This window comes from Flavobacterium sp. RSSA_27 (assembly GCF_051547125.1).
Classification (GTDB): domain Bacteria; phylum Bacteroidota; class Bacteroidia; order Flavobacteriales; family Flavobacteriaceae; genus Flavobacterium.
The window spans coordinates 461,371-519,041 of the sequence record NZ_JBPTTN010000001.1; the positions used below are offsets into that span (position 1 = coordinate 461,371).

47 protein-coding genes and 2 pseudogenes (2 of these 49 only partly in view) are annotated in these 57,671 nt (G+C 34.7%); 45 read left to right on the top strand and 4 right to left on the bottom strand.

From position 1 onward, the window contains the following. The 40 genes and pseudogenes from ACSVH5_RS02080 to ACSVH5_RS02275 form a co-directional block, all read left to right on the top strand. Positions 1 to 3,584 carry the 3' portion of an AlbA family DNA-binding domain-containing protein gene (locus tag ACSVH5_RS02080; RefSeq protein ID WP_438059805.1) on the top strand. The gene continues 1,120 nt to the left of window position 1, outside the view, so 3,584 of the gene's 4,704 nt are visible here — the last part of the coding sequence; its start codon lies beyond the left edge, outside the window; it ends in the stop codon at positions 3,582 to 3,584. A gap of 415 nt (positions 3,585 to 3,999) precedes the next feature. Beyond that, entirely contained in the window at positions 4,000 to 4,962 is a 963-nt protein-coding gene (locus ACSVH5_RS02085; protein ID WP_438059806.1) for an endonuclease/exonuclease/phosphatase family protein, read from the top strand. Positions 4,963 to 5,355: 393 nt separating this feature from the next. Further along, the gene (locus tag ACSVH5_RS02090; RefSeq protein WP_438059807.1) at positions 5,356 to 5,805 is read left to right on the top strand and encodes a LexA family protein; all 450 of its coding nucleotides are present in this window, start codon (positions 5,356 to 5,358) and stop codon (positions 5,803 to 5,805) included. Positions 5,806 to 5,882: 77 nt separating this feature from the next. Further along, the gene (locus ACSVH5_RS02095) at positions 5,883 to 7,142 is read left to right on the top strand and encodes a Y-family DNA polymerase (protein ID WP_438059808.1); all 1,260 of its coding nucleotides are present in this window, start codon (positions 5,883 to 5,885) and stop codon (positions 7,140 to 7,142) included. Between the two features lie 136 nt (positions 7,143 to 7,278). Beyond that, a complete protein-coding gene (locus ACSVH5_RS02100; RefSeq protein WP_438059809.1) occupies positions 7,279 to 8,442 on the top strand; it encodes a TIR domain-containing protein in 1,164 nt (387 codons plus the stop codon). A gap of 205 nt (positions 8,443 to 8,647) precedes the next feature. Further along, positions 8,648 to 8,800, top strand: a pseudogene (locus ACSVH5_RS02105) (DUF4113 domain-containing protein). Positions 8,801 to 9,000: 200 nt separating this feature from the next. Then, the gene (locus ACSVH5_RS02110) at positions 9,001 to 9,360 is read left to right on the top strand and encodes a hypothetical protein (protein ID WP_438059810.1); all 360 of its coding nucleotides are present in this window, start codon (positions 9,001 to 9,003) and stop codon (positions 9,358 to 9,360) included. Positions 9,361 to 9,584: 224 nt separating this feature from the next. Continuing rightward, on the top strand, positions 9,585 to 10,469 hold the full coding sequence (locus ACSVH5_RS02115; RefSeq protein ID WP_438059811.1) for a hypothetical protein: 885 nt from the start codon (positions 9,585 to 9,587) through the stop codon (positions 10,467 to 10,469). A 304-nt stretch (positions 10,470 to 10,773) separates the two neighbouring features. Continuing rightward, positions 10,774 to 11,451 carry a response regulator gene (locus ACSVH5_RS02120; RefSeq protein WP_438059812.1) on the top strand — a complete coding sequence of 226 codons (678 nt, stop codon included), beginning with the start codon at positions 10,774 to 10,776 and terminating at the stop codon, positions 11,449 to 11,451. Then, the gene (locus tag ACSVH5_RS02125; RefSeq protein WP_438059813.1) at positions 11,420 to 12,709 is read left to right on the top strand and encodes a sensor histidine kinase; all 1,290 of its coding nucleotides are present in this window, start codon (positions 11,420 to 11,422) and stop codon (positions 12,707 to 12,709) included. Before ACSVH5_RS02120 ends, ACSVH5_RS02125 begins: the two co-directional genes overlap by 32 nt. 62 nt (positions 12,710 to 12,771) lie before the next feature. Next, positions 12,772 to 15,183 (top strand): outer membrane beta-barrel protein, encoded by a 2,412-nt coding sequence (locus ACSVH5_RS02130; protein ID WP_438059814.1) that lies wholly within the window; start codon positions 12,772 to 12,774, stop codon positions 15,181 to 15,183. A gap of 99 nt (positions 15,184 to 15,282) precedes the next feature. Continuing rightward, on the top strand, positions 15,283 to 15,705 hold the full coding sequence (locus tag ACSVH5_RS02135; protein ID WP_438059815.1) for a PepSY-like domain-containing protein: 423 nt from the start codon (positions 15,283 to 15,285) through the stop codon (positions 15,703 to 15,705). 76 nt (positions 15,706 to 15,781) lie between these two features. Further along, positions 15,782 to 17,743, top strand: coding sequence for an LTA synthase family protein (locus ACSVH5_RS02140; protein WP_438059816.1), 1,962 nt, complete (start codon positions 15,782 to 15,784; stop codon positions 17,741 to 17,743). Continuing rightward, complete coding sequence (locus ACSVH5_RS02145) at positions 17,743 to 18,624, top strand: diacylglycerol/lipid kinase family protein (protein WP_438059817.1); 882 nt, start codon at positions 17,743 to 17,745, stop codon at positions 18,622 to 18,624. The genes ACSVH5_RS02140 and ACSVH5_RS02145 overlap by 1 nt, the downstream gene beginning before the upstream one ends. A gap of 41 nt (positions 18,625 to 18,665) precedes the next feature. Beyond that, positions 18,666 to 18,932 (top strand): hypothetical protein, encoded by a 267-nt coding sequence (locus tag ACSVH5_RS02150; RefSeq protein ID WP_438059818.1) that lies wholly within the window; start codon positions 18,666 to 18,668, stop codon positions 18,930 to 18,932. 183 nt (positions 18,933 to 19,115) lie between these two features. Continuing rightward, positions 19,116 to 19,871, top strand: a complete 756-nt coding sequence (locus ACSVH5_RS02155) for a phosphatase PAP2 family protein (RefSeq protein ID WP_438059819.1) — start codon at positions 19,116 to 19,118, stop codon at positions 19,869 to 19,871. Positions 19,872 to 19,915: 44 nt separating this feature from the next. Then, a complete protein-coding gene (locus ACSVH5_RS02160; protein WP_438059820.1) occupies positions 19,916 to 20,242 on the top strand; it encodes a DUF6660 family protein in 327 nt (108 codons plus the stop codon). A gap of 108 nt (positions 20,243 to 20,350) precedes the next feature. Next, positions 20,351 to 24,673 (top strand): CusA/CzcA family heavy metal efflux RND transporter, encoded by a 4,323-nt coding sequence (locus tag ACSVH5_RS02165; RefSeq protein WP_438059821.1) that lies wholly within the window; start codon positions 20,351 to 20,353, stop codon positions 24,671 to 24,673. An 8-nt stretch (positions 24,674 to 24,681) separates the two neighbouring features. Then, positions 24,682 to 25,950, top strand: a complete 1,269-nt coding sequence (locus ACSVH5_RS02170) for an efflux RND transporter periplasmic adaptor subunit (protein WP_438059822.1) — start codon at positions 24,682 to 24,684, stop codon at positions 25,948 to 25,950. A gap of 10 nt (positions 25,951 to 25,960) precedes the next feature. After that, the gene (locus tag ACSVH5_RS02175) at positions 25,961 to 26,581 is read left to right on the top strand and encodes a class I SAM-dependent methyltransferase (protein WP_438059823.1); all 621 of its coding nucleotides are present in this window, start codon (positions 25,961 to 25,963) and stop codon (positions 26,579 to 26,581) included. Then, positions 26,578 to 28,569: a heavy metal translocating P-type ATPase gene (locus ACSVH5_RS02180; RefSeq protein WP_438059824.1), complete on the top strand. Its 1,992-nt coding sequence runs from the start codon at positions 26,578 to 26,580 to the stop codon at positions 28,567 to 28,569. The genes ACSVH5_RS02175 and ACSVH5_RS02180 overlap by 4 nt, the downstream gene beginning before the upstream one ends. Positions 28,570 to 28,628: 59 nt before the next feature. Continuing rightward, positions 28,629 to 29,006, top strand: coding sequence for a hypothetical protein (locus ACSVH5_RS02185; protein WP_438059825.1), 378 nt, complete (start codon positions 28,629 to 28,631; stop codon positions 29,004 to 29,006). A 225-nt stretch (positions 29,007 to 29,231) separates the two neighbouring features. Continuing rightward, the gene (locus ACSVH5_RS02190; protein ID WP_438059826.1) at positions 29,232 to 30,068 is read left to right on the top strand and encodes a DUF3347 domain-containing protein; all 837 of its coding nucleotides are present in this window, start codon (positions 29,232 to 29,234) and stop codon (positions 30,066 to 30,068) included. 26 nt (positions 30,069 to 30,094) lie between these two features. Beyond that, complete coding sequence (locus ACSVH5_RS02195; protein ID WP_438059827.1) at positions 30,095 to 30,673, top strand: heavy metal-binding domain-containing protein; 579 nt, start codon at positions 30,095 to 30,097, stop codon at positions 30,671 to 30,673. Between the two features lie 91 nt (positions 30,674 to 30,764). Beyond that, a complete protein-coding gene (locus ACSVH5_RS02200) occupies positions 30,765 to 31,814 on the top strand; it encodes a YncE family protein (RefSeq protein ID WP_438059828.1) in 1,050 nt (349 codons plus the stop codon). Positions 31,815 to 31,847: 33 nt separating this feature from the next. Further along, the gene (locus tag ACSVH5_RS02205) at positions 31,848 to 32,522 is read left to right on the top strand and encodes a DUF3347 domain-containing protein (RefSeq protein ID WP_438059829.1); all 675 of its coding nucleotides are present in this window, start codon (positions 31,848 to 31,850) and stop codon (positions 32,520 to 32,522) included. Then, complete coding sequence (locus tag ACSVH5_RS02210; protein ID WP_438059830.1) at positions 32,523 to 32,993, top strand: heme-binding domain-containing protein; 471 nt, start codon at positions 32,523 to 32,525, stop codon at positions 32,991 to 32,993. Positions 32,994 to 32,999: 6 nt separating this feature from the next. After that, positions 33,000 to 36,227, top strand: a pseudogene (locus ACSVH5_RS02215) (efflux RND transporter permease subunit). Continuing rightward, on the top strand, positions 36,214 to 37,467 hold the full coding sequence (locus ACSVH5_RS02220) for a TolC family protein (RefSeq protein ID WP_438059831.1): 1,254 nt from the start codon (positions 36,214 to 36,216) through the stop codon (positions 37,465 to 37,467). Before ACSVH5_RS02215 ends, ACSVH5_RS02220 begins: the two are co-directional and overlap by 14 nt. A 2-nt stretch (positions 37,468 to 37,469) precedes the next feature. Then, positions 37,470 to 38,717: an efflux RND transporter periplasmic adaptor subunit gene (locus ACSVH5_RS02225; protein WP_438059832.1), complete on the top strand. Its 1,248-nt coding sequence runs from the start codon at positions 37,470 to 37,472 to the stop codon at positions 38,715 to 38,717. Between the two features lies 1 nt (position 38,718). Next, positions 38,719 to 39,936, top strand: a complete 1,218-nt coding sequence (locus ACSVH5_RS02230; RefSeq protein WP_438059833.1) for an efflux RND transporter periplasmic adaptor subunit — start codon at positions 38,719 to 38,721, stop codon at positions 39,934 to 39,936. Between the two features lie 11 nt (positions 39,937 to 39,947). Continuing rightward, entirely contained in the window at positions 39,948 to 42,485 is a 2,538-nt protein-coding gene (locus tag ACSVH5_RS02235; RefSeq protein WP_438059834.1) for a heavy metal translocating P-type ATPase, read from the top strand. A 5-nt stretch (positions 42,486 to 42,490) separates the two neighbouring features. Then, positions 42,491 to 43,372 (top strand): DUF2911 domain-containing protein, encoded by an 882-nt coding sequence (locus ACSVH5_RS02240; protein WP_438059835.1) that lies wholly within the window; start codon positions 42,491 to 42,493, stop codon positions 43,370 to 43,372. A 204-nt stretch (positions 43,373 to 43,576) separates the two neighbouring features. Next, complete coding sequence (locus ACSVH5_RS02245; RefSeq protein WP_438059964.1) at positions 43,577 to 45,796, top strand: multicopper oxidase family protein; 2,220 nt, start codon at positions 43,577 to 43,579, stop codon at positions 45,794 to 45,796. A 162-nt stretch (positions 45,797 to 45,958) separates the two neighbouring features. Continuing rightward, complete coding sequence (locus ACSVH5_RS02250) at positions 45,959 to 46,594, top strand: SOS response-associated peptidase (RefSeq protein WP_438059836.1); 636 nt, start codon at positions 45,959 to 45,961, stop codon at positions 46,592 to 46,594. 1,379 nt (positions 46,595 to 47,973) lie between these two features. After that, positions 47,974 to 48,396, top strand: coding sequence for a DUF6943 family protein (locus ACSVH5_RS02255; RefSeq protein WP_438059837.1), 423 nt, complete (start codon positions 47,974 to 47,976; stop codon positions 48,394 to 48,396). 351 nt (positions 48,397 to 48,747) lie between these two features. Beyond that, positions 48,748 to 49,542 (top strand): hypothetical protein, encoded by a 795-nt coding sequence (locus tag ACSVH5_RS02260; protein WP_438059838.1) that lies wholly within the window; start codon positions 48,748 to 48,750, stop codon positions 49,540 to 49,542. Between the two features lie 2 nt (positions 49,543 to 49,544). Beyond that, positions 49,545 to 50,006: a hypothetical protein gene (locus ACSVH5_RS02265; protein ID WP_438059839.1), complete on the top strand. Its 462-nt coding sequence runs from the start codon at positions 49,545 to 49,547 to the stop codon at positions 50,004 to 50,006. A gap of 29 nt (positions 50,007 to 50,035) precedes the next feature. Then, entirely contained in the window at positions 50,036 to 50,857 is an 822-nt protein-coding gene (locus tag ACSVH5_RS02270) for a hypothetical protein (RefSeq protein ID WP_438059840.1), read from the top strand. After that, the gene (locus ACSVH5_RS02275; protein WP_438059841.1) at positions 50,850 to 51,770 is read left to right on the top strand and encodes an ADP-ribosylglycohydrolase family protein; all 921 of its coding nucleotides are present in this window, start codon (positions 50,850 to 50,852) and stop codon (positions 51,768 to 51,770) included. Before ACSVH5_RS02270 ends, ACSVH5_RS02275 begins: the two co-directional genes overlap by 8 nt. A 194-nt stretch (positions 51,771 to 51,964) precedes the next feature. Here the strand turns inward: ACSVH5_RS02275 and ACSVH5_RS02280 are convergent, their stop codons facing one another. From ACSVH5_RS02280 to ACSVH5_RS02295, 4 genes are all read right to left on the bottom strand, one after another. Further along, positions 51,965 to 52,144, bottom strand: a complete 180-nt coding sequence (locus tag ACSVH5_RS02280) for a hypothetical protein (RefSeq protein WP_438059842.1) — start codon at positions 52,142 to 52,144, stop codon at positions 51,965 to 51,967. Beyond that, positions 52,134 to 52,412: a hypothetical protein gene (locus ACSVH5_RS02285; RefSeq protein ID WP_438059843.1), complete on the bottom strand. Its 279-nt coding sequence runs from the start codon at positions 52,410 to 52,412 to the stop codon at positions 52,134 to 52,136. Before ACSVH5_RS02285 ends, ACSVH5_RS02280 begins: the two co-directional genes overlap by 11 nt. A gap of 144 nt (positions 52,413 to 52,556) precedes the next feature. Next, positions 52,557 to 52,952 (bottom strand): DUF5675 family protein, encoded by a 396-nt coding sequence (locus ACSVH5_RS02290; RefSeq protein WP_438059844.1) that lies wholly within the window; start codon positions 52,950 to 52,952, stop codon positions 52,557 to 52,559. A 1-nt stretch (position 52,953) separates the two neighbouring features. Next, positions 52,954 to 53,709, bottom strand: coding sequence for a hypothetical protein (locus tag ACSVH5_RS02295; RefSeq protein ID WP_438059845.1), 756 nt, complete (start codon positions 53,707 to 53,709; stop codon positions 52,954 to 52,956). Positions 53,710 to 54,813: 1,104 nt separating this feature from the next. On the opposite strand from ACSVH5_RS02295, the gene ACSVH5_RS02300 reads away from it, so the two are divergent. From ACSVH5_RS02300 to ACSVH5_RS02320, 5 genes are all read left to right on the top strand, one after another. Continuing rightward, on the top strand, positions 54,814 to 55,032 hold the full coding sequence (locus ACSVH5_RS02300) for a hypothetical protein (protein ID WP_438059846.1): 219 nt from the start codon (positions 54,814 to 54,816) through the stop codon (positions 55,030 to 55,032). Between the two features lie 221 nt (positions 55,033 to 55,253). Continuing rightward, positions 55,254 to 55,502, top strand: coding sequence for a hypothetical protein (locus ACSVH5_RS02305; RefSeq protein ID WP_438059847.1), 249 nt, complete (start codon positions 55,254 to 55,256; stop codon positions 55,500 to 55,502). Between the two features lie 40 nt (positions 55,503 to 55,542). Next, complete coding sequence (locus tag ACSVH5_RS02310) at positions 55,543 to 55,971, top strand: Fic family protein (RefSeq protein WP_438059848.1); 429 nt, start codon at positions 55,543 to 55,545, stop codon at positions 55,969 to 55,971. Positions 55,972 to 56,002: 31 nt separating this feature from the next. Then, positions 56,003 to 56,161, top strand: a complete 159-nt coding sequence (locus ACSVH5_RS02315) for a hypothetical protein (protein ID WP_438059849.1) — start codon at positions 56,003 to 56,005, stop codon at positions 56,159 to 56,161. An 870-nt stretch (positions 56,162 to 57,031) separates the two neighbouring features. After that, on the top strand, positions 57,032 to 57,671 hold the 5' portion of the coding sequence (locus ACSVH5_RS02320; RefSeq protein WP_438059850.1) for a hypothetical protein. It continues 23 nt past the right edge of the window; 640 of the gene's 663 nt are visible here — the first part of the coding sequence; it begins with the start codon at positions 57,032 to 57,034; the stop codon falls past the right edge of the window.

A 57,671-nucleotide genomic window follows, 5' to 3' on the forward strand; every position in this document is an offset into this window, starting at 1 on the left:
AAGGTGAATTTATTACAGCTCAGTCAGTTTTTGAAAAGATTGAGCAAGCTGATAATGTAAAAAAATATTTTTTTGATTTGGAAGAAATTCTACAATCTAGAAAATTTAAGTACCAAAATTTTTCGCAACTTTTTGAAGATTATGCAAACAAAGAAAATCTTTGGATTTTCTCCTATTTAAGTTTTTTAGATGCGTTAATTCAAAATTACGTTAAACACAATGAATTAGAAAAGGCTATAGAATTTAATAACATTTACATTGCTGTTGAAGAATGGATGCTCGAAGGATCTGATTTTCTTCAAAAATTCAGTCAAGAAAAAAAGTTAACCATAATTAAAAAAGCTGAAGACCAATTAGCAAAAGCCAAGGCTAAAAATGAAGCTTTAAGACTAATATTAGATGACAAAAGTGATGATTATATTGAGGAAGTTCTAAAAACACTTAGACTAAGTAGCTATCTTAGAGGTCATAAAATAAATATATTTAAGTATATCATTTTTTCAAAAACAGAAATTGCTAACACAAGAACTTTAATCGAAATATTACTTTTATTAATAAAAGGTGACATGCTGGATCCTTTTGATATTAATAATTTTATTAATATCCTCCAAAAAAGAATTAATGTTGAAAGATATGATTTAACACCAAGCCTAATAGCTAATGAATCTAAACAGTTTGATGAAAATACAGCAATTGCTGTTCAAAATATAATTAGCGTACTAGGATTACAAATAATTTTATTCACTCAAAGTGGGAATACCCCAAAAGCGATACTTAAATCAGCGATGATGTGTAGATACATAAGTATTTTATGTGTTGATGAAGTTACAAAAAAGAATTATTTAGAAAAAAGCATTGAGTGCATAACCTCCTCTAAAACAATTAACTTAAATCCGGAGGTGTTCCATAATTTTAAAATAGAAAAACTATCGAAGTTAATTTTAGCAAAAGATACATCAGTAAGAAGTGAAAATCTGTTAGGCAACCAATTATTCAATCAAAATGGTTCTATTTATGCTTCGCAAAGTGGTTGGGCAATTTTATCCAAACAACAAGATTCTATTTCCTTAAAGAAAAAGGAGCTGAAATTAAATAAGTTGGCTTCATTTTTTGACGACAAAATATGTGTCGCAACCCCTTATGATTTTGACTACGATCTAGTTAATAATGCTTCAATCGAAGATTGCTTCAACAATTGGACTAAATATTATTCATTATCAAACATTAAAAAATCAAAAAAATCCAAGCAAAGTGAAAACCTAGCGGTTGGTCAAAAAATAAGTGTCATCGCTAAAAATTATTTAAAGAACAATAATAACATTCTTTTTCTACAAATAACAGACCCTGATTTTGAAGGTGATGGTATAATACCAGCAAATGAAATTTTCAAGTGTTATCTGGACGGTATTAATGAAATAATAAATCCTAAAGATGAGTTTAATGCTGAAATCATTAAAATGGATGATAAAGGAAGAATTTCATTTTCAATTCTAAATGATATCTGGGAAAAAACGATTACTGAAGCAAATATTAACGACAACATCGAAGCCAAAGTGCTTCAAATCAACAACAAAGACATCTTTCTGATTACAGAAAATGGTCATTATGGATATTTATATAACATTGACAATTTATTTGATTTTGAGGAAAGAAAAGTTTACAAATTTAAAATTGAGGACATTAACTACGAAAAGATGTCTTTAAATTTAAAATATGTAGCTAATTCAGATAGTTATTTCAACGAAAAAAGTGTTCTTAGACAGTTTCTTGAACGATCAAACATCCTATTATCCAATGAAGAAAATGAATTGAATGAAGAAAGCATCGGTCATAATTATAGTTTATTGATAATCGAATTATTGAAATGTATCGAAAGTTATATTTATTTTGAAAAGGATTTATCTAAAAAATTTGAATATTTCCAACTTTCAAAATTAATTGGTTCCATAACGAGGAATCCAAAATCATTTTATTTCGATGCTATTATTACTTATCATCTAAATGTTCTTAATTTTAAAAACGCTGATTTCAAAAACAGTAGCTTTAATTTTGAACCAATTGACGATAAAACTTTAAGCTTTCTAAAAAGTTTAGAAAAAATTAATGAAATCTATAAATATCTTAATTACTTCAATAAACCTGATAGCATTCCAGACCTAATTCTACACAGAAATGAAGCAGAAAATAAAGACAAGTTAAGATTAATTAATATAATTTTAGCTCACAATTTACTATTAACGGATGATTCAGATGAAATTATTTTTAGAAGAACCAAAGATTTGATTTATGAATATTTGACTAATGAAAAAACAAACTCATTCAGTAATTTAATTTCCCCAATTCAAAATGAGGATACTACCGAAATTGATAATGAAATTGATAATGATGTAGAAGAATTAAAAATTGAACCAACAAATTTAGGCAAAGAAGGCCCTTACCGTGAATTCAAAACATCATTTATTTATTATGCAGGATCCAGCAGTGCAGATGTAGATAAGCAATCCTTCGTTATAATGAAAACTATGGCAGGTTTTTTAAATGCTAAAGGTGGTAGTTTGTTCTTAGGCGTTAATGATTATGGTGAAATTATTGGTTTAGAAAATGAATACAAATATTTTAGCCAATCAGCAAATGATGATAAATATGAAAGAGAGATAAGAAGTTATATCGTCAAGTCTTTCAATAAAGATGTGAATAGTCAAATTGAATTTAAATTTCATAAATCTTTTAATTTAGAATATTGCGAGATAATTATTCCTGAGTATGAAAAACCTGTTCCATTAAATGACAGTTTCTATCAAAGACAAGGCAACGAAACAAGAATCATTACAGGCAATGATCTAGTTTTATTTTTTGAAAGAAAATTACAAGCCAAGAGATTCTCCGATAGTGTAGTTTTTAATGTCACTAAAGAAATTGACAATTCCAATAATTCAAAATCATACTCAAATATACCTGAACCAATTGAAATAGATCTTACTCAAGAAAATCCTGATTTTTATGTAGACCAAAAAACAGCTAATGATCAATTAACCATTGATTATAATATTGTTGCGTCCAAAGTTATTGCCTACTTATACATTTTTATTAATGGCAAATATCTATTAAGCCGTAAAAATTTATCTGATATTAAGGGAGCAGAAGAAATAGTTATTTATGACAATATGAAAAAAGGATATTTGCTGCAATGTTACGATAATGGTTGCGTAAACAAAGTTGAGGTTAGGACATTATTAGATAAAACATTTAATTTCCTTTATAGTGGTGCCTTCAGCTTAGAAGGAAATCTTATTGGTTTATTTTTAATAAAAGAAGATTGTCTTATTGAGGTCAATACCATTAGAAATGAGATTCGTTATGTAAAGCTTTTCAAAACAACTGACATAACGGCTCATACACATTTAAAATTGAAAGGGAATAATATTGTTCAGGCAGATTTTGATAAATTAGATAGTTTTAGAATAATTGACAAAATTCATAGTGATAAATTATCAAGAATTACATATTCTTCAAAACAAAGATTAGGTGCAAAAGTAAATAATCCCATATATAGTGATGAAATAAAATATCTCAACTCATTATAAAATTATGAACAATTAATTAGGAAACATCTGCATTTTGATTTTGTAGGTGCTTTTCCGTTTCATAACACATTCACACTGTACACTAAAATCTGAACCCTGAATGCTTTCTATCTAAGCACCCTCAAAATCAAAAAAAAAAAGCCAGCAAGAGTATGAATTTTTATGAAGGCGTTTAGTTTCTTATCGTAACATAAAAACCCGATAGCGGATTTTCAATCCGTGCCACTCGATGTAACAAAGCACTACCCCATTCAAACAACTTAGCAAATTTGAATGTTATATTCAGAGTAAGGACAGCTCGCGAGCTGTCCCATCCCCTTCTCCATTCCAATCCACAATACTTGCTTAATACACAAATAATCTGCTAATTAAATAAAATCCCTATCTTTAATTTCAGAACCCAATGCACAAAAAAATGGATACAATTGAAGATAAATTACCAGTAGATATAGCAGCCAATCTCAAAGAACTAAAAGAAGATTTAGACCTAAAAATACCACCCAAAAAACTAGAAAAAAACCTACTCATTGCCACTTGGAATATTAGAGGATTTGGAGACATTACCCGCAAGTGGACATCGTCCCCTACAGACAGTCCCAAAAGAGATCTACATTCTTTGGTGTGTATCGCCGAGATCATCAAACGATTTGATGTAATAGCAGTCCAAGAAGTAAAGGCCAATCTAAAAGGACTACGCGATGTGTTGAAAGTCTTAGGTTCCGATTGGTCCCTAATCCTAACCGACGTCAATCAAGGCGATGTGGGCAATGGCGAACGTATGGCCTATCTCTTTGATACCCGTCGCGTAAACCTTTCCGGTCTAGCCTGCGAATTAGTCGTTCCAGACGAATGGACCAAAACCATCAACAAAGGAATGCTCGACAAACAATTTGTGCGTTCCCCTTATGCAGTGAGTTTTAGGGCGCAAAACCAAACCTTTATTTTGGTCACCTTACACATCCTTTTTGGAAATACCTCCAGCGATCGCATCACCGAGCTCAAAGGCATAGCCAAATGGTTGGCAAGTTGGGCAGACGACGTCAACGCCTACCACCAAAACCTAATCGCCTTAGGAGATTTCAACATCGACAAACGCGGCGACTTACTAAATCAAACTTTTATCTCCGAAGGATTATATATTCCACCCGCTTTACAAAACGACAAAGTAACCCGTTCCATCTTCGATGAAACCAAATACTATGACCAAATCGCTTGGTTCCAAAACAGCAACAAGAAAAACAACCTATCGTTAGAATTCATTACAGGCGGCAATTACGACTTCATCAAAACCGCTCTATCCAACCGTGGCCTCAACAAACAAGCCCTATCCTTCATGCTATCCGACCACTACCCCCTCTGGGCAGAATTCAAACTATAATCCCGTACGGACAGCTCGCGAGCTGTCCCCTTATTTCCTTAATCACTATAAAATAAAAATCACCCCGCTATACAAATCCTTGACTTCGTATTTTTTCTTATAGCCCTGAATAAGCATACCTACAAAAAGTCTAAGTGACATTAAAGTGATGTGAGGTAGTTCAGCTACCCGAACGCGGATTTACACACGAACGTAGTGAACTGATGAACTAATCCGTGCTAAAAGTAATACAGTATCATTCTCTTTTCGCTTTTCCCAGAAACCCAATAACCGTCAAACCGATAACCGTTAACCGTTAACCGATAACCGAAGCCCGAAAACTGCCCCCCACCGTTAATAACTATTTCCCCTCATTTCCAAACAACCAACAACTATCTTCTCTAATTTTGTAAAATGAAATTAAGAAGCATACAAAATACCACCACACTAGAATTTTACACCGCAGATTTTACAACCGCGTTAGACATTCCGTTTATGGATACAGGAATCAGCGCGGGTTTTCCCTCCCCAGCTGATGATTTCTTGGAGTTGAGTATCGACCTCAACAAACACCTCATCAAGCACAAAGACAGCACTTTTTTTGCAAAAGTCAAAGGACATTCTATGAAGAATGCAGGGATCTTCGATGGAGATTTGTTGGTAATCGACAAAAGTTTGCCCCCACAAGACGGCAAAATTGCCATTTGCCAAATCGATGGTGAATTCACCGTCAAGCGCATAAAAATAGAACAAGACCTCGTGTGGCTCATCGCCGAAAACGAAGCCTACGCCCCCATCAAAGTCACCCCCGAAAACGAACTCATGATCTGGGGCATCGTCATCCACAGTATCAAATCATTTTAATCTTTTAACTACCTCACCACCCTGAGCGGAGTCGAAGGGCTAACTTCTAACTTCTAACATCTAACATCTAACTTCCCATGTATGCTCTCGTCGATTGCAACAACTTCTACGCTTCATGCCAACGCGTATTCGAACCCCACTTAATTGGAAAACCAGTAGTCATACTCTCCAATAACGATGGGTGTGTTATCGCTCGTTCCAACGAAGCAAAGGCCTTAGGCATCCCCATGGGAGCCCCAGCATTCGAGTACAAAAAGCTCTTTGAACAACATAACGTATTTGTGTATTCATCCAATTATGCCCTATATGGCGACATGAGCAGTCGAGTGATGAACATCTTATCAACCTACACCCCAGAAATAGAAATCTACAGCATTGATGAAGCGTTTCTAAAATTCACAGGATTCGATTATGTGAATTTAGAGGAATACGGCATCCAAATCCAACGCACAGTAACCAAGAACACAGGCATCCCCATCAGTGTGGGCTTCGCACCAACCAAAGCCTTAGCCAAAGTAGCCAACAAAATCGCTAAGAAATTCCCAGAACGCACCAAAAGCGTCTATGTTATAGATACGGAAGAAAAAAGAATCAAGGCCCTCAAATGGACCAAAATAGAAGACGTTTGGGGTATCGGTCGCAAACACAACAAACGCTTACAAGCCAAAAAAGTATTTACCGCCTACCAATTCACCCAACTCCCTGATGAATGGGTGCGTAAAGAAATGGCAGTTGTTGGGTTGAGGTTAAAACACGAACTAGAAGGCAAACCAACCTTAGACCTCGAATTGCCCAAAAGCAAAAAGATGATCGCCACGACCCGTTCCTTCGAAAAGCCAATGACCAAACGAGAAGACATGGCAGAACGCGTAGCCACCTTTACCGCATCTTGTGCCCAAAAACTACGCAAGCAAAACAGCCATTGTAATATGATTATGGTATTTGTACACACCAACTATTTCCGCAAAGACCAACCCCAATATTCCCGAAACATAGTCATCAAAACCGATTTTCCCACCAACTCCACTATCGAGTTAAACCACTACGCCCAAATCGGACTAAAAGCCATTTTCAAAGAAGGCTACCACTACAAAAAAGCAGGCGTAATCGTTATGGGATTAACGCCCAACAACGAAACCCAACTTTCCTTATTCAACACCAGCAACCCTAAACACCAACCCTTAATGAGCGTCATCGACCAACTCAACCAATCCTACGGCACCAACAAAATCAAATTCGCCACCCAATCCCTCGGCCGCCAGTGGAAAATGAAGCAGGAAAAACTCTCCCCCTGCTACACCACCAGAATCAGTGATATTATTACCATAAAAGTGTAATACTGTACTAAAAGTTGTATATATTTGATAATAACAAGAAGCACAACAAAAGCCCCCAAAGCAACCCCATTTGTGGTGTATAAAGGAAATTTGTTGCTTGTATTTAACAGTTACCGGATATATCTAAACACATCTAATGAACGACAAAGTTTTTATAAGCTACGCTAAAGAAGATTATACTTTTGCAGAAAAACTATATGATTTCTTAAAAGAAAATGATTTTAAACCATGGCTAGACAAAAAAGAAATTCTTCCTGGTCAAGATTGGAATTATGTTTTACATAAATCTTTGCGAGAAGCAAATTATATTATTTTATTACTCTCACACACATCTGTACAAAAAAGAGGATATGTTCAACGAGAATTTAAATTGTCTTTAGAGTATTATGAAGAAAAATTGGAGGATGATATTTACTTAATACCTCTTAAAATAGATGATTGTGAAGTTCCTGATAGTTTGAGAAAATTTCAGTGGGTTGAGCACAATTCTCAAGACTGTTTTGATTTAGTCTTAAAATCTCTTTGTTTGCAGAGAAACAAATATGAGAGTTTTGAGAAAAAACAAATTGCATCAAAAGAAATATTTGCATATAAAGAACTCAATGAAGAATATGAATATAGCAATAACAATAAGACTAATTTCCAATTGAAATCCAGTTATGTGCAATTTACTGACGAAAGCATAGCAAGTTTATCAGAAGTAAATGCAATGATTAAAGGAAAAAATATTGATTTTATAACTAATTCGAGAAGAAATTTTATCGAGATTACTGGAGAAACCAAAGCCATTGAGGGCATCGATTGGTATTATGATCTTTCTATTACTCCAAATATGATTTCTAAATCGGTAATAAGTCTAAATGAAAATTTCTATTGTTATACAGGTGGTGCTCACGGAATTGGCATCATTAAAGGCTTAAACTTACATATAAACCCTACATTCACGATTGAAATACAAGACCTTTTTGAATATGAAGATCATGCCGTAGTTTTAAACTTTGTTTCAAATTTTTGCTTCAAAGAATTGCAAAAAATGTATAACGAATGGGTCGAAACTTCAGAAGAAGAAATTGAACTACAAACAAAAGAAACTTTATTTTGGGAAAAATCATTATTACCTGAATGGGACAAATATGATTCATATTTTATAACGAAAACTGGAATTGAAATAATCTTTAACCCTTATTCCGTTAGCGGGTATGCTTTTGGAATTCAATTTGTAACAATTCCTTTTGTTGAGCTTTTGAAAATTGTTACTGAAAAAAGTAAGTTGGAAGCTTTAATTCAAAAGATTCAATGATACTACCCGCTATACGAAGTCTCCTGACTTCGTATTTTTTTTATAAACCCTTGAATAAACATACCTACTTAAAGTCTCCTGACTTTTTCTATTAAAGATATATAAACCAGTACTCGCAAAATAGACAATCAACCTATGCCTCACTCCCAACAACGAAACCCAACAGACGTTGTTCATCATCTGCAAACCTAAACACCAGCTATTAATGAGCGTCATCGACCAACTCAACCAATGCTACGGCACCAACAAAATCAAATTCAGCACCCAATCCCTCGGCCGCCAATAGAAAATGAAGCAAGAAAAACTATCACTTAGCTACACCACCAGTATTAACGACATTGTAACAGTAAAAGTATAATCCATTTCTCAAAACTTCCCTATTTTTGAAAAAACCTATATGTGCTACAAACCTCAGATTATTTATCATACATGAGGTGTATACATGAAGGTATGAATCGGATAAATACTACTTAGCGCTAATTATAAAAACTGCGAAATATAAAGACAATTTAAACACAGAAACAAAGGAGAAAATTATTCTTTTTAACTATTGTTACTTTGACGACAATTTCTGCTTTTTCCCAAAGTACATCTGACACACCAAGTCAAAATATTTCTACAGATTGCAATGTTGAGTATAGGCTCTTCAATACAAAAAATTTATATACATTTATAAAACTGAATACAAAAAATGGACAAATGTGGCAAGTTCAATGGTCTACAAAAGGTAATGAGTTTGAAACTCCTCTATCCTTAACAACCCGAGTTACGAAAGAAGATGAGAAGAATGGAAGATTTTTTATTTATCCGACAACAAATATTTATAATTTCATTTTGCTTGACCAAATTGATGGACGAGTATGGCAAGTTCAATGGTCAGCTGAGCCTAAAGACAGAATTGTTCTACCAATAAATTAAAAGTTATTATTTTGTCATCAGATTTTAAAGCAAGAAAAGAGTACTTAAAAAAACGAAATTAAATAAAAGCCGAAACGCTAATACACGTTATAAGTAATTTGAGGATTTGACTTAATTTGAAATTAGTAAGATCTATTTTCGGGCCTAATTTAACCAAATACCCGTGGCAAGTAAATGTAATCAGTAAGTAGAACAGAGTATTCATATAAAATATCTGTAAAAAAATGATGACATATAACGAAACTATAGAATTAAGAAATAAAATAAGAAATGGCGAAATTCAACTAGAAATCGCGAAGACTCAATTTTGGGGTGATATAAAAGAAGGACAACGATCTTGGAACACTAAAGACTGGCAAGAGAGAAGAGCCAAATTTCTTAAAGACAAATGTGAAATATGCAATAAAACTGATACACTAACTGTTCAGCATCTTTCTCACCCTAAAAAATACTCGGCATATCTACGAGAAATAACAAGAAGGTATGCAAATGACCTCATAGAAACGAATCTTGAAATAAGTAAATCTGATTTTACTGATTACGTTTTAAAAAATCATGAATATGTACCTGTTTTGCTATGTCCAAATTGTATGAGTAAAAATCCAAGCAAAAGGGTAAGAAAAACTCCGAAATATCGTTGTACTGATTGTAAACATGAATTTGATGAGGCAATTCATAGATCTTTAGATGAACTTATCTCAATCTTTTATGAAAATCCAGATGCTTATGAAGTTTTAGATAAATGTTTCATATCAAAAAATGAATGGAGAAATAAAAATAATTTATCTAATGCAAAATATTGGATACAAAGAGAACTTTCAAAAAATAAAAATTCAGAAGCTATTGATAAAGAAGCATTTATACTTCACTTAGATGATACCATTAAGTATTTTTCATTTGAAGATGCAATAACAACTTGTAAAAAATGTGCTTATAACTATGATGTAAATAAAATGGATTTATGTCCCAAATGTAAAAAGCATTATAAAAGATTTCAATATTCAACCTGTATTGAATGCTTACCCGATGACAAACGGAAAGCTGTCAAAGAAAGTATTCAATACAATAAAGATATGCATGAAATGCATAAAAGACTTGGGATTGACTAGGAATTGAAACAAAAATGAATCGATAATTTGCAATCGGTGACTTCAAAATGTAAAATCATAAAAAACATTCCCTAAATTGATAAGCAAATAGAATAGATAGCCCCGTACGGACAGCTCGCGAGCTGTCCCCTTGTTTCCCTTCTCTTGCATATTTTATTTTTCATCAGTCTAAATATAATTTTTAGACAAAGCTAAATTAATTTTTAGAACATAGACTTAATTATTGAAAATTTTAAAAGTAAATGTTTTTACATTTGTGAAATAATTCAAATTATATTCAAAATTCCAATTGTTTCTTTGCACTATGAAAATCTTAATCATCGAAGACGAAATTGAAATTGCCACAAGCATCAAAAATTATTTGAGTAGCAACGATTTTGTGTGCGAAACAGCCATTTCAGTTCAGGAAGCCCTCCAAAAAATAAACTTTTATTCCTATGATTGTATTTTATTGGACTTGATGCTCTCCGATGGCGATGGGTTTAGGGTTTTGGAAACACTTAAAAATTTGCACAAAACCGAGGGCGTTATCATCATTTCTGCCAAAGATACGCTGGAAACCAAAATTGAGGGATTGACCTTGGGAGCAGATGATTATTTGACGAAACCGTTTCATCTTTCGGAACTTTTGGTCCGCATTCAGGCGTTGGTTAGACGAAAACAATTTAATGGAAATAACAGGATTATTTTTAACGAAATTGAAATTGACACCGCCAGTAAATCGGTCAAGGTTAAAGGAAATCTTGTTGAATTTACCAAAAAAGAAATGGATTTATTGCTGTTTTTGATTGGCAATAAAAACAAAGTACTCTCTAAATGTGTCATTGCCGAGCATTTATCAGGCGATATGGCAGATATGTTAGACAATCATGATTTTGTGTATGCCCACATCAAAAACATGAAGAAAAAACTTAAAAAAATGGGGGCTACCGATTATTTAAAATCAGTGTATGGAACAGGTTACAAATGGAAAGCAGACTAAAAAACTGCTGCAAAAAACACTAAAGTATTATTTTATTTATGCTGTAATAATTATTATAGCAATTGCACCTATTTTTTATGGAATATCAAATTTGCTTTATGAGCATGAAGCCAACGAAGATTTGTATGCCATCAAAGAAGATTTTGATCAGTTTACAAAAAAAGAGTTAACCATAAGTGAAATTGCCCTTTGGAACAAATACAATCGCTATGTAACCCTTCAAAAATTCAATGGCAACTTCAAAGACAGTTTGTTTGACCACAGCTATTATGATGCGCTAAATAAAGACAACGAGCCGTTTAGAGTACTCCATTCGCCCGTAAAAATTGAGGACACTTGGTTTACTTTTTCTGCCAAAATGAACATGGTTGAAAAAGAAAATCTTATCAGCAGTACTGTCTTCCTTTTCATTTCGCTCTTGCTTTTGCTCCTCATTGGTTTTTTTATCATTACCCAAATGATTTCAAAAAAATTATGGAAGCCTTTTTATGCAGCTTTAGATAAAATGGAACAATTTGAAATAGACAAAACCACGTCAGTCAACTTAATTGAGAGCAGCACCCAAGAATTCAATCGATTGAATGTGGCAATCCATAAATTAATCCAAAAAAACAGCAGCATCTATAAAAGTCAGCGGGAATTTATCGAAAATGCAGCACACGAATTGCAAACGCCCATTGCCATTTTCAAAGGAAAAATCGAGAATCTTTTGCAACGAAACGACTTGAACCAAGAGCAATTCGAGTTCATTGAAGACCTCAACAAAACCACTTCACGACTGGTAAAACTCAATAAAAATCTCTTTGTTTTGTCCAAAATAGACAGCAATTCCTATATTGAAATCCAAAAAATAAACCTCAACCCCATTTTAGACAATCAATTGGTCTTTTTTAGCGAACAAGCCCTTGCCAAAAAAATAACGATTACCGCCGAATTGGAAGAAGAAGTTATCCTTAACGCCCATCCTTTTTTGGTGGAAATACTCCTTAGCAATTTGTTTCTAAACACCCTAAATCACAACATTCACAAGGGGTTCATCAACATAAAATTAACCAAAGAGCGATTGATTTTTTCCAATTCAGGTTCAGAAACCGCCTTGCAAACCCAAAAAATGTTCGAACGATTTTCCAAATCCAATCCTTCCTCGCAAGGAAATGGCTTGGGATTGTCTATCATCAAAAAAATTGTAGAGGTAAATCATTGGACAATTCAGTATCATTTTACCAATAAAACACACCATTTTGAAATAGGGTTCTAAAATTCAAAGTTTCTTCAGTTTTCGCATCTACCTTCGCACAAAATTTTAAAGAACAAAATATCATGCGAATTAAAATCATCCTAATAGTCACATTTCTATTGACATTTATAGCCAATACAACGGCACAAGAAAAATTAGTTACCGTTTCAGGAAATATTAAAGATAAATTCACAGAATCAGAATTACCTTTTGTAAACGTATCGTTGAAAACAGCAAAAGACAATACTATAATTTCAGGTACTATAACCAATGAAGAAGGTCGATTTGTTTTTACCAATATAAAATCCGGAAATTACCTCTTAGAATTTTCATTTATTGGATACAAATCCAAATCGCTATCCATTTACGTAGGAACACTTTCCGATTTTTTAGACCAAGGCACTGTCGAATTAGAAGAAGAAACGAAATCGCTTCAAGAAGTGGTGGTTACGGCTAAATCGAATAAAGTAAGTGAGAAAATGGACAAAAAAACGTTCACTATGGCCGATAATATTGCTCAAAGTGGCGGTTCTGTTTTACAATCCATGCAAAATTTACCCGGAGTTACCGTTCAGGACGGGAAAGTACAAATTAGAGGCAATGACAAAGTTACTGTTCTAATAGACGGAAAACAAACGGCTTTAACCGGTTTTGGCAATCAATCCGGTTTGGATAATATTCCGGCATCTGCGATAGAAAAAATCGAAATCATCAATAATCCTTCTGCAAAATTTGATGCCAATGGCAATGCAGGAATTATCAATATCATTTACAAAAAAAACAAAAAAGTAGGCTTCAATGGTAAAGCTGGTTTTACCACCGGTTTAGGTTCACTTTGGGAACGACAAGAAAATTTACCCTCCATTCGACCACAATACACACTCACCCCAAAAATAAATCCTTCGCTCTCGCTCAATTATCGAAAAAATAAAATCAATGCCTTCTTCCAAGGAGATTATTTATACACCGAAACGCTGAATAAAAACGAGTTTGTTACCCGAACCTACAATGACGGAACAATCATTAACCAACAACTGAAAAGAAACCGAAACACCCATTTTACCACTATAAAATCAGGGATAGATTGGGAAATAAACGACAACAATACCCTAACTTTTTCTGGATTATTTGGCTCTGAAAAAATTATAGATAACGGAGACCAACCCTTTTTTAATGCCGATTATTCCCAGCGTTTACGCCTTTGGCAATTTTTAGAAGACGAATTAAAAACTACTGCAATGGCAACGGTTACTTATCAGCACAAATTTAAAGAAGCCGGGCATTTATTAAATATGGGGCTTAATTACACTTTTCACAGAGAAGACGAAAGGTATTTTTTTGATAATATTTTACCTACTTCTACAAGTAAGGATTCGTTCAAATTATTATCCGATGAAAGTGTTATCGACCTAAATATAGACTATATAAAACCTTTGAAATACGGTAGAATTGAAACAGGATTCAAATTCAGAAACCGTATAATTCCTACCAATATGCAGTTTTTTCCAGGAACGGATTCTGTTATTGATGCCGATGCTGGGGGAAAAGCAACTTATGAAGAAGTGATTCCGGCAGTGTATGGGAATTATGTCTTTGAAACCAATAAAATAGAAGCCGAAATAGGTTTGCGCATTGAGTATATGAAATTAGAATATGAAGTAGATCCCAATCATCCTACGTACAAAACGGATGGTTACTCGTATTTTGAACCCTTCCCCAATTTGCGTTTTGCCTATAAAATAAATGAAAACAACAAAATATCGCTATTTTACAACCGTAGAATTGACAGACCAAACGAAGTTGATATTCGAATATTTCCAAAATATGACGATGCTGAAATTATTAAAGTCGGAAATCCAGCACTACGTCCACAGTTCACTAATTTAATAGAATTAGGTTTCAAAAGAAATCTAAAAAAAGGATATTTATATTCGGCTATCTACCATCGTTTTGCAAATGCAACCATCACAAGAATAGCTTCAACTGTTCCTAATAGTAATCTAATATATGCCATCTTTCAAAACGTGAATAATAGTTCCAATACTGGTGTAGAAATGGTTCTCTCAAAAGATATTGCAAAATGGTATTCATCCAACCTTAACCTAAATGCCTATTACAATCAAATTGGAGCATTCACAGTTCAAAATCTATACCCACAACCCAATACCTTTTCAGCAAACAAACAAGATGTTTTTTCCGGAAATATAAAGTGGAACAATACATTACACTTGACTAAAAAAATGGATGCACAGCTAACAGCAATATATTTAGCTCCAGATATTATTCCTCAAGGCAAAATAAAATCAAGATTTTCAATTGATCTAGGAATAAAAAAATCCAGCCAAAATGGCAAAGGAGAATTCTTTCTTAATGCAACCGACATTCTAAATACTTTAGTTATCAAAAAAGAAATTCAAGGTCAAGAATTTAGATTTACCAGCAATGATTACTACGAAACTCAAGTGATTAGACTAGGATACAATTATAAATTTTAAAGAATAACTAAATTTATTTTTGCTTTAATTCAAAATTCAATATTTCTACAAAATTGGTTTACACCTTTGACTATTATTAATTCAAACAATAGAATAGTCATGAGAAAATCAGTAATTATTGTAATAACACTGGTGTTATCTACAATCGCTTTTGCTCAAAAAGTAAAAGACACAAAAGTACCAGAGATTGTATCAAAATCGCTGATCTCAAAATATCCCTGTGCTAAAAAAGTAAAATGGGATAAAGAGGAAAATAATTATGAAGCCAGTTTTGTAATTAATAAAACAGAAAACTCTGTTTTATTCAATGCCAATGGCAAAATCATCGAAACAGAAGTTGAAATAACCGCTGTGCAATTACCAAAATCAATTGTTAATTACATAAGTAAAAACTACAAAAATCAAAAAGTAAAAGAAGCAGCAAAGATAATTTCAGAAAAAGGTATCGTTACTTACGAGGCTGAGATTAAAGGAAAAGATTTGCTTTTTGATGAAAACGGAAAGTTACTGTCAGTTAGTTAATTTTTTCATGTTTGGGCACTCACATCATTTGGTGTGAGTGCTTTTTTTGTTTTTAAAATAACCTAATAAATTATCTATGTTCAACAAAATAAAAATTGCCAATCGTTACAGTTTACTACTTGCCTTTATCTCATGGTTTATAACATTTTCTTTCTTCTTAAGAATAATATTTACAATTTGGCAATACGATGAAGTTTCCTTCAATCTATTTACAGTTATTGGAACTTTTCTAACAGGATTATTTTATGACATCGGAACCATAAGTTTCATAATTATTCCGTCGGCCATCTACTATTTTGTATTTCCTAACAGGTGGATTGGTTCATGGATTGATAAAATTCTTGTTTGGTTTTTTACTTCACTTACCATTTTCATATTGGTTTTTACCTTTTTTGCAGAGATTACATTTTGGGATGAATTCAAAACACGTTTTAATTTTATTGCGGTTGATTATCTTATTTACACACATGAAGTAATTGCCAACATCCAACAATCCTATCCATTACCTATTCTAGTTGCAGGTGTACTTTCCATAACTGGTCTTATCATTTTTACGTATTATAAATTAAATATTTTTAAGGAAACATTTAGTACAACAGCAAGTCTAAAAGACCGAACCATTGTTTTAGCGACAACAATAATTACTGCATTGTTTTTTTCCATTTTTATTACTAACAATCAAGCGGAATGGTCTTCCAATCGATACAATGCTGAAATATCAAAATCGGGTATTTACTCCTTTTTTGCTGCCTTCAGAAACAATCAAATGGCATACAATGAGTTTTATACATCTGTAGATGATAAAGTGGCTTTTGATGTTATCAGAAATAAATTAAATGATAAAAACAGTAAATACCAAACAGAAGGATTATCTATTCATAGAAAAATATCAGACACAACCAACCAAGAACCAAGTAAAAAAAATGTTGTCTTTATCTTGGTTGAAAGTTTGAGTGCCAGTTTTATGAAAGAGTTTGGTAATAAAGAAAATATAACGCCTTTTCTAGACAGTTTAGCGCAAAAAAGCATCTTTTTTGATAACTTATATGCCACCGGAACAAGAACCGTTCGTGGTATGGAAGCCATGACACTTTGCATTCCACCAACACCCGGACAAAGTATTGTAAAACGTCCCGAAAATCAAAATCTTTATACCGTTTCAAATGTATTCAAATCCAAAGGATATAACCCAAATTTCTTTTATGGCGGTGATGGTTATTTTGATAATATGAACGCCTATTTTGGAGGAAACGGATTTACAATCTATGATCGCGGTCGCGGAAGTGTATTAAGTGATAAAATCAAAACAGTACGAAATAATATAAATGATAACGAAGTAACTTTTGAAAACGCTTGGGGAATTTGCGATGAAGACATTTACTCTAAAATGATTAAAGTCGCGGATGAACATTACAAGAGTAATAAACCTTTTTTCAATTTTGTAATGACAACTTCCAATCATCGTCCATATACTTACCCAGATAATGCTATCGATATTCCATCAGGAAGTGGTCGTGAAGGTGCGGTGAAATATACGGATTATGCAATTAAAAATATGTTTGAAAGAGCCAAATCAAAACCTTGGTTCAAAAATACGGTTTTCATAATCATTGCCGATCATTGCGCCAGTAGTGCCGGTAAAGACGAAATAGATGTTGCCAATTATCACATTCCGGCATTCATAGTAAACTTTCCAGAAGAGCTAAATCAAAAAGTGAAAAAGCAATGTTCACAAATAGATATTTTTCCAACTTTTTTTTCAATGATGAATTGGAGCTACGAGAGCAATTTCTTTGGTAAAGATATATTCCATTCCAACTTTGAAGAACGTGCTTTGGTAGGAACATACAGAAAATTAGTGTTGATGAAAAAAGAACAGGTGATGATTTTATCCGACCAAAAAAAACAAGCATTTTATTCATGGAATAAACAAGATAATAGTCTGAAACCGCTACCAATGAATAAAAATTTCCTTGACGAAACAATTTCTTGGTACCAAACAGCCGATTATTTATTTACTAACAAATTGCTTAAATAATGAAATACATTCATTTTATAATTAATCCAATTTCGGGCAATGGAAAACATAATTTAAGTAGAACACTTTTAGAAAAGTATTTTTCTGAAAAAGAATTCAAAATTGGTGTAGACTATTCAAATCATAAACACCATGCCATTATGTTGACACAAAATGCCATAGCAAAAAAACCAGATTATGTAGTGGCTTGCGGTGGCGATGGAACAATAAATGAAGTGGCATCTTGCTTAGTCAATACCAAAATTAAATTAGGGATAATTCCAATTGGTTCAGGCAATGGTTTGGCTTCAAATCTTAAAATTCCTAAACTGCTAGAAGAAGCAACTGAAATAATTAGAAATGGGAAAACGCAATTCATTGACATCGGAAAAGTAAACCAACACTACTTTTTCAGCAACATGGGAATTGGAATTGATGCCTTAATAATTAAAAAATACGATAGCTATAAAAAAAGAACATTATCGGCTTATATCAAAGCATCACTAGAAGCTAGCATAAAATTTAAACCCATAAAATCGATACTATCATTTAATAATCAGATAATAAATTGCAATGCTTTTATGCTTTTCGTTTCCAACTCTAATGAAATGGGTTATGGTATGAGCTTAACTCCAAATGCTAGTTTAATTGACGGTAAACTAAATCTCTTAGTAATTCCAAAAATAAATATATTCAGTCAAATCAAGTTGGGGCTTCATATTGTTTCAAAAAAATCAGAAGTTTTTAAAACAGCACAGCACAATTTAATTGAAAACATGGCTATCGAATTACCAGATAAAATTTTTGTTGACATACAGTTAGATGGCGAATACCACAACTTAAAAACCAATAAGATTGAAGTTTCAGTTATTAAAAACGGACTTGAAATAGTATCAAAATAAATGCAAAGTGCTTTAATTACAATTAAATACAATACAGTAAAATGAAAATAGTAGAAACAAAAAATATAAACAAAATAGCAGAAATCACTGTATTGTTTTGGATTATGAAAATTGTAGCAACCACGCTTGGAGAAACATTGGGAGACTTTATTTCATTGACATTAAACTTGGGTTATTTAACTGGTATAGCAATAACGATAGCGGTATTTTATTACATTATAACACCAAGCTTAACGAAGTACTCTTATTTTGGTTGGCTTTTTTTTACACGACCATTTGGGGCAACTTTCGAAGATTTTTTTAACTAAACCACTCGCAAAAGAAGGATTAGATTTAGGTACGTTGCAAGCATCACTTGTCTCAATTGTATTAATGACGTTGTTGATTTATTAGTCTCATAAAAAAGGTGTTCCATAAATTTAAATAATCCATAATATTAAAAAATCCAGCTTATGTAAAAAAATACTTTTATTAATTTTAAATCTTAATGTATGTATTTAAAAGTGTTTTTATTTTTTATGGTTGGGTCAGTCGGTTTTGCACAGCAAGTAACAGATACAATTACTATCAATGAGCCAAAAGACAACAGCAAAAAATTTAAGTGTAAACAGCTTATTTTTCCAACAGTTTTAATTGGTTACGGTGTTATTGGCATTGAAAGTGATGGATTAAAATTCGTCAATTCTGGGATAAAGGAAGAGGTAAACGAAAATATCGATGAAAAAATAACAATCGATGATTTCTCACAGTACTTACCTGCCGCATCGGTTTATGGTCTTAATGCAATGGGAATAAAAGGCAAACACAACTTTAAAGACAGAACCATAATTTTAGGAACGTCCTATTTATTAATGTCAGCTACTGTATTAAGTTTAAAATCCATTACAAAAGTAGAACGTCCAGATGGTTCGGCTTTCAATTCTTTTCCATCCGGGCATACAGCAACAGCTTTTGCAGGAGCAGAATTTCTTTGGCAAGAATACAAAGACGTATCGGTTTGGTATGGTATTTCGGGATATATCGTAGCAGCAGGTACTGGAGCATTCAGAATTTATAATGACAAACATTGGCTAACAGATGTAGTCGCAGGTGCAGGAATTGGAATTCTAAGTACAAAAGTTGCCTATTGGATAAACCCATTTATGCAAGAGAAAATTTTTAAATCAAAAGAGAAAAAAACAACATCAATTATGGCACCGTTTTATAATGGTAATCAATTGGGAATAGGTTATATAAAAACGTTTTAATTGAAACTCAGCCATGATAACATTTTTTTCCTATTTTTACAGTCGTGAAAATCATAAACACCATATTATCGATCCTTTTTATAATACTTTCGTGTATGCCTTGTACAGACACGAAAGTTAGTAGTTTAGAGCATACTACATCAAAATTCGCATCGAATCACAATGAGCGGTCACATGATAATCGAAACGATTTATGTTCACCTTTTTGCACTTGTAATTGTTGTAGTGTACAAATATTAACGAATTTTCCAACATTTACTGCTAGTTTTCCTGTTGTTTCTGAAATCATTAAGATACAATTACCAACTTATAAATCTATTGCCAATTCCAATTACTTCGGAAGTATTTGGCAACCACCCCAAATAGTATAATGATACCTGTCTCGATAGTTATCGGGATTCTGGTTAGAAAGTTGTGACCTTTTCACAAATAATGGCAAATATTCTATTTGCTTATTTCTAATTCATTATATATTTTCAATGTTAGACAAAATCATAAAATTTAGTATAAAGAACAAATTCGTTATACTATTATTTACTTTAATTCTAATAGCCTTTGGCAGCTATTCGATAAAACAATTACCACTTGATGCACTACCAGATGTAACCAACAATCAAGTACAAATATTAACAACTGCACCTACTTTAGCAGCTCAAGAAGTAGAACAATTAATCACCTATCCATTAGAGCAATCGGTAAAAACAATCCCAAAGGTTATTGAATTGCGAAGTATTTCTCGTTTCGGACTTTCGGTAGTTACCGTAGTTTTCAAAGACGATGTAGATATTTATTGGGCAAGAGAACAAATTTTTCAACGCCTTTCAGAAGCCAAAGAAAATATTCCGGCTTATGCTGGTTCTCCAGAGTTAGCACCAATATCAACAGGGTTAGGCGAAATTTACCAATACGATGTCTATGCAAAAAAAGGGTATGAAGACAAATACGATGCCGTAAAATTAAGAACCATTCAGGATTGGATTATAATTCCACAATTACAAGGTATTGAAGGTGTTGCAGAAGTTAGTACTTGGGGAGGAAAATTAAAACAATACGAAGTAGCAATTGACCCAAATAGACTGAATAGTTTAGGTGTAACTATTTCTGATATTTTTGATGCGTTAGAAAAAAATAATCAAAACACAGGGGGTGCTTATATTGAAAAAGACCAATATTCCTACTTCATTCGAGGTGTTGGTATGGCCACTGGCATCAAAGATTTAGAGAACATAGTTGTTGCTAACAAAAACGGCGCACCTATTTTAGTTCGAAATGTAGCCAATGTTCGAGAAGGTATGGCAATGCGCTATGGAGCTTCTACAAAAGATGGTAAAGGGGAAATAGTTTGTGGCATGGCTCTAATGTTAAAAGGTGAAAACTCGAATGCGGTCACTGAGAGAGTAAAAGAGAAAATGATTCAAATTAATAAAAGTTTACCAGAAGGTGTAGTTGCAGAGGCATTTATTGACCGAGGAAAATTAGTTGACAATGCCATCGGAACAGTTACCAAAAATCTTCTCGAGGGAGCGTTAATTGTAATTTTTGTATTGATTTTGTTTTTGGGAAATCTTCGTGCAGGATTAATTGTGGCATCTGTGATTCCATTATCCATGCTTTTTGCTGTAATTTTGATGAACAAATTTGGAGTTAGTGGAAATCTAATGAGTTTAGGAGCTATCGATTTTGGAATTATAGTCGATGGAGCCGTAATTATTGTGGAAGCCACAATGCACCATTTACAAAAACTCAAAAGGAAAAAAGCTTTAAACCAAGCAGAAATGGATGAAGAGGTATATCAATCGGCTTCAAAAATCAGAAACAGTGCAGCGTTTGGAGAGATAATTATCTTAATCGTTTATTTACCTATTCTAGCGCTAGTAGGAACAGAGGGAAAGATGTTTCGACCAATGGCAATGACTGTTGGATTTGCAGTAATTGGAGCATTTGTACTTTCATTAACTTATGTACCAATGATGAGCGCATTGTTCTTGTCTAAAAACACCGAACACAAATTTAATTTTAGTGATCGAATGATGACTTGGTTCGAAGGAATATACACCTCTTTTTTAGAAAAAGCGTTGCGTTTTAAAAAAGCAGTTTTAACAGTTTCAATAGGATTATTTTTATTGGCTTTAGTGATTTTTCAAAATATGGGAGGTGAATTTATCCCAACCATCGAAGAAGGTGACCTAGCCATTAATGCAACAATTATGACAGGAAGCTCTCTTTCTCAAATGGTTAAAACAACCACCGAATACGAAAAAATTCTAAAAGCAAAATTCCCTGAAATAAAAACTATAGTTACCAAAATTGGTAGTGGTGAAATCCCTACCGACCCAATGCCAATAGAAAGTGGCGATTTAATTATTGTTCTTAAAGACAAAAGCGAATGGACATCTGCCGACAATTGGGAAGATTTGGCCAATTTAATGAAAGAGGAAATGGAAGCTATTCCAGGTGCCAATATTGAAATCTCACAACCAATACAAATGCGATTCAACGAATTAACAACTGGAAGTCGAAGTGATATAGCTATTAAAATTTTTGGAGATGATTTAGAAATCTTAGACGCTAAAGCTAGCGAAATGATTTCTAAAGTAAAAAGCATTGAAGGCATCGGGGACTTAAAAGCAGATAAAGTAACTGGCCTACCGCAAATTACTGTAAAATACGATTACAATAAAATTGCACTTTATGGTCTAAATATTACAGACATTAACAAAATCATTCGTTCCTCTTTTGCTGGAGAAAGTGCGGGAAAAATTTATGAAGAAAGTAAACGATTTGACGTTGTTGTAAGAATGGATGCCGCCAATCGTTCAGATATTACCGATGTTAGTAATCTCTTTATTCCATTACCAAACGGACAACAAGTGCCCTTATCACAAGTAGCAACAGTTTCTTATGAACAAGGTCCAGTTCAAGTTTCACGAGAGAATGGTAAACGTAGAATAACCGTTGGATTGAATGTTCGCGGTCGAGATATTAAAAGTGTCGTTGAAGAAATTCAACAAAAATTAGATAAAGATTTAAAACTTCCAGCTGGCTATTACATTACTTATGGCGGTCAATTCGAAAATTTAATAGAAGCAACTAAAAGATTAACAATTGCAGTACCCATAGCATTAGGATTAATAGTCGTTTTGTTATTTTTTACGTTTAATAGTTTCAAACAAGCAGGACTAATATTTACAGCAATCCCATTATCTGCCATTGGTGGTGTTTTTGCACTTTGGATACGAGGAATGCCGTTTAGTATTTCTGCTGGTGTTGGTTTTATCGCCTTATTCGGAATTGCGGTATTGAATGGAATCGTATTGATTTCTTATTTCAATCAACTTAAAGCAGAAGGAATAACAGATCCGTTACAAAGGGTTTTAATGGGAACAAAAATTCGTTTACGTCCTGTATTAATGACAGCTGCTGTAGCCTCTTTAGGATTTATGCCTATGGCATTATCAACAAGCGGTGGAGCTGAAGTTCAAAAACCATTAGCAACTGTGGTTATTGGTGGATTATTATCAGCCACATTACTAACATTGATTGTTTTGCCAATTCTGTATTTATTATTTGAAAACGGTATGAAAATTAAAAAATTCAAAAAAAGACAATCCTTTGTAACCATTTGGTTTCTGCTCATTAGTTGTGTGGCATTCTCACAAAACAGCCAGCCCGTTTCATTACAAAAAGCTATCGAAATGGCAAAAAAAAACAACATCGATTTAAAAATTGCTGATAAAGAAATTGAAAAACAAACGGTTCTAAAAAAGACCGCTTTTCAAGCTGACCCTTTGCAAGTGCAATACCAAGGAGGACAATTTAATAGCGTCGATTATGATCATAATGTGTCTGTACAACAATACTTCCCCATTGGTAGCATTACTAAAGCCAACCGTCAATTACAAGAAGAATTGGTAAAGCTAGCTGAAAAACGAAAAGCCTTATCCGAATATGAAATAGAAAAAGCAGTAACAATTGCCTACTATCAGTATTTGTATGGTGTTTCTATCAAAAAACTAAATGCAGATTTATTAGCTATTTATTCAAAATTTCTGAAAAACGCAGAGCTTCGTTTTGAAACAGGTGAAAGCGGAAAAATTGAAGTCATTAGTGCCAAAGCAAAATCTAAAGAAATTGAAACGCAACAAGCGCAACTTGAATTTGATTTGGCTATTTATCAAAAACAACTGCAGTTTTTTATTCAAACAGAAGAGAACATTGTGCCCGATAGCACAACACCGATGCAGTTTCCGTTGAAGAATAATGAAAACTTATCAAAAGCAGAAACGTTGGTAACGGATTATTATACCCAGCAAATCTCTGTTTATCAAAAAGAAGCCAATACATTTAAAACATCACGAACACCAAAATTAGGTTTGGGATATTTTGGACAAACGATTGAAACAAAAGGCTATTTTCAAGGATTTACCGCAGGTTTACAAATTCCTGTATTTGGGCGCGTAAATTCGGCTAAAGCCAAAGCAGCAGCCATCAGTATTTCGCAATCACAATTAGAATTAGACAAAAGTAAATTGATTTTAAAATTGCAAATGGAAGAATTAAAAAATAATTTCGACAAGCAACAAAAAGCATTAGCCTATTATCAAAAAGAAGGTTTGCAGTATGCAGAACAGATTATTACAACGGCTCAAAAGAGCTATGCAAATGGAGATATGAGTTATTGGTCATACATTAGTTTTTTAAATCAGGCTATCGATATTAAAAAACAAAATGCCGAAGCCATCAATGCTTACAATCAAAGTGCTATTCAATTGCAATTCCCCATCATTTCTAACGATTTATAATTACTACAATGAAAAAAATAAATATAAATACAATATCAAAAATCAAGATTAAAACCAAGCTCTTACTTCTTACCTCTTGCCTCTTGCTTCTTACTTCTTGCGGAGAAAAGAAAACCGAAGAATTAGGTCACGAAGATGAAAAATCAGAAAACGAAGTAGCACTAACCGCTGTACAGTTCAAAACAGTTGGAATTGAGACAGGTGCCGTAGAAAATAGAAATCTAAATCTAGTGATAAAAGCCAATGGATATACGACAGTTCCACCTCAAAATATGGCTAATATTTCAACCTTAATAGGTGGAACCGTTAAAGATATTTTAGTCTTGGAGGGGACATTTGTAAACAAAGGAAAAGTATTGGCTACCATTCAAAACTTAGAAGTAGTTCAAATGCAAGAAGATTACAATTCGGCTATTGCAAATATTGAATACTTGCAATTAGAATACAATCGTCAGAAAACATTGAGCGATCAAGAGGTAAATCCTAGAAAAATACTTCAAGAAGTAAAAGCAAAATTAGCAGTAGAAAGAGCCAGAGCAAAAGCATCAAAAAGTAAATTACAAGCCTTAAACATGAGTACAAACGGATCAAGTCTAGTGCCAATAGTTTCACCAATATCAGGTTATGTTGGAAAAATAAATATTGCCAAAGGAGCATTTGCAGAAACAGGAATAATCCTTTTTGAAGTAGTAGATAATAGCCAAATGCACTTGGATTTGAATGTCTATGAAAAGGATTTGGGATCAATTGCTGTAGGACAGACCATTGATTTCATTTTAACAAATCAAGGAAATAAATCCATCAAAGGAAAGATATTTGGCATCAATAAATCCTTTTCAAACGAAAGTAAAACGGTCGATGTTCACGCAAGAATTAACCCAGCTGATTCTAAAGGTCTAATTTCGGGTATGTATGTTTCTGCGAATATCAATATTAAAAATGCAACCGTTCCTGCACTCCCTAAAGAGGCTGTTGTAAAAAATGGAGATAAATATTTTGTCTATATCCTAGAAGAACATCAAGATAAAAACATAGGCAAAAAAGCACAAACTCACGAACATAAAGAGGGAGAAGCACATTCTGAAGAAACTACAGGCGAAGAAGAAAGACACAACCAAGTGCATTTCAAAGCAATCGAAGTGATACCAGGAACAACCGATTTAGGATATACAGAAGTAAAATTTACAGAAGAAATTCCTGCTGATGCAAAAATTGTGATTAAAGGCGCATTTTATTTGCTTTCTGCTATGAAAGGTGGCGGAGAACACGAACATTAATATTTGTATTATGAAAAACAATAAATCACATTGGGAAAATGTATTTGCAACAAAAAAACCAAATGAAGTAAGCTGGACTCAACAGTACCCAAAGACATCAATGGAATATTTAGAAAATTTAAATCTATCAAAAACTGCCAATATCATTGATGTTGGTGGAGGTGATAGTAATTTAGTAGATGCTTTAATAGAAAAAGGGTATCAAAATATTTGGGTTTTGGATATTTCAGAAGTGGCACTAGAAAAAGCTAAAAAAAGATTAGGAGAAAAAGCCAACTTGGTACATTGGATTGTTACGGATATTACCGAGTTCAAAACCGATGTAATTTTTGATTTTTGGCACGACAGAGCTGTTTTCCATTTCTTGACGGATGAAATAAATATTGCCAAATATGTAGCTTTAGTTGCAAATTCAATAGTTACAAATGGAAGTTTTCTATTAGGTACTTTTTCAGAAAATGGTCCATTAAAATGCAGCGGATTAGAAATAAAACAATATTCTGAAAAAACGATGAAACAAACCTTTAATGAAAATTTTGAAGCAGTAAAATGCTTTACCGAGAATCATATTACCCCCTTTGATACAGTGCAAAATTTTCAATTTTGTGGATTTAAAAAGAATAAATTATGAAACACCAACACAAATTCGATACGAGCGGAAAACAAATCTGCTGCACCTTAGAAGAAAAAATCAATCAACAGGCAGAACAGCATTCCGAAGATGACGGGCACGACCACGACCATTCAGGAGGAAATAAAAGCACCTTCAGGATGTTCCTGCCGGCAATCATAAGTTTTGTCTTATTGCTGATTGCCATAGGAATTGATAATTATTTTACTCAAAGCTGGTTCACCGGTTGGGTACGCATAGTTTGGTATATCCTTGCCTATATTCCGGTAGGTTTACCAGTCGTAAAAGAAGCCATTGAAAGCATTAGTAGAGGCGAATTTTTCTCCGAATTCCTGCTGATGAGCATTGCTACCATTGGTGCATTTGCCATTGGTGAATTCCCGGAAGGCGTTGCGGTAATGCTGTTTTATGCGGTGGGCGAAATATTTCAAAACCTGGCAGTTACAAGAGCCAAAGCCAACATAAAATCCTTGCTTGACCAACGCCCAGATGAAGTTAACATCATGGAAGGAAATGTTGTGCGTACAGTAAAAGCCGAGGATGTGCCAATTGGCGCAATAATTCAGTTAAAACCAGGAGAAAAATTAGGCTTGGATGGCGAATTACTTTCCGAAACCGCCTCTTTCAATACAGCTGCACTCACAGGGGAAAGCCAACCCGATACAAAAAGCAAAGGAGAAGCCGTTCTGGCCGGTATGATTAATTTGAATACCGTTTCGCAGGTAAAAGTAACCACTGCCTATACGGATAGTAAGTTGAGTAAAATTTTAGAATTAGTTCAAAATGCGACCGAGCAAAAAGCCCCTACCGAATTATTTATCCGAAAGTTTGCTAAAATCTACACCCCAATAGTTGTGTTTCTTGCGATTGCTATTTGTCTATTGCCTTATTTTTTTATCGATAACTATCAATTCAAGGAATGGTTATACAGAGCCTTGATTTTCTTAGTAATTTCCTGCCCATGCGCCTTGGTGATTAGTATTCCCTTGGGTTATTTCGGCGGAATTGGAGCAGCCAGTAAAAACGGAATTTTGTTCAAAGGAAGTAATTTTCTCGATGTAATAGCTACCATTCAAAATGTAGTGATGGACAAAACCGGCACCATGACCGAAGGCGTTTTCAAGGTGCAGGAAGTGGTTTTTAAACCCGATTTCGACAAAGAGGAAATTTTAAAAATGGTCAATGCCTTGGAAGGACAAAGTACCCATCCGGTGGCAACAGCCATCCACGACTATGTGGGTCCGATTGATACATCGATTGTTTTGCAAAATGCAGAAGAAATTTCCGGGCACGGACTAAAAGCAACGGTAAACGGGAAAGAATTATTGGTGGGTAATTTCAAACTAATGGATAAGTTTTCCATTACGTATGATATCGATCCGTCAAGCATCGTGTACACTTTAATTGCAGTGGGTTATGATAAAAAGTTTGTGGGTTATCTAACCATTGCCGACAGCATTAAAGAAGATGCGCAAATCACCGTCGATAAACTGAAAGCTTTGGGTGTAAAAACCACAATGCTCAGTGGGGATAAAGACACCGTTGTACAATTTGTCGTTAAGAAATTAGGAATTGCAAATGCTTTTGGCGACTTACTTCCGGAAGATAAAGTCAACAAAGTAAAGGAGATAAAGGCCAAAAACGAGACCGTAGCTTTTGTAGGCGATGGGGTAAATGATGCACCGGTAGTGGCTTTGAGCGATGTGGGTATCGCCATGGGCGGATTGGGTAGCGATGCCACCATAGAAACCGCCGATGTGGTGATTCAGGACGACAAACCAAGCAAAATCCCTATGGCAATCAACATTGGTAAGCAAACCAAGAAAATAGTTTGGCAAAATATAGCCTTGGCTTTTGCCGTAAAAGCAATTGTGCTTGTTCTTGGCGCAGGAGGACTGGCCACGATGTGGGAAGCGGTCTTTGCCGATGTGGGAGTAGCTTTATTAGCAATCTTAAATGCCGTTCGGATTCAGCGAATGAAGTTTTAAGGTTATTTTTAACATTCAAAAATAAATATTCCCTAAATTTGTACAACTTTGATAGTTTTATGAAAAAAATCCACCTCATATTTATAGTTTTATTAGGCATTTTCCTTATGCCTAATAAAACTATGGCTTGTGGAGGTGACAGTTCTACACATTCTTGTAAAAAAGAAGCCTCATTTGATAAAAATCAAAAAAAGGATTGTTGCTGTAAAGACAATGCTGAGAAAAAAGACCACAAAGAATGCGGTGGAAAATGCGGTCATTCAAAATGCGGTTGCACCACCACTTGTCCATCCGTATCTCTTGGGTTTTTATCCAACGCCATCTTTCAAAATAGAATACTACACTTTTCTTCCCAAAGAAAAGTTTGCTTTTTATATGCAACCCCAACCCTCTCCGATGGGTTTCATTCCATTTGGCTTATCCCTAAAATAGGCTAAATCCCCTTTTTTGACAGCCATAGCTGTGTCAAATTCAAAGCATTTTCATGAGAATTTAAGCAGGTGTGTATGCGCTGTTCTACGAAAAAGTATTTCTAATTGCCGTCTGGCAAGAGAAAATACTGAATTTTATCCGACTTTATTTTATCATCAAACCAAAGTAAAAAGCTTTGGTTCAAATACTTATATAAAATGAAAATTTCATTTATAAAAATAAGGATAGTAATGGTTGCATTGCTATCAATGTCTGTCCATGCACAAATTAAAAATGTAAAAACCGAAACCGTTAAAATATACGGAAACTGCGGAATGTGTGAAAAAACAATCGAAAAAACAGGAAACATCAAAAATGTAGCCATAGTGGATTGGAATGCAGACACAAAAATGGCGTCGCTAACCTATGATGCCCAAAAAACAAACCAGGACGAAATCTTGAAACGAATTGCATTAAGCGGTTACGACAGCGATAAATTTCTGGCACCTGATGAGGCTTATTCAAAACTGCCGGGCTGTTGCCAATACGAAAGAGAAGCCAAAGTGCCTGTTAAAATTGAAGCTGCATCAGTAGCGGATAAATCTGCACAAACTATAATAAATACAAATAACCAAACTTCAATAACAAATACCCAAACAGGACAGTTGAAAACTGTTTTTGATGCCTATTTTGAACTAAAAGATGCTTTGGTAAAAACGGATGGTACTAGTGCTTCTGCTAAAGCATCTGCATTACTTTCCGAAATAAATGCAGTCAAAATGGAAACATTAACAACGGATGAGCATATGGTATGGATGAAAATCTGGAAAGAATTGAAAGAACATTCGGAACATATTGCCGATACAAAAGACATCAAACACCAGCGGGATCATTTCATGGATTTATCGAATAAAATGCATGAACTTATCAAAGTTGTAAAATCAGAAACTCCTGTTTATTTTCAATTTTGCCCAATGGCAAATAGCGGTAAAGGAGCCAATTGGTTAAGTAAGGAAGATGCAATCAAAAATCCGTATTACGGTTCACAAATGTTGAGCTGTGGTAAAACAATTGAAACAATAAAATAATAGTAAACATCTAAAACAAAATAAAAATGAAAAATCTAATTATTATCTTAAGTCTATTTTTTGTTGCCAACAATACTATTTTGGCACAGGATACTAAAGAAACTTCTAAAACGGAGGTTAAAAATATGGTATATACTTGTCCTATGCATCCGGATGAAAAAAGTGCAGTTGAAGGTGGATGTAGTAAATGCGGAATGAAAATGGTGAAAACATCCGTAGCAAAACATGATGCCGCGATAAAAGGAAGTCAGACAAAAAGAAAAGTGTCTGCAAAATATGTATGTACCATGGATGGCGCAACTTCTGACAAACCGGGTAAATGCCCTAAATGTGGGATGAATATGCAGCAAGAAAATGTAAAAAAGCCAATGTATGCTTGTCCTATGCATCCAAATGAAATAAGCGCAATTGAAGGTGGATGCAATACTTGCGGAATGAAAATGGTAAAAACTTCCGTTTCCAAACACGATGCATCTATAAAAAGCAGTCAGACGAAAAGAAAAGTGTCCGTAAAATATGTATGTACCATGGACGGCGCAACTTCCGATAAACCTGGTAAATGCCCTAAATGTGGAATGGATATGACTGCAAAAGACCATCATTAATATTAGATTGATAATGTTGAGACTCTGTTCAAAAATGTATAACAGTGGTAAAATATATAAATCAATAAAATAACACTAAAAAAAATATAAAATGAAAATTTTATCAATACTAGCTTCATTCGTTGGGGCGATATTATTGACATCTTGTAATGACAACAATGACGATATGGACATGGCATTGAATGTTGATTATCCTGCTGCATATATTGTAAATGGTGAAGATGCAACGGTTTCAGTTGTCAAGTTAAGTACTAATGCAGTAACAGCAACTATTCCATTGATGGGAACTGGTTCAGGCATGATCATGTGGCCACATCACATTTCATCACACCAAGATCATTTGGCTATTGGCGTACCCGGAATGGATTTCTCAGCAGGTCATACAGGTAGTACATCGGGAATGACAGGGAAAATGTTGATTATTAATGCTATGACTGGTGAAACAATAAAAAGCATGAATCTTCCTGCCATGAACCACAATACAATCTACTCTCCTGACGGTACCGAAATATGGGTGCCACAAATGAACATGGATGGTAAAGTTTTGGTTTACAATGCTACAACTTACGCTTTAATGAATACAATTACAGCAGGAATGATGCCTGCGGAATTGACATTCTCTTCTGATGGCACAAAAGCTTATGTAGCAAATGGTGATGATGACAGCATTTCTGTAATTAATCTAGCTTCAAAAACGGTCGTAGCCACAATAACTGTAGGTGATAATCCGGTTGGCGCTTGGACTGGAAGTAATGGCAAAATGTATGTTGATAACGAGGACGGACAAACTATTTCAGTTATTGATGTCACAACTGATATGGTTGACGAAACAATCGCCTTAGGTTTCATGCCGGGGATGGCATCCTATAATGGTCCAAAAAATGAATTATGGGTTTCAGACCCAATGAATGGGAAAGTGCATTATTGGTCTTGGGATACAGGAATGAATATGTGGATGCATGGCAATTCTTTTAATACAGGTGCTGGTGCTCACGCAATTGCATTTACAGCAGACGGTAATACGGCTTATGTAACAAATCAAACAGCCAATACGGTTTCTGCTATCAATACCACTAATCATTCAGTAACAAAAACAATCAACGTTGGAAGAAAACCAAATGGGATTGTAATAAAAATGTAAAATAACCTTTTAGTAAATTAAAATTTAAACAAAATGAAAAATATAATCTTATCAATCATCGCAATGGTATTCGTATTGGTTTCATGCAACCAAAAAAGCAAAGAAGCTACAACAAATTCAGAAACAACTGAAACTTCTTCACAAATGTATGCTTGCTCTATGCATCCGGAAGTGCACGGAAAAAAAGGGGAAGCCTGCCCAAAATGCGGAATGGAATTGACCGAACCAGTAACGCATACAGCAGCCACTCCCGAAGAAAAAGCTACCTTTACATCAAATGTTAATATCGAAGGTATTGTATCAGCTTATCTGAATTTAAAAAACAAATTGGTAAATGATGATGCAAGTAGCGCTGCCGAAAATGCAAAATTGCTAATTACCGCTATCAACACCTTTGGAACGAAGGATTTAGATGCCAATCAGAAGAAAAATTTTATGGATATTGCTGAGGATGCCAAAGAGCACGCAGAGCACATAGGGGACAATGCAGGAGAAATAGCCCATCAAAGAGAACATTTTGTCTTATTAAGCAAAGACATCAACGATATGATTAAACTTTTTGGAACAAAACAAAAATTGTATCAGGATTTTTGTCCGATGGCAGATAATAACAAAGGCGCTATCTGGATAAGTGAAACCAAGGATATCAAAAACCCCTATTTTGGATCTGATATGTTAACATGTGGCAGTATAAAAGAAGAATTCTAAATGAAAATAAACATCAGGAAAACAGCATTTATTGGGCTGATTATTTTTTTGTTGATGCAGTTGTATCAACCCGCTCGTAATGAAAATTACGAGCCGGTTTCAGCTGCTAATTTCACAAGAGTATATACTGTTCCCGAAAATGTAAAAACTGTTTTTAGCACTTCTTGTTATGACTGCCACAGCAATAATACAAACTATCCTTGGTATTCTATGATTCAGCCTGGGCGTTATTATATGGAAAGCCATATAAAAGAGGGAAAAGAGAATTTGAATTTTGATGAATTTGGAAGTTATACCAAACGGAAACAGCGAAGCAAACTTGAATCTATGGTTGAGCAAATTGAAGAAAATAAAATGCCATTAAAGTCATATAGCCTAATGCACAAAAAAGCAAAACTTACAGCTCGTCAGAAAAAGGAAGTAATGGATTGGATTAGCAAGGTTAATGACAGTCTTTCATCACAAAATTAAAATGCTATGGTAGAAAAACTAATTTCATTCTCCCTCAGAAACCGATTTGTTGTGCTTCTTATAGCTGCTGGTTTATTTGCATGGGGTATTTACAGTGTACAGGAAAATCCAATTGATGCCATTCCCGATTTGTCTGAAAATCAAGTAATTGTTTTCACCGAATGGATGGGGAGAAGTCCACAGGTTATTGAAGCTCAGGTAACCTACCCGCTTGTTTCAAATTTGCAGGGAATTCCAAAAATTAAAAATATCCGCGGAGCTTCCATGTTTGGGATGAGTTTCGTGTACATCGTTTTTGAAGATAAAGTAGATACATATTGGGCTAGAACCCGGGTATTGGAACGACTGAATTACGCACAAAGACTATTACCACAAAATGTTGTGCCTACTTTGGGGCCTGACGGAACCGGAGTGGGCCATATATTTTGGTATCATCTGGATGCCAAAGGAATGGACTTAGGCGAGCAGCGTGCCTTGCAGGACTGGTATGTGAAATTTGCTTTGCAAACTGTTCCTGGGGTGGCGGAAGTAGCTTCTTTTGGTGGTTTTGAAAAACAATACCAACTGGTATTAGACCCTTTAAAAATGCAATACTATAATGTAAGCATGATGGAAGTCATGGATGCTGTCAAGGCCAATAACAACGATGTGGGCGGACGGAAATTCGAAATGAGCGATATGTCATACATCATTAGAGGTTTAGGCTATATCAAAAACATCAAGGATGTGGAAGCCATAGCTGTAAAAAATTATAATTCCATTCCGGTAAGGCTAAGAGATATCGGTTCCATACAAATGGGAGGCGATTTGCGGTTGGGTATCTTTGATGAAAATGGAAGTGGCGAAGTGGTAGGCGGAATCGTAGTAATGCGAAATGGTGAAAATGCCGATAAGGTAATTAATGCCGTAAAAGTTAAAATGAAAGAAGTTGAAAAAGGTTTGCCCGAAGGTGTCTCTTTCAAAACATCTTACGACAGAAGCGAATTGATTGAAAAAGCCATTGCATCGGTAAAAGGTACACTAATCGAAGAAATGATTGCGGTGTCTCTAGTTGTCCTAATTTTTCTTTTTCACTGGAGAAGCGCGTTAATTATCCTTATACAACTTCCAATATCAGTTTCTGTGGGTTTTATTCTGCTGGAAGCTTTTGGCATCTCTTCCAACATTATGTCTCTAACCGGTATAGCTCTAGCTATTGGGGTAGTGGTTGATGACGGTATTGTGATGGTGGAAAATGCTTACAGGACAATTTCAGAAAAACAAGAAGAAATGGACGGAAATTAATAGCTGAATACTATGAAAGATAAAATTAAAAAAATAATACAGCAGGAGAAAGACCCACTTAGTCCAGAGGAAAAGTTGAAGCTCATAGAATCTTCTTCTAAATTAGTGGGCCCGGGTGTTTTTTATTCCACAGTAATTGTAATTGCCTCCTTTTTACCAGTGTTTCTCCTCACGGGTATGGAAGGTAAATTGTTTAGTCCATTAGCATATACCAAATCGTTTATTCTAATAGTGGATGCCTTTTTGGCTATCACATTAACACCGGTACTCATTAGCTTTTTACTCAAAGGAAAACTTCGACCGGAAGATAAAAATCCTATTAACAGCAAATTAGAATCCTTTTATACCCCAATTCTGGTATTCTGCCTAAAGTGGCGTAAAACAATACTGGGAATAAATATTATTGCATTATTGATTGGAGTCTTAATGTTTACCCGATTAGGTTCCGAGTTTATGCCCCCCTTAGACGAGGGTTCTGTTTTATTCATGCCGGTTACCTTGCCCGATGTTTCTAATTCTGAAGTCAAACGAATTTTGCAGGTGCAGGATAAATTGATAAAATCGATACCAGAAGTTGCTCACGTACTGGGAAAAGCAGGTCGGGCAAACACGGCAACCGACAACAGTCCGATAAGCATGATTGAAACCATTATTCTGCTAAAACCCGAAGAAGAATGGAGCGAAGGCAAAACAAAAAATGATATTATAACCGAAATAAACAACAAACTGCAAATTCCGGGTGTAACAAACGGATTTACACAGCCTATTATCAATCGGATCAACATGCTTTCAACCGGAATCCGAACCGATGTGGGAATAAAAATATACGGTGCAAGTTTAGATACCATCGCTGTATTATCGCAAAAAATCAAGAAAGCCCTGGAAGGTACTTCCGGAATAAAAGATTTATATGCCGAACCAATTACAGGCGGAAAATATATCGATATTGAAGCAAAACGAGAAGTAATAGGAAGATACGGGCTTTCGATTGACGATATAAACAATGTGGTAGAAGCTGCTATTGGCGGAATGAAATTAACCACAACCATCGAGGGAAGACAACGTTTTTCTGTAAATGCACGATATGCCCAGGAATACAGAAATAGTCTTGATGCTTTAAAAAAATTACAGGTACAAACAATGCAATTTGGACCAATACCGCTAGAAACGGTAGCCGATGTAAAAATCAGTGATGGACCACCCATGATAAACAGCGAAAACGCCATGCTTCGTGGAAGTGTATTGTTTAATGTTCGGGAGCGTGACTTGGGAAGTACCGTAAAAGAGGCGCAGAAAAAACTAAACGCAATGATGGCCAAAATGCCCAAAGGCTATTATATGGAATGGAGCGGACAATGGGAAAACCAAATTCGGGCCAACAAGACTTTGAGCTTAATATTGCCAATAGTTGTAGTTATTATTTTCCTAATTCTATTTTTCACCTATCATTCCATGAAAGAAGCTTTAATCACCATGATAACAGTACCATTTGCATTAATTGGCGGAATTTTCATGGTTTATTTTTATGGAATCAATTTATCGGTAGCAGTAGCCGTTGGTTTTATAGCCTTATTTGGAATGGCCATAGAAACAGCAATGCTAATGACCATTTATCTGAATGAATCCATGAACAAAATGGTGGAGAAGCACGGAAATAATAAGGAGGTTATCACCGAAGAAATTTTAAGAGAATATATTATTGATGGTTCAGCCAAAAGATTGCGCCCAAAACTGATGACCGTCTGCGTTTCCTTATTTGGTTTGATTCCTATTTTGTGGGCAACCGGCACGGGTTCCGATGTGATGCTCCCAATAACCGTTCCGCTTATTGGCGGAACCATTAGCTCAACAATATATGTATTATTAGTAACCCCGGTTGTTTTTGAAATGTCAAAACTGCATGAATTACGAACAAAAGGGAAAATAGAAATTTTAGATGCTAAAGAATAACTATTATATCGCTCTAAGTTGTTTGATTTTAAGCTTTTCTTTCGGAAATGCGCAAACACTTTCATTGGTTGAGGTTTTAAAAAAAATAGAAGCCAATAATCCGCAACTGAAAATGTACGAAGCGGATATTCAAAGTATGGAAGCCGCCGCAAAAGGAGCCAGAAGCTGGATGGCACCACAAGTGGAAACAGGTTTCTTTATGACACCTTATAACACCAAAATGTGGAAAGCAGATGGAATGAATCCCGGAATGGGATCTTATATGTTGGGAGTCACTCAAATGATTCCTAATGCTTCTAAGCTAAATGCAAATGAAAATTTGATGAAAGCCATGTCATCGGTAGAAAATGAGAATAAAAATTTCACGCTAAACCAATTAAACGCATTAGCCAAAACCTATTATTATGAATGGATTATCAATAAGAAAAAAATAAAAATTGCCCAAGACAATCTTCTGCTTTTGGATTATATGATCAAAAGCATGGAAATTCGCTATCAATACAATATGGATAAATTGCCATCCTATTATAAGGCTAAATCTCAATATGCTGTTTTGCAGGCTATGATTGTCATGTTGGAAAATGATGTGACACAGCGAAAATACATGCTCAATACCTTAATGGCTCGTGATAAAAAGGCAAATTTTGAAATTGATTCCAATTATGAAATTAAAGAGTACAATTTACTGGACACCGATTTATCATCCTATATCAACAATCGCAGTGATATAAAAGCCATCGACAGAACAAAAGCTGTAAACGAACTGAAAATTGAAACCCAAAGAGTAGAAACACGCCCGGAATTCGGAGTAAAATACGACCACATGTTCACTTTTGGAAATCAGCCGCAACAGTTCTCTTTAATGGGAATGATAACAATTCCTATGCCTTGGTCAACCAAAATGAATAAAGCAAATATGGAAAGTTATAAATTTAAAAATGAAAGTCTGGAACAGCAAAAGCAAATGATAGCTAATGAAGCTAACGGAATGATAAAGGGAATGAATGCTGAATTTTTGAATGTGAAAAAACAATACCAAATCACGCAAGACAACATTATTCCTGCCCTAAAACGAAACTATGATACGGCAATTTTAGCCTGGCAAAACAATACCGGAGATTTATTTGTGGCATTAGATGCCTGGGAAGCATTAAATATGGCACAAATGGATGCGCTGGATAAACTGAAAAGTATTTTGTTAACCCAAGTGGAAATTGAAAAACAATTAGAAACCAAATGAGTATGAACAAGTATATAAAATATGGTTTGGTTTTTACCGTCATTTCCATCATCGGATTTGGTATGTATTACTTTGTGGTAAAATCAAAAAAATCTTCCGAAAAAGGGATTCAAAACGAAGTGTACACCTGTTCGATGCATCCCGAAATTATTCGAAACGAACCCGGAAATTGCCCGATTTGCGGAATGACATTAGTAAAAAAGGCAACAGAGAGCAAAAGTCCAACCGACAATTCCATTGACAATCTTTTGAAACCTACAGATAAGTTTGTCGTTGGAAACTATCAAACTACAATACCCAAAGACACGGTTTTAAATAGCGAAATAAGCCTGCCGGGAATTGTAGCATATGACCCAAATTCAGCGGTAAACATTGCAGCAAGAATAGGTGGCCGAATAGAAAGAATGTATGTCAATTATAAATACCAAAAAGTAACCAAAGGACAAAAACTATTTGAAATATACAGTCCGGAATTACTGACCGAGCAACAAAATTTCATTTATATTATTTCAAATGATGCGGATAATACTTCTATTAGAAATGCTGCCAAAAAGAAATTATTGCTGTATGGCATGACAAATAGCCAAATTAATTCTTTGATTTCATCCAAAAGTGCGAACCCAAAAATTACTATTTACAGCCCAGCCACCGGAATCATTAGCGGAACCGAAAAAATGAATGACCTGAGTTCTTCATCCATGCAAAATGCAACCAACAACACAGAAGTATTAGACATCAAAGAGGGAAACTATATTAAAAAAGGCGAAATCATTTTTAAATTAAAGAATACCGATAAGGTTTGGGGAGTTTTTAATGTTTTGCAAGGTTATAATAATCAAATAACAACCAGACAATCCATCACAATTCGCTCCGAAATGGACGAAGCGGATAGTTTCGACGCTCAAATAAACTTTATTGAAACACAACTAAATCCTTCGGATAAGTCCAATACAGTAAGAGTCTATTTAAACAACGATAGGCTAAAGTTGCCCATTGGGACGAGATTGGAAGGAATTGTAAAAGTAAATCCGTTAAAAGCAATTTGGCTGCAAAAACAAGCTTTGGTTAGCATTGGTGACAAAAAAATAGTCTTTCTGAAAATGGCTAATGGTTTCAAAGCAACTGCAATTAAAACAGGAATCGAGAGAAATGATTTTGTTCAGATTCTAAGTGGTATTTCCTCGGAGGATACGATAGCTAAAAACGCACAATACTTAATAGATAGCGAAAGTTTTATAAAACCCGATTAAAATGAAAAATTCAATAAATGCTTTTTGGTTTTTACTGCTAATTATGTTGTTTATCGCTTGTGACTCTAAAAATAAAGAAGATCATAGTAAGCACAAAAAAAACGAAGCAACCACATTTTATACCTGTTCTATGGATCCGCAGGTTAAAGAAGACAAAGCCGGGAAATGCCCTATTTGCCAGATGGATTTGACTCCGATGAAAAATGATGATTCAGCTTCCAATGAAATAAGTTTGAGTGAGCAGCAAATAAAATTGGGAAACATCCACATGCAAACCATCGCCGAAACACAAAATAGTTTAGAGCAAAATTTCACGGGTGTTTTAGCAACAAACCAAGAAAAAATCAATACCATTTCGGCAAGAGCTATGGGGCGAATGGAAAGACTCTACGTAAAAACTCTGGGAGAATATGTGCGTAAAAATGATGCCTTGTACATTTTATATAGCGAAGATATAGCCATAGCCAAACAGGATTATTTCAACGCCTACAAGCAACTTTCCATGCCGGGAGATTTTGGTAAAAATGCACGAAATATGAGTAATGCTGCCAAACAAAAACTAGTATTCTTTGGTTTATCCAATGCCCAAATTGAAAGTATAAAAACCAGCTCCGATGTTTCTCCATATACCACTTTTTACAGCACGGCAAATGGCTATATTACAGAGATAATTGCTGCCGAAGGCAGTTATGTCATGGAAGGCTCAGGCATAATAAAAGTAGCAGATTTGAACAGCCTATGGTTGGAAATACAAGTAAATGTAAATTATGCAAAAAACCTGCACCTAGGGCAAACAGCACAAATCAGCTTTGCCGATTTTCCAGATAAAACTATCAATGCAAAAGTTAGTTTCATTAATCCCGAAATCAATCCCGATACGAGACTGCTTCTAATCAGAATGCAGATTCCTAATCAGAATCTGCAATTAAAACCAGGAATGCAGGCTGTCGCCAAATTGAAACAATCCAATGTAAAAGGACTCTTTGTTCCTGTTGATGCCGTTATTCGGGAAGAAAATGCATCCTATATCTGGATTGAAAAAAGACCGGGAGTATTTGAAAATCTCATGGTAGAGACAGGCGCGGAGATAAACGGTCTGATCGAAATTAAATCTGAAATTGACGGTTCAAAAAAAATAGTCCTTTCAGGAGCTTATGCGATAAATAGTGAATATAAATTCCGAAAAGGTAGCGACCCAATGGAAGGAATGAAAATGTAATTTTAAAGATTATGACACACACTTATACTATCACAGGAATGACTTGCGAGGGCTGTCACTCTAAAGTTGAAAACGCTTTGAATTCGATAGAAGGGATTAAAGCGACTGTTGTTTTACATCCTCCAATGTTAACCCTGACTATGCCGAAACACATTCCTATAGCCCAATTACGAGAGGCTTTAAGAGCTGTAGGTAAATATACCATTTCAATAAAGGATGCAAAAGGGACAGCATCAGAAATGGATAAAGACCCCGCAGAAAAATCGTGCTGTGGTACAAAAAAACAAGATAACAAAGATGTTGAATTTCTTCAAAATAGTAAAGCAGGAAAATACTATTGCCCAATGCATTGCGAAGGTGAAAAAGTGTATGATAAAGCAGGCGATTGTCCCGTGTGTGGAATGGATTTAGTCAAAGCACCTGACTTAAATGATGTTAAAACTTTGTTTACCTGTCCCATGCATCCGGAAATAATAAAAGAACAACCAGGTTCTTGTCCGATATGCGGAATGGATTTAGTACCAATGGAACCCAATGATAGCGAAGACCAAAAAAACTACAAAAATTTAGTGCATAAATTGAAAGTAGCCGTAATTTTTACCATTCCGGTTTTTGCCATTGCAATGATAGAAATGATGCCCAATAATCCGTTACTCAAAATAATGGATGCCATAAAATGGAATTGGGTACAATTAGTATTAACTCTGCCGGTAGTCTTTTATGCCTGTTGGATATTCTTTGTTCGCGCATGGAAATCAATAATCACTTGGAATTTAAATATGTTTACCCTTATCGGAATCGGTACAGGCGTAGCTTTTCTATTTAGTTTAGTAGGAATGTTTTTTCCTGATATTTTTCCAAACGAATTCAAAACAGAACACGGAACAGTATTATTATACTTCGAAGCCACAACAGTAATTCTGACATTGGTTTTAGTGGGTCAGGTATTAGAGGCCAAGGCACACAGCCAAACCAGTGGCGCAATCAAGGAACTATTAAAGCTCGCCCCAACCGAAGCCACTTTGGTACTGGATGGCGTCGATAAAATAATTTCCATTCACGACATCAAAGAAGGTGATTTCTTGCGGGTAAAACCCGGAGAGAAAATACCTGTGGATGGAAAAATAAGCGATGGAGAAAGCAGTATAGACGAAGCAATGATTACTGGCGAACCTATTCCGGTCGATAAAAAGAAAGATGATAATGTGATTGCAGGAACAGTAAACGGTAACAAATCCTTTGTAATGATTGCCGAAAAAGTAGGCTCGGAAACCCTGCTTTCACAAATCGTAAAAATGGTAAATGATGCCAGTCGTTCCAAAGCACCAATTCAAAAATTAGCCGATAGTATTGCCAAGTATTTTGTGCCGATAGTAGTGATTATTGCAATAATCACCTTTTTTGTTTGGGCAAAATTCGGTCCCGAACCGGCATTAGTTTATGGTTTTATAAATGCGGTTGCGGTATTAATTATTGCTTGTCCCTGTGCACTGGGATTGGCCACACCAATGTCTGTAATGGTGGGTGTGGGTAAAGGCGCACAATCGGGAGTTTTGATAAAAAATGCTGAAGCATTAGAAAATATGAACAAAGTAAATGTTTTAATAACCGATAAAACAGGCACAATAACAGAAGGAAAAACATCGGTAGAAACCATTTTTGCATCAAATAATAATGAGAATGATTTGTTGCAAAACATCGCTTCCTTAAATCAATACAGCGAACATCCATTAGCTCAAGCGGTCGTAAATTTCGCAAAAGCAAAAACCATTTCATTAATAGAAGTAAAAGATTTTGAAGCCGTTGCAGGAAAAGGAGTTACAGGGACTGTGACTAATAAAAAAGTAGCATTAGGCAATAAAAAACTAATGGAACAAGTCAAAGCTTCTATTTCGGATGATTTAGAAAACAAAATTATAGCCGAACAAAAACTAGGTAAAACAGTTTCCTATATTGCTATTGACGGCGTTGCAGTTGGTTTTGTTTCGATTACAGATGCAATAAAATCATCAAGCAAAGATGCCATTAAGGAATTAATGCAACAAGGAGTTGAGGTAATTATGCTTACAGGCGACAATGCAAATACAGCCAAAGCAGTTGCTGATCAATTAAATTTATCATCCTATAAGGCGAGTTGTTTACCCGAAGACAAATTAAACGAAATAAAACGTTTACAATCCGAAGGGAAAATTGTAGCAATGGCGGGCGATGGTATAAACGATGCTCCAGCATTAGCAAAAGCCGATATTGGAATTGCAATGGGAACAGGAACTGATGTGGCTATAGAAAGCGCTAAAATAACTTTAGTAAAAGGCGATTTACAAGGCATCGTAAAAGCCAAGAATTTGAGCCACGCCGTAATGCGAAACATCAAACAAAACTTGTTTTTTGCTTTCTTCTACAATGTTTTAGGAGTTCCTGTTGCAGCCGGAGTTTTATATCCGTTTTTTGGAATTTTATTATCACCAATGATTGCCGCTTTAGCAATGAGTTTTAGTTCTGTTTCTGTTATTTTAAATGCTTTGAGATTAAGAAATTTAAAACTTTAAAAAAAATGAAAAAAATGAAAAAAACTATTTTATTAAGCATAATACTTTTACAATCAATAATGATTGTCGCACAAGACAAAGTTCAAATCAGATTAACGGCACCTAGCCCAGCAGCATCTTTTGAGCAAGAAGTAGGTAGCGCAAAAATTAAAATGACTTACAGCCGGCCATTAGTAAGAGGTAGAAAAATATTTGGTGAGTTAGTGCCTTTTGATAAACTTTGGCGCACTGGTGCTAGTGATTGCACTGTAATAACCACTTCCGAAGATATTTCTTTTGGCAGTAATATATTAAAAGCTGGCAGTTATTCCATATTCTCAATTCCTTCAATCAAGGAGTGGACTATAATTGTTAATACAGATACTACTTTACACGGCGAAACGGGTTATGATGAAAAAAAAGACGTTATGCGTTTCAAAGTTCCTGTAGAAAAGAGTCTAAACTTTTATGAATCATTTACAATTGAATTAAATGACATCAATAGCAAAGGAGAAGCATTTATAAGAATCCTTTGGGAAAATACAATGGTTAAAATACCAATAAAGAGTAAGGAAGACGATACAATAGTAGCATTAATAGAACACCACATCATTAAAGGAAAAACTCAAGATGTCACTTTATTATTTCAGGCGGCTAATTATTATTACGGTACGAATAGAGATTTTAAACAAGCTATGGTATGGCTTTTAGAAGCTGAAAAAATAAATCCTCAAAATTTCTATTACCCAAATTTGAGACAAAAAATAGCTGCAGAATTAAAAGAGTATTCTACAGCAATTGAAGCTGCAAAGAAAGCTCTGGCTCTGGCCGAAAAAGATAAAATGAAAAGTGACATCGTTACATTAAAGAAAAGAATAGCTAATTGGGAAATACTATTAAAAAATTAAAGTCACGTTAAAATGGCAAACATCAAACAAAATTTATTCTTTGCTTTCTTCTACAATATTTTAGGAGTTCCTGTTGCATCCGGAGTTTTATATCCATTTTTGGGAATTTTATTATCGCCAATGATTGCCGCTTTAGCAATGAGTTTTAGTTCTGTTTCTGTTATTTTAAATGCTTTGAGATTAAGAAATTTAAAAATTATAAAAATGAAATCACTTTATATATTATTACTATTTACTTTTACAATAAGTGCGCAAAAAATCGTTCGTTACGATCTATATGTACGAGATACAATAGTAACTTTTGGCGACAAACCAAAACGTGCAATTGCCGTAAACGGTCAAATTCCAATGCCAACTTTAACATTTACTGAAGGCGATATTGCTGAAATTTATGTTCATAATGAATTGAAAGAAAGCACCTCATTGCATTGGCACGGCTTGTTTTTGCCAAATAAGGAAGACGGTGTTCCAAATCTTACCCAAATGCCAATCGAACCCAACACCACACACAAATATACTTTTCCAATCATACAAAACGGCACACATTGGTATCACAGCCATTCAGGTCTGCAAGAGCAAATCGGAATGTACGGAAATTTTGTAATGCTCAAAAAACCAACCGACCCAACTTTCAGAAAAGGAATTGACGATTTGCCAAGCGTTCCAATAGTTTTAAGCGAATGGACAGACGTAAATCCTGATAACGTTCACCGAATGTTACACAACGCAACCGATTGGTTTGCTATCCAAAAAGGCACAACACAAAGTTATTCCGAAGCAATCCAACAAGGTCATTTCAAAACCAAAGTTACCAACGAATGGAAGCGAATGAACGCAATGGACGTGAGCGATGTATATTACAACAAATTTTTAATCAACGGAAAAAATGAAAGCCAATTCTCGCAGTTCAAAGGTGGCGAAAAAGTGCGTTTAAGAATTTCAAACGGTGGTGCATCAACTTATTTTTGGCTAAACTATGCAGGAGGAAAAATCACAGTTGTTGCCAATGATGGTAATGATGTTGAGCCTGTTGAGGTTGATAGATTAATTGTAGCCGTTTCTGAAACCTACGATATTGTGGTAACCATTCCTGCAGACAAAACCGCCTACGAATTATTGGTAACTTCCGAAGACCGAACAAAATCCGCTTCTTTATATTTGGGCGATGGCATCAAACAACTCACTTCTACGCTACCAAAATTAAAATATTTTGAAGGTATGAAAATGATGAACGATATGATGAAAATGAACGGAGATTTAGACGATATGGGAATGAGTATGTCTTACAATCAAATGGATATGAACGTAGTAATGTATCCAGAAATTACAGGCGAAGCCAAACCCAAAAGAGAAAAAATGGACAATATGAAAATGACCGAAGACGATTACAATAGCAACAAACTTTCGGATATTGTAACTCTAAATTACGCAATGTTAAAATCGCCAACCAAAACCACTCTTCCAAAAGATGCACCTATAAAGGAGTTAAAATTTGAACTTACTGGGAATATGAATCGCTACGTTTGGAGTTTAGACAACAAAGTAGTTTCAGAAACCGATAAAATTTTAATCAAAAAAGGCGAAAATGTGCGCATTACTATCTACAACGGCTCAATGATGCGTCACCCAATGCACTTACACGGACACGATTTTAGAATATTAAACGGACAAGGCGATTATGCTCCATTCAAAAACATTATCGACATTATGCCAATGGAAACCGATGTTTTAGAATTCAATGCCAATGTAGAAGGCGATTGGTTTTTTCATTGTCATATTCTCTACCATATGATGAGCGGAATGGGTAGAGTTTTTACTTATGAAAATCAAGCATCCAACCCATTAATTTCAAATCCAAAACTAGCACAACGCAAATTATTTGCCGATGATAGAGCATTTCACTTTATGGCAGAAAATGATTTTGCAACCAACGGTAATGATGGCGAAGCAATGTATCAAAGTACCCGTTGGAGTATTGGTACAGAATGGAGATTAGGGTACAATAATATGCACGGTTATGAAGCCGAAACCCATATTGGAAGATACATTGGTAAAATGCAATGGCTAATGCCTTTTGTTGGTTTTGATTGGAGGTATCGTAAAATGGGAATAGACGAGCAAGAAAAAAACATTTTCGGTCAAACTAATACTAAAGATAACAGAGCTGTTTTTAGTGTCGGAGTTAATTATACTTTACCAATGCTCATTATGGCACAAGCCGAAGTTTTTACAGATGGAAATGTGCGTTTACAATTCGAAAGAAAAGATATTCCTGTTTCAAAACGACTTCGAATGAGTTTGATGTGGAACACCGACAAAGAATATATGGCAGGATTACGATATATTGTAAAACGAAACTTTGGCATAACAACTCATTATGACAGCGATATGGGAATTGGTTTTGGAGCTAGTTTAAATTATTGATTTTTTGTTTAAGGTTAATTTCTAATGCGGAATCTGGGATAAATACAACATAAGTAATAACATCCAAAAAACATTCTCTAAATTTGATAAGCAAATAGAATCATCTCCATTAAGTGGCTAATCACTGAGGACTATTCACTACTCACTAATCACTTTTAAAAAATGTGCTTCCATTCCAAACAATCCAAAGCGGTCTCAGAAGTAGAAAATCGATTCAAAGCCAAAATTGATAAGATAGCGCTATTCCATCCCAAGGAAAGCATCAATGGCTTTGATTTCGCATTGAACCCTGTTATAACAGACGAACAACCGGTAGTCATTACACACTATAATTGGGGCTTAATTCCCTCTTGGGCCAAAGACGAGGAAATAAAAAAACTAACCCTCAACGCTAGAATTGAAACCATTACAGCAAAACCTTCATTTAGAAATGTAGTCAACCAACGATGTTTGGTTATTGCTAATGGCTTTTATGAATGGCAATGGCACGATACCAAAGGCAAAAACAAATCAAAGTTTGAAATAGGTCTTGAAAATGAAGAACTATTTGCTTTTGCGGGTTTGTATTCAACATGGCAAAATCCAACAACAGGCGAAGAAAAAAACACTTATACCATTGTAACCACAGAAGCCAATCCCTTGATGGCAGCAATTCACAACATCAAAAAAAGAATGCCCATCATTCTCCATCCAGAAGACGAACAAAAATGGTTACAACACGAACCCATTCAAAAATTTGCGTATCCCTATGAAGTTAATTTGGTCGCCAAAAATCTAAACTTCAATACCCTCTTTTAAGCACGACTTACCTTCAAAAAACTAAAATTACACGTTCGCCGTCAACCCTCATATTTTCCGTCTCCTATGCCACCGCTGGCCACCGCGCAAGAAAAAAGGACTGTCATGGTTTTTGTCCCTACCCGCATCAAGCACTTTGCCTGCTGGTAGAAGTACCGTCTATACATCCAATTCCCGATAGCCAGCAGCCAAAGAGCTTGCCAGCCGCACACACAAAAACCCGTACGCTCCGCAACTCATGCCAGTCCTTTTTTCTCCCCAAGCTATGTTACATAATGAGGCATTATAGTTCATGAAATCAAGTCTTTACTGTCATTCATCTATCGGTCATGAACTATAATATCATTATGTAAAATAGCCGCTCACCCCACGCGCAAGCCAGTGGTTCCATGACCACTTTTTTTGTAGCTCCCGTCGCATCACCCTGCTACAAAAAAAACGGTCCTTCACCACTGGCCTCAACAAGACCCCTTTTCATAAGATGTTTTGCGTTCTTCCCCTTTCTATTCACGTTTCCGTTAACTGTTTTTAAATACGGTGTGTTTAAAGCGGTAGTATTTGCATTGCTTTTGTGAGTGCCTTACCGTTTCTCATCAATAGGATTCTGCGCACTATAAATCTGCTCACTGATCACTACTCTAGCACCCACAAAACCAAATTCCCAGCAAGAGTGTGGTTGTGTAAGGGCCACAAATACCCTGCTAATTGGTTTCCCGCTGGTTCAATGCTTTCCTTTCTCAAACAGACACCCGTTTTCAATCGATAAGGCCTCAGTAAGCCAAAACACCATCGACAGCATCGCCCCAGCAGAAAACCAATCACAAAATCACTACCCAGCCCTTACAAAACCACACCCTTGCCTGCGCTACTGCCCCATCACACTAGGAAGTAGTAGTGTTGCTTTTTGAAGAGGCTTCCCCGTCTAGCATCACACCCCGACTGAACACTTTAACCTGCTCACTGAACACTATTTCCAGCCTCCTCAAAAACCAAATTTCCGAACACCATTTATCTAAATCCACACACTAGAACATCGCATGAAAAAATAAAAAAAAAGAGAGCGAAGGTAAGTTCCAGGTATTCAAAAAAGCAAGTTCAAGCCCTCTGGGTTTCAGTAAAAATCTCCACCCTCGTTCTGTAATTTTTTCAAAACCTTTTGATTATTCCAGTTAACTGCTCCTATCAAATTCTCTTACGGTTTCCCGGGTAGTATTTTTCCTGAAAAACTTGCTTTTTTGAAACCTTCCACTTCAAGAGAGTGCTTTCTTTTTTTTTCTTTTTTTTCTTTTCAAAAAATTTTATAGATGTCGAGCAAGGCGAGACGTCTTGGGAAAATAAGAAGTAAAAAGGAAAAATCTAACCCTTAAAAATTTAGCACTATGTTACACTTCTTGATCAAAACCCACAAACCTGGAACCAATTACAAACAGCCCCATTTTTTCATTTTAAACAAAGGAAGGAACAGCGGCAAGCCGCAGAAAGAGAGCTTCACCAACAGTTTTGTAATTATTTGCAAAACCGAAGCTGAGGTAGAAGACAGTTTCTGGATCGCTTTCTCCCTTTGGAAATCCAAATTTTGGCACCAGCACCTCATCGGATCCGTGATCCCTTTTATCCATTTGGCCGAATTCCAAAAAGAATTCATCAGCAAATCAACGCAATTAATGCAAGAACACGAGGAACACCAAAAAAATATCGAAGCTTTAAAACTCCTAGAACAACAGGAAAAAAGATTCAATCAAAACATCAACCTAATCAATGATCTTAGAAAAGTGATCCTATATAGGTATTGCAACAAATAACGATAAAGTCATAAATAACAACTAGTAATGAAATGGTAGCAGCTACGAATTCCCCTCTTGAAATCGAAGATTCAACGACTCTAAAAAAATAGTAACTGGAGTTAGAGGGGTTAGGGGTGTGTTTTTAGAAATTTGAAAATACAATACTTTTTTTTGAACAAAATAAATATGTACAAATTATAAGGTTTATGAAAACAATAAGGACTATTCCTTATTATGTATTTTTTTTCGATGAAATACATGAAATTTTAACTAAAATTATTTTTTAATGCACATTATTAAATAATGTTATTTTTTATCCAAAAAAAGCTTATATATTTAATATTGATCAGTCATTTATTTCTTACAATTATGAAAAACAACTCAAAAATCATCGCGTTGGATTTACAAAATGCTACTCTAGAAAACCTTGAAAATTGGTTTTGTGCTAACGATTTTATAACGGCTGAAACAACTAAAGAGTTCATACGGTTTCGAGTTAAAGATCAAGAAAATCGAATCCAAAGGATTTTTGTTATCAATGATACTTTTTTTGGAATAGTTTCGAAAGATACTTTTCTCAATATCGATATACCAAGTTGGTTTTCTGATGAATTCCAAGAAAATTGTATACCGATTCAAATAAGAGATATAGAGCAATATCGGGCGGTTATCATTGATTGGATTTTTAATTCCCATAAGACAAAAACCCAAACAGGTATTGAATTGAAAGCATTTCAAAAATTCAAGCAAGATTTTCACTTAATGATATTTCCTCATTTTACTTCCTGTATAACTTGCGTAGATGTAGAAGAACTGGGTTTTAATTTAAAAGAATTTTTCCAACCTTTAAACCAAAAGTTTAAAGCCATTCATTCCGAATTTAGACAATATTATCCAAAAGCAAATTACTTGAAAGATGTTAAACTAACCAAAATTTACATTATCGAAAAATACATTTTAGGCTATACTTTCCGCTTGGAAAATGAACCTTACGAACATTTTTTTTTCAACATTCATTTTGAAGATTTGATGTACCAACTTACGCCATTTAGATTTGATGATGTAAAAGAACTTACAGTAGATACCATATTAGAGAAAATTACTAAAGTTGGCATTGAAAATTTAACACAAGAAGAATGCGACTTCTTAAATAACCAAAAATAAGTATGATAAAAGTTAGAAAGCCTGGAATCAATATCGGAGAGTTAATTTCCCATTACAATGGATACAACAGAAAGATAAACCAATCTGAACAACATTTAACAAGCCAACGAATTAAATTTATAACAAGCCAAGAACTCAATGGTGGCGAAGAAGCCAATTATTGTTTTGAGTTTGCTTTATTAAATAGGAATTTTTTAATGGCTTTAGACCAAGAAAAATTATATGAAATTTTAGAAGATGGAGAAGATAAAGTTTATGTTTTGCTCACAGAATCATGGTTTTATATTGTAAAAAGTTTTGAAGAAAATAACAAATATGTAACTCAAATTATACTAACCTTGCACTATGAGTACACCCCACAAGCAGAATATCATGAGAATTTTGACGTGCAACTCAATATGATGAACGAACCAGAAGTTAAAAATTGGTTCAGTCAAATTAGACCTCGTGAGGAGGAAATCTAAATAATAGTAATTTTAAATTTATAAAAAAAATGGAAAATCATCCTTTTACAAATGGTCGTTGGTTGAATAACAATAATCATTTAGATTTGAATGGCAAATGGATAAATAATCATAAATATTTTGCTTATATGCCAATTAAAAAAACTAAAAGTATTATTTTAGGTTCGTTTCCTATCTGGCAAATATCAATTGGAGAAGTAACTGATGATAATTTTGAATTCTTTTATGGTAGTCGTTACAATGACTTATGGAATTGTATTGGAAATTTATTTAATGTTGATATTAATAATCTTGAAAACAGATTAAACATATTAAATAAATATGAATTTGGAATTACAGATATTTTAAAGAAAATTGATAGAAATCCTATCAATAGCAATAAAGATAAAGATTTAATAGGATTAAAATATAATGATATACTAGCTTTAAAAGATGATTATGATGCTATAATCAATATTTACACTACTTCAGGTGGTAAGGGTTCAATTGGAAATTTGAGAACTAAAAATGTAGCAACTTGGTTTAAAGACTCTTTAAATAATAATGATTTAAATGGATTCAATCAAAAAAGTTTTGTTAAAAGAATTACTATAAATAATGTGAAATTTAACTTAATTTATCTATACAGCCCAAGTAATAGTGCTAATACATCTATACAAGGAGTTTTGAATAAGAATAATAATTTTGGAATTCAAAATTTAGATATTTACACATTTAGAAGATTACAATGGGGGTATTTTTTAAAAAAATTTCATTTTGATAATGTTAATAACATTGATAATATTGAAAATATTTGGAATCAAGTAAATCAAAACCAACAATTATTAAATTTTTTTGAGGACAATGCCTAATCACTTCCAAACCATCCTCATCGGCACCGCAGTAGGTGACGCACTTGGCGTTCCTGTAGAGTTTGAACCACGAGCTAAGCTAAAAGCAAATGCGGTAACGGATATGCGTGAATATGGCGCACATCACCAACCGAAAGGTACTTGGTCGGATGATACGTCATTGATGTTGTGTTTGGCAGAAAGCCTAGTAGAAGGTTTAGATCTAAACAAACTGGCTCAAAAATTCATAGCTTGGAAAAATGATAATTTTTGGACGCCACACGGTTGGGTGTTCGACATTGGCATCGGAACCAGAGTGGCAATTGAACGCTTAGAAGATGGTGAACTTCCAGAACTAGCGGGTGGTTTTGAAGAAATGGACAACGGTAATGGTTCGCTTATGCGTATTTTACCTTTAATTCTTTACACCAAAGATTTAGACATAGGACTACGTTTTGAATGGACCAAAAAAGTATCTTCTTTGACCCACGCTCACGTTCGCTCCTTAATGGCCTGTTTCTATTATTTAGAATTCGCCAAAAAAATCATCGAAGGCAAAGATAAATTTGAAGCATACATTGAACTACAAACAGAATTGTTTCAGTATTTCCAAAGCAGAAAAATCAATCCATTAGAAATTCAAAAGTTCAGCCGATTATTGTTCGATGATATATCAAAAGTGGAAGAAGACAAAATTCAAAGTTCAGGTTATGTCATACATACATTGGAGGCTTCAATTTGGTGTCTTTTAACGACAAATAGTTATGAAGAAGCCGTTTTAAAAGCTGTCAATTTAGGTCACGATACTGATACAACTGGAGCGGTAACTGGGGGTTTAGGTGGATTAATGTATGGATTTGACGCTATTCCAACAGAATGGCTGAATGTTTTAGCAAGAAAAGAAGATATCATTAAATTATCGAATCAATTATAAAAAAATTGGGGAAGTCAAGAATTGATTTACATTACATTTTAACTATTTTCATTCGTATGCTAAATCACTAAAAAAGGTCGTCATAGTATAAGTTTACTTAAAATAATAAAAAAGCCTGATCCAAACGAATCAGGCTTTCGTATAAATTCGGGAAAAGGTTACCAAGCAAAACCCGAATTCACACTGAATTTATTTCAGTGTCTTTTTCTTAATTTCGTCAACCATTTTAAAAGAAGCGAAACCACAAAACTTACGATCGCTCCTATTACTGCCAAGATAATCGTTTTGAGAATATCTTCCGAAAAAATGTTGGGCGCAATACTCAACAAAGTTCCTGAAGCAGTGCCCATTTTGGTGGTCACACTAGTCTCCATCGCGAATATTTTTTTGAACTTTTTCAAAGTCTACTTCAGTTCCCCCTTCGGGGGTTAGGGGGTTAGGGCTTTCCGTAGTCAACTGACTCACTGCAGAAATTACCCCACCCACAACGGCAAAATACCCTGCTGCAGTAGTAATCGCAGCGGGCAATGCTATGGGAGCCGCTAAAAGAGTCCCGCCAACAGCCGCCAAGGCCAATCCAATGGTGCGCAAAACTCTGAAAAATTTTGGTGTGGGAGCTTTTGCTCTTTTGATTACATTCATACTTTCTATATTTTTTACTCCTTGTCGTCCTGAAGTCTAATTTTATACTAAAAAAGCAATATAAAATGACATTTGCTTTGTCAGGTTGAGCGCAGTCGAAACCCTTCTTAAACAAAAAACGTCAATGCTAGAGGAGTCTAAGGGTTAAGATTCAACAAGCAACAATACACTTTCGTTTTGATCCAATGCTTTAAAAACTAACGTTTTCAGCTTAGTAAATGCTTTTCGAGACAGTAATCCCAATCCGGGACCAGAAATCTTCGTTACCGGCGCAATACATCCATGCAAATCGTGCAAGGCATTATTGGCAGGATGAAACAAAATCAAACTTCTATTTTGAACATCCAATACCTCCAAATGCCATTGAAGTTTGGTACTGTAGCGCTTGCTTAAAAAATATTCCCCCTCAGGAATACAGGAAACCCTCGTTTCGTTATTCTTCCAAGGTAATTCAATCGTATGACAAATGAATTGACCCTCACATGCGAGTTTACCATTAGTTCCTTCGGGGAAATACTGTCTTTTTAAGACTAAAACCATCCTACAAGCCGACTACCTGTACCAAAGAAAGTGGGTTATAAGCCCCATTTTTCAATGGGTACATTTGCCCATTCACCTCTTGGTAAAACTCCACGCCCAAAGCCAAAAACAACGGATTCGTGCTATTCGCACTCACCGAATTGTCCTGATCTATTGCAGCTGTCAAGGTAGCGTCCCAAGGCAAAATCGAAGTTTCGGAGGTAGCCACTTCAAAAGTCTCGGCTTCAAAATCAATAGCTGCACCAGCAGATATGATTTTGAAATGTGTAGTCCCAGAAGGTGCTGCAATCATAGTAATCGGAACAAAAGGCGCTATACTCAAACCAATAGTTCCTGAAACACGATCAATCGTGCCCACAAATGGCGCAAACAAAGTCGTACCCAACTTCCCGCCAATATTGAACTCAAATCCTGCCAACAATTCTGCTTCGCCATCAATCACATTGCGCAACCCTCTCGGATTCGTAGCATCCGCTTGAATGACTTTTGTCATGACTTGCGTCAAACGGCTCACCATTCGACCGTCTGCCGAATTAATCAACACCTGACGCATCGCAGTTCTAAGTACTTTTCCAGCCTTCCCAGCCCTTCCAAACTCCGAACCATTCTCACGCGTTCTTTGAAAAGCGGGATCATTGGCGATTCTACTAGCGTCGATTCCGCCTTTTTCTCTCGCCAAATGCCCGTCTTTCGTTTTGTAAAAAGTAATATCTCCGATAGTACCTTTCAATTTAATGATGCCTTTCTGTCTTGCCATAATTCCTAAAATTTAAAAATGAATAATCCATCAAACTCTCTCAATCATCTTCCGTTGCAACCTTTCATCGATTGATTATGATACAAATTTTAACCAAATAAACCGCATAAAAAAATGCCGCCGTACCAAATGGCACAAATCGACATAAATGGCAGAAATCGACACAAATGGCACTCATCCTGAGCCTTAAAACAAAAGAAAAAATTTACTAATTTTAGTCCCACAAGGATTTATATTGCAGCAGTTTAAAACAAGTCAATGCCCAATCAAAGCTATAGATAGAGTATGAAAACAGAGAGCAAGAGGTTATGTATCTACCCAAAAGACATACAACGCATCACCGGCAAAAGTTACCGACAAAGCATCCGAGTAATGCAAAATATCAGAACAAAGTTTAACAAGGTAGAAAATGAGTACGTTTCCATTGAAGAGTTTTGTCAATACACCAGCCTAAAATATGAACAAGTAGCACCTTTAATTTTGGGGTAAGTCTTTACTAACTAATTCATTTTATGAACCACTATGTCAAATATTATTCTTAAATTTACCTCATAAGATTTGTCAAAAAAAGACATTATTTTTGAGGTTCAAAATCGAGACCCTTACGATTTTTATTTCGCTAAAACACTATATAACACAGGATTAAAGAGGCAAAACAAATCCCTCTTTCTCCGCGAGCTGAAAAGCAAATTGAATCAAAACCCTTTAAATCGTATGATTTAAAGGGTTTTTTCCTTTATACCCTTTTCAATTCATTCAAGTTTTCTCGGATCAAGTTCAAAAGTTGGGGATTAAGCAAAAAGAGGATAAGATTCAAAAATTTACTTCGTAATTTCCTTTTCCAATAAACCAAATACAATAGCTACACTTACTATCACCGCCAATGGCAATCCAGAGTATTTCAAAGCCGTTATCAACCTCATTGATCAAGCACCAAAAATCAAGAACTGGGAATTTGAAGCCTTCATCCAACCCACAGAAGACCTTGAACTATTTTCGGAGGAACGCGATCATCCCTTCATTTTTCAAGACATCACCATCAAGGCCAGTCAAGCCAGATTCCTGCCCATAGGTTGCAACGAAACCGGCGATAAATTTGACATTATGGTGTACCTCAAAAACTACAACATACACTGCAACACCCACAATTGGAAGGAGGCGCTTTACATCATCCTACAATCCATTTTTGGTGAAAAATTTGTCTACCAACGTCTCAATTTTGTGCAACTTGCCCAATACCCTGACGACGATTCCAATCTCATAGAACTTTATCTTTTAGAAAACTATATCGACCATTTTAGCTCGAAATTTAGCAAAGAATAAAAATTTCAAGTATTCAAAATCCAATGCCTTCTTTTCAAAAAATGAGGAAAACCGTAAGCAAACTTAAACTACTAATTTTAAATTAACAGATTTTGTAGTAAAGTATTGTTACGTAGAGAGTAACATAGTTTGCTAAAAAATCAAGGAAATCGTTCATTTTTTGAATAGGTTTTTTATTCAGAATTAAGTACTTTTAGAGCTTAAGCAATAATTCTACATTAATGATAATTTTTCAAAATAAATATGCTTCTTACGCCGCAATTTTGTTCAAGAAAAAGATTGGCACCCTAGGCATCGACCCCAACAAAAAAGACTACATCATCGGAAGCATCCCCGAAAAAAGATTCTCGGGTAAACAAGTGTTAGCGTATTACTACACCTCTTGGAGGTTAGCCATACCTCAACACGTAGCGGAATTAGGATTGGATTATGGGAAAGAGTTTGAATTGGCATTGAAAATAAAAAATTAGATCACATAATTCAAAAAACAAAACAATTCATTACAAATATATGGATGCATTATACACTCACAGTCAGGTAATAAATGACTATAAAAATTACCTCCAGTCTTTTATAAATGTGAATGATTCTAGGATTAGCGATTTTATCCAAGAAGAAGAGTTTAAAACCATCCTTTACCGACCAACTACCGACCAACTACCCCCTAAGTACCCAACAACTACCCACCAAGTACCCAACAACTACCCACCAAGTTCTGTAGAAGTTAGAAATCTGCTAAAAGTAATGGTAGGAGAAATGAGCCGTCAAGAGATTCAAGATGAACTTGGACTAAAAGACAGAAGGAATTTTAGAGAGAATTATTTAGATCCAGCATTAGAAATTGCGGTAATTGAATTGAAATATCCTGACAGCCCAAACCATCCACGACAAAAATATTTGGTTACAGAAAAAGGGGATGAAATGAAAAAGCAATTGTGAATTTATTATATTCTCTAAAGTAATAATGGTAATGAAATTTATTACTAGCCAAATGGACTACAAAAGAGAAAGCCTTTTCAGAGGGATATCCATTAAAAATAGTGCAAAATTAAATTTCGATAAATACTATACAATCATCCATGAGATGGTATACCAATATGAAATCGCAATTAATAACATCATTCACTAACTTAATGCAATTTCAATCAATTACAACGATCTACTTTATTAATGATAAAAATCACCAAAAGTGGGTATTTCATATTAAAAATAATTGTAATTAATTGTGATGATAAACTTAAATTCTAATCTCAAAAATTCTCAGTAATAATCAACATGAGCCTTTTATCTACTTTTCCAGAAATAGACAAATTTTTTAAGAAAAATCAATTCAGTGATATCGAACTAAGTGATTTTTTGACGGATATCGAAAAAAATATATCAAAATGTTGTCTTACGAAAAGCCGCTTTAAGTCTTATAAATCTCGAGATTCTAAAATATAATATTCAGAAAAAACCAGTAAAAGTTTGTACTTTAAAAAAAGAAAAGATTAGAACAAAAATTACTATAACAAAACCAAATTACAATAGTGATTTAAATATACTTAAAACTTTAACTATTCAAAAAATAGCACATAACCTTGATTGGTCAACACATAAACTTCAAGTTTTACTGAAGCAAAAAAAAATTGAAAAAACCGACTCTGAAATACTAACTGAATCTGAATTCTTAAAAGTAAAAGAAATGCTACTTGCAAGATTAACAGCAATAAAACGAATTGAGAATAAGAAAAAATTGGAAAATACTCCACATATAAAGAATAGAAAAAATAATAACTCAATAAATAAAGGAGATGATGTTTACAGCCAAATCTATAAAATAGGTTTAGGCAAAGTAATATACATAAGAAAAAAATGAATTACGTTAGATCGCGTATTTACTTCGTCAGGCTATCGCGCGGGTATAATCCTAGCCCTAAGTTATGCGATGTATATCAACTAGAAGTCGCAAATAAAAGGAAGTATACATAACATTAAATAACAACTAAAAAATCAACAAATGGAAGCAGAAATAAGCAAAGAATTATACCATACTATCAAAGAGTTAACCAGCAGTGGTAAATTAAAATCTTTTGGTTTTACATCTGAAATAAAAAATGTAATTATTGATATAAACGGAATAGAAAATAATGATCAGTTTTCAGATCTAGAAGAGGAACTTGCCGTTTGGATATCAGATAATAGATTTATGTTTGATGCAACGTTGGAAACAACCATTGAAAATGATAAATTAATACTGAAAGAAACAAATTATGTTAATTTGAAAGATTATATGTACGACGATTCAGATATACTCGAAATGCTCGAATTAGATGATGATGAAATTTTAAAAACAAAACTTGGTACAAACTACGAAGTAGAAAATTTAGAATTGTATTTATATACAACAATTAATAATGAATCAGTAGAGTTAGAGGGAGATTATTCTCTAATTTACAATGTACCTGATTCAAAAGAAACAATTGATCTGTCTGCAGATGAAATTTTGAAGTCGCAAATAATAGAGAGCCTTGAATCTTGGGCTGAGTCAGAGGCCTTTAGTTATATTGATATGATTAACTCAGATTCTTTATACCAGATTAAATTAGAAATAGATGATTCCTACTTGTCAACTTTTGATCTTTTAATTTATGACAAAA

Excerpts from the sequence above, each read along its gene's own strand:
- ACSVH5_RS02240 (WP_438059835.1), top strand. The coding sequence starts at position 42,491 with ATGAAAAAAATGAAAAAAACTATTTTATTAAGCATAATACTTTTACAA.
- ACSVH5_RS02280 (WP_438059842.1), bottom strand. The coding sequence starts at position 52,144 with ATGGAGACTAGTGTGACCACCAAAATGGGCACTGCTTCAGGAACTTTG.
- ACSVH5_RS02210 (WP_438059830.1), top strand. The coding sequence starts at position 32,523 with ATGAAAATAAACATCAGGAAAACAGCATTTATTGGGCTGATTATTTTT.
- ACSVH5_RS02115 (WP_438059811.1), top strand. The coding sequence starts at position 9,585 with ATGATGACATATAACGAAACTATAGAATTAAGAAATAAAATAAGAAAT.
- ACSVH5_RS02175 (WP_438059823.1), top strand. The coding sequence starts at position 25,961 with ATGAAAAACAATAAATCACATTGGGAAAATGTATTTGCAACAAAAAAA.
- ACSVH5_RS02135 (WP_438059815.1), top strand. The coding sequence starts at position 15,283 with ATGAGAAAATCAGTAATTATTGTAATAACACTGGTGTTATCTACAATC.
- ACSVH5_RS02195 (WP_438059827.1), top strand. The coding sequence starts at position 30,095 with ATGAAAAATCTAATTATTATCTTAAGTCTATTTTTTGTTGCCAACAAT.
- ACSVH5_RS02225 (WP_438059832.1), top strand. The coding sequence starts at position 37,470 with ATGAACAAGTATATAAAATATGGTTTGGTTTTTACCGTCATTTCCATC.
- ACSVH5_RS02250 (WP_438059836.1), top strand. The coding sequence starts at position 45,959 with ATGTGCTTCCATTCCAAACAATCCAAAGCGGTCTCAGAAGTAGAAAAT.
- ACSVH5_RS02290 (WP_438059844.1), bottom strand. The coding sequence starts at position 52,952 with ATGGTTTTAGTCTTAAAAAGACAGTATTTCCCCGAAGGAACTAATGGT.
- ACSVH5_RS02090 (WP_438059807.1), top strand. The coding sequence starts at position 5,356 with ATGAAATTAAGAAGCATACAAAATACCACCACACTAGAATTTTACACC.
- ACSVH5_RS02305 (WP_438059847.1), top strand. The coding sequence starts at position 55,254 with ATGATAATTTTTCAAAATAAATATGCTTCTTACGCCGCAATTTTGTTC.
- ACSVH5_RS02260 (WP_438059838.1), top strand. The coding sequence starts at position 48,748 with ATGAAAAACAACTCAAAAATCATCGCGTTGGATTTACAAAATGCTACT.
- ACSVH5_RS02165 (WP_438059821.1), top strand. The coding sequence starts at position 20,351 with ATGTTAGACAAAATCATAAAATTTAGTATAAAGAACAAATTCGTTATA.
- ACSVH5_RS02270 (WP_438059840.1), top strand. The coding sequence starts at position 50,036 with ATGGAAAATCATCCTTTTACAAATGGTCGTTGGTTGAATAACAATAAT.
- ACSVH5_RS02155 (WP_438059819.1), top strand. The coding sequence starts at position 19,116 with ATGTATTTAAAAGTGTTTTTATTTTTTATGGTTGGGTCAGTCGGTTTT.
- ACSVH5_RS02300 (WP_438059846.1), top strand. The coding sequence starts at position 54,814 with ATGGTGTACCTCAAAAACTACAACATACACTGCAACACCCACAATTGG.
- ACSVH5_RS02085 (WP_438059806.1), top strand. The coding sequence starts at position 4,000 with ATGGATACAATTGAAGATAAATTACCAGTAGATATAGCAGCCAATCTC.
- ACSVH5_RS02230 (WP_438059833.1), top strand. The coding sequence starts at position 38,719 with ATGAAAAATTCAATAAATGCTTTTTGGTTTTTACTGCTAATTATGTTG.
- ACSVH5_RS02295 (WP_438059845.1), bottom strand. The coding sequence starts at position 53,709 with ATGGCAAGACAGAAAGGCATCATTAAATTGAAAGGTACTATCGGAGAT.
- ACSVH5_RS02310 (WP_438059848.1), top strand. The coding sequence starts at position 55,543 with ATGGATGCATTATACACTCACAGTCAGGTAATAAATGACTATAAAAAT.
- ACSVH5_RS02100 (WP_438059809.1), top strand. The coding sequence starts at position 7,279 with ATGAACGACAAAGTTTTTATAAGCTACGCTAAAGAAGATTATACTTTT.
- ACSVH5_RS02145 (WP_438059817.1), top strand. The coding sequence starts at position 17,743 with ATGAAATACATTCATTTTATAATTAATCCAATTTCGGGCAATGGAAAA.
- ACSVH5_RS02205 (WP_438059829.1), top strand. The coding sequence starts at position 31,848 with ATGAAAAATATAATCTTATCAATCATCGCAATGGTATTCGTATTGGTT.
- ACSVH5_RS02170 (WP_438059822.1), top strand. The coding sequence starts at position 24,682 with ATGAAAAAAATAAATATAAATACAATATCAAAAATCAAGATTAAAACC.
- ACSVH5_RS02200 (WP_438059828.1), top strand. The coding sequence starts at position 30,765 with ATGAAAATTTTATCAATACTAGCTTCATTCGTTGGGGCGATATTATTG.
- ACSVH5_RS02285 (WP_438059843.1), bottom strand. The coding sequence starts at position 52,412 with ATGAATGTAATCAAAAGAGCAAAAGCTCCCACACCAAAATTTTTCAGA.
- ACSVH5_RS02265 (WP_438059839.1), top strand. The coding sequence starts at position 49,545 with ATGATAAAAGTTAGAAAGCCTGGAATCAATATCGGAGAGTTAATTTCC.
- ACSVH5_RS02180 (WP_438059824.1), top strand. The coding sequence starts at position 26,578 with ATGAAACACCAACACAAATTCGATACGAGCGGAAAACAAATCTGCTGC.
- ACSVH5_RS02255 (WP_438059837.1), top strand. The coding sequence starts at position 47,974 with ATGTTACACTTCTTGATCAAAACCCACAAACCTGGAACCAATTACAAA.
- ACSVH5_RS02275 (WP_438059841.1), top strand. The coding sequence starts at position 50,850 with ATGCCTAATCACTTCCAAACCATCCTCATCGGCACCGCAGTAGGTGAC.
- ACSVH5_RS02185 (WP_438059825.1), top strand. The coding sequence starts at position 28,629 with ATGAAAAAAATCCACCTCATATTTATAGTTTTATTAGGCATTTTCCTT.
- ACSVH5_RS02315 (WP_438059849.1), top strand. The coding sequence starts at position 56,003 with ATGAAATTTATTACTAGCCAAATGGACTACAAAAGAGAAAGCCTTTTC.
- ACSVH5_RS02190 (WP_438059826.1), top strand. The coding sequence starts at position 29,232 with ATGGTTGCATTGCTATCAATGTCTGTCCATGCACAAATTAAAAATGTA.
- ACSVH5_RS02130 (WP_438059814.1), top strand. The coding sequence starts at position 12,772 with ATGCGAATTAAAATCATCCTAATAGTCACATTTCTATTGACATTTATA.
- ACSVH5_RS02235 (WP_438059834.1), top strand. The coding sequence starts at position 39,948 with ATGACACACACTTATACTATCACAGGAATGACTTGCGAGGGCTGTCAC.
- ACSVH5_RS02125 (WP_438059813.1), top strand. The coding sequence starts at position 11,420 with ATGGAACAGGTTACAAATGGAAAGCAGACTAAAAAACTGCTGCAAAAA.
- ACSVH5_RS02140 (WP_438059816.1), top strand. The coding sequence starts at position 15,782 with ATGTTCAACAAAATAAAAATTGCCAATCGTTACAGTTTACTACTTGCC.
- ACSVH5_RS02120 (WP_438059812.1), top strand. The coding sequence starts at position 10,774 with ATGAAAATCTTAATCATCGAAGACGAAATTGAAATTGCCACAAGCATC.
- ACSVH5_RS02245 (WP_438059964.1), top strand. The coding sequence starts at position 43,577 with ATGAAATCACTTTATATATTATTACTATTTACTTTTACAATAAGTGCG.
- ACSVH5_RS02220 (WP_438059831.1), top strand. The coding sequence starts at position 36,214 with ATGCTAAAGAATAACTATTATATCGCTCTAAGTTGTTTGATTTTAAGC.
- ACSVH5_RS02150 (WP_438059818.1), top strand. The coding sequence starts at position 18,666 with ATGAAAATAGTAGAAACAAAAAATATAAACAAAATAGCAGAAATCACT.
- ACSVH5_RS02095 (WP_438059808.1), top strand. The coding sequence starts at position 5,883 with ATGTATGCTCTCGTCGATTGCAACAACTTCTACGCTTCATGCCAACGC.